50 protein-coding genes (2 of these 50 cut by a window edge) are annotated in these 57,038 nt (G+C 72.4%); 21 read left to right on the top strand and 29 right to left on the bottom strand.

The features are described 5' to 3' along the window. A protein-coding gene (locus AB0898_RS25905) for a hypothetical protein (protein ID WP_366805383.1) crosses the window boundary here: on the top strand, positions 1-207 show its end. It extends 378 nt beyond the left edge of the window; only the last 207 of its 585 coding nucleotides appear in the window; its start codon lies off the left edge, out of view; it ends in the stop codon at positions 205-207. A gap of 172 nt (positions 208-379) precedes the next feature. Continuing rightward, entirely contained in the window at positions 380-1,123 is a 744-nt protein-coding gene (locus tag AB0898_RS25900; protein WP_366805382.1) for a GntR family transcriptional regulator, read from the top strand. Here the strand turns inward: AB0898_RS25900 and AB0898_RS25895 are convergent. Both AB0898_RS25895 and AB0898_RS25890 read right to left on the bottom strand, forming a co-directional pair. Further along, a complete protein-coding gene (locus AB0898_RS25895; protein ID WP_366805381.1) occupies positions 1,101-1,886 on the bottom strand; it encodes a class I SAM-dependent methyltransferase in 786 nt (261 codons plus the stop codon). The genes AB0898_RS25900 and AB0898_RS25895 overlap by 23 nt on opposite strands. A gap of 33 nt (positions 1,887-1,919) precedes the next feature. Beyond that, complete coding sequence (locus AB0898_RS25890; protein ID WP_366805380.1) at positions 1,920-2,876, bottom strand: hypothetical protein; 957 nt, start codon at positions 2,874-2,876, stop codon at positions 1,920-1,922. 225 nt (positions 2,877-3,101) lie between these two features. Between AB0898_RS25890 and AB0898_RS25885 the strand changes: the two genes are divergently transcribed. Further along, positions 3,102-4,283, top strand: coding sequence for a serine hydrolase (locus tag AB0898_RS25885; protein ID WP_366805379.1), 1,182 nt, complete (start codon positions 3,102-3,104; stop codon positions 4,281-4,283). Between the two features lie 40 nt (positions 4,284-4,323). On the opposite strand, the gene AB0898_RS25880 is transcribed toward AB0898_RS25885, so the two are convergent. The 4 genes from AB0898_RS25880 to AB0898_RS25865 all read right to left on the bottom strand — a co-directional run bounded on the left by AB0898_RS25880 (position 4,324) and on the right by AB0898_RS25865 (position 7,650). After that, positions 4,324-5,340, bottom strand: coding sequence for an asparaginase (locus AB0898_RS25880; RefSeq protein ID WP_366805378.1), 1,017 nt, complete (start codon positions 5,338-5,340; stop codon positions 4,324-4,326). 40 nt (positions 5,341-5,380) lie between these two features. Next, positions 5,381-6,091 (bottom strand): FadR/GntR family transcriptional regulator, encoded by a 711-nt coding sequence (locus AB0898_RS25875; RefSeq protein ID WP_366805377.1) that lies wholly within the window; start codon positions 6,089-6,091, stop codon positions 5,381-5,383. A gap of 117 nt (positions 6,092-6,208) precedes the next feature. Further along, the gene (locus AB0898_RS25870; protein ID WP_366805376.1) at positions 6,209-7,045 is read right to left on the bottom strand and encodes an undecaprenyl-diphosphate phosphatase; all 837 of its coding nucleotides are present in this window, start codon (positions 7,043-7,045) and stop codon (positions 6,209-6,211) included. Between the two features lie 314 nt (positions 7,046-7,359). Continuing rightward, positions 7,360-7,650, bottom strand: coding sequence for an ArsR family transcriptional regulator (locus AB0898_RS25865; protein WP_366805375.1), 291 nt, complete (start codon positions 7,648-7,650; stop codon positions 7,360-7,362). 231 nt (positions 7,651-7,881) lie between these two features. Between AB0898_RS25865 and AB0898_RS25860 the strand changes: the two genes are divergently transcribed. Next, positions 7,882-8,277 carry a MarR family transcriptional regulator gene (locus AB0898_RS25860; RefSeq protein ID WP_366805374.1) on the top strand — a complete coding sequence of 132 codons (396 nt, stop codon included), beginning with the start codon at positions 7,882-7,884 and terminating at the stop codon, positions 8,275-8,277. A 202-nt stretch (positions 8,278-8,479) separates the two neighbouring features. On the opposite strand, the gene AB0898_RS25855 is transcribed toward AB0898_RS25860, so the two are convergent. The 4 genes from AB0898_RS25855 to AB0898_RS25840 form a co-directional block, all read right to left on the bottom strand. After that, positions 8,480-8,878, bottom strand: coding sequence for an SseB family protein (locus AB0898_RS25855; protein WP_018546259.1), 399 nt, complete (start codon positions 8,876-8,878; stop codon positions 8,480-8,482). 154 nt (positions 8,879-9,032) lie between these two features. After that, positions 9,033-9,602: an isochorismatase family protein gene (locus AB0898_RS25850; RefSeq protein ID WP_366805373.1), complete on the bottom strand. Its 570-nt coding sequence runs from the start codon at positions 9,600-9,602 to the stop codon at positions 9,033-9,035. Then, positions 9,599-11,098 (bottom strand): cytosine permease, encoded by a 1,500-nt coding sequence (locus AB0898_RS25845; RefSeq protein ID WP_366805372.1) that lies wholly within the window; start codon positions 11,096-11,098, stop codon positions 9,599-9,601. Before AB0898_RS25845 ends, AB0898_RS25850 begins: the two co-directional genes overlap by 4 nt. A 152-nt stretch (positions 11,099-11,250) precedes the next feature. Then, positions 11,251-13,011 (bottom strand): hypothetical protein, encoded by a 1,761-nt coding sequence (locus AB0898_RS25840; RefSeq protein ID WP_366805371.1) that lies wholly within the window; start codon positions 13,009-13,011, stop codon positions 11,251-11,253. 191 nt (positions 13,012-13,202) lie between these two features. Between AB0898_RS25840 and AB0898_RS25835 the strand changes: the two genes are divergently transcribed. Together AB0898_RS25835 and AB0898_RS25830 are read left to right on the top strand one after the other, a co-directional pair. Next, positions 13,203-13,664 carry a MarR family transcriptional regulator gene (locus AB0898_RS25835; RefSeq protein ID WP_366805370.1) on the top strand — a complete coding sequence of 154 codons (462 nt, stop codon included), beginning with the start codon at positions 13,203-13,205 and terminating at the stop codon, positions 13,662-13,664. Between the two features lie 129 nt (positions 13,665-13,793). After that, the gene (locus AB0898_RS25830) at positions 13,794-15,515 is read left to right on the top strand and encodes an MFS transporter (RefSeq protein ID WP_366805369.1); all 1,722 of its coding nucleotides are present in this window, start codon (positions 13,794-13,796) and stop codon (positions 15,513-15,515) included. Between the two features lie 75 nt (positions 15,516-15,590). On the opposite strand, the gene AB0898_RS25825 is transcribed toward AB0898_RS25830, so the two are convergent. The 5 genes from AB0898_RS25825 to AB0898_RS25805 form a co-directional block, all read right to left on the bottom strand. Continuing rightward, positions 15,591-16,298: an FAD binding domain-containing protein gene (locus AB0898_RS25825; protein WP_366805368.1), complete on the bottom strand. Its 708-nt coding sequence runs from the start codon at positions 16,296-16,298 to the stop codon at positions 15,591-15,593. 167 nt (positions 16,299-16,465) lie between these two features. After that, positions 16,466-18,532, bottom strand: coding sequence for an iron ABC transporter permease (locus AB0898_RS25820; protein WP_366805367.1), 2,067 nt, complete (start codon positions 18,530-18,532; stop codon positions 16,466-16,468). A 4-nt stretch (positions 18,533-18,536) separates the two neighbouring features. Further along, entirely contained in the window at positions 18,537-19,511 is a 975-nt protein-coding gene (locus AB0898_RS25815; RefSeq protein ID WP_366805366.1) for an iron-siderophore ABC transporter substrate-binding protein, read from the bottom strand. Beyond that, positions 19,508-20,440 (bottom strand): ABC transporter ATP-binding protein, encoded by a 933-nt coding sequence (locus AB0898_RS25810; protein ID WP_407078407.1) that lies wholly within the window; start codon positions 20,438-20,440, stop codon positions 19,508-19,510. Before AB0898_RS25810 ends, AB0898_RS25815 begins: the two co-directional genes overlap by 4 nt. 65 nt (positions 20,441-20,505) lie before the next feature. Then, a complete protein-coding gene (locus tag AB0898_RS25805; RefSeq protein ID WP_366805365.1) occupies positions 20,506-21,096 on the bottom strand; it encodes an MSMEG_1061 family FMN-dependent PPOX-type flavoprotein in 591 nt (196 codons plus the stop codon). 112 nt (positions 21,097-21,208) lie between these two features. Here AB0898_RS25805 and AB0898_RS25800 point away from each other — a divergent pair, with 112 nt between their 5' ends. Then, a complete protein-coding gene (locus AB0898_RS25800; protein ID WP_366805364.1) occupies positions 21,209-22,345 on the top strand; it encodes a winged helix DNA-binding domain-containing protein in 1,137 nt (378 codons plus the stop codon). Here AB0898_RS25800 and AB0898_RS25795 read toward each other — a convergent pair. After that, a complete protein-coding gene (locus tag AB0898_RS25795) occupies positions 22,299-22,703 on the bottom strand; it encodes a helix-turn-helix domain-containing protein (protein WP_366805363.1) in 405 nt (134 codons plus the stop codon). The two genes, AB0898_RS25800 and AB0898_RS25795, sit on opposite strands and share 47 nt — an antisense overlap. 109 nt (positions 22,704-22,812) lie before the next feature. Between AB0898_RS25795 and AB0898_RS25790 the strand changes: the two genes are divergently transcribed. After that, positions 22,813-23,454, top strand: a complete 642-nt coding sequence (locus tag AB0898_RS25790) for an NAD(P)H-binding protein (RefSeq protein ID WP_366805362.1) — start codon at positions 22,813-22,815, stop codon at positions 23,452-23,454. A gap of 10 nt (positions 23,455-23,464) precedes the next feature. Here the strand turns inward: AB0898_RS25790 and AB0898_RS25785 are convergent, their stop codons facing one another. Next, positions 23,465-24,253, bottom strand: a complete 789-nt coding sequence (locus AB0898_RS25785) for an SAM-dependent methyltransferase (protein ID WP_366805361.1) — start codon at positions 24,251-24,253, stop codon at positions 23,465-23,467. A 435-nt stretch (positions 24,254-24,688) separates the two neighbouring features. Here AB0898_RS25785 and AB0898_RS25780 point away from each other — a divergent pair, with 435 nt between their 5' ends. The 3 genes from AB0898_RS25780 (at position 24,689) to AB0898_RS25770 (ending at position 29,811) form a co-directional block, all read left to right on the top strand. After that, a complete protein-coding gene (locus tag AB0898_RS25780; RefSeq protein ID WP_407078406.1) occupies positions 24,689-27,154 on the top strand; it encodes a transglycosylase domain-containing protein in 2,466 nt (821 codons plus the stop codon). 73 nt (positions 27,155-27,227) lie between these two features. Further along, complete coding sequence (locus tag AB0898_RS25775) at positions 27,228-28,496, top strand: hypothetical protein (RefSeq protein ID WP_366805360.1); 1,269 nt, start codon at positions 27,228-27,230, stop codon at positions 28,494-28,496. Positions 28,497-28,692: 196 nt separating this feature from the next. Then, complete coding sequence (locus tag AB0898_RS25770; protein WP_366805359.1) at positions 28,693-29,811, top strand: amidase domain-containing protein; 1,119 nt, start codon at positions 28,693-28,695, stop codon at positions 29,809-29,811. 106 nt (positions 29,812-29,917) lie between these two features. Here AB0898_RS25770 and AB0898_RS25765 read toward each other — a convergent pair whose 3' ends face one another. Then, positions 29,918-30,679, bottom strand: a complete 762-nt coding sequence (locus AB0898_RS25765) for an IclR family transcriptional regulator (RefSeq protein ID WP_366805358.1) — start codon at positions 30,677-30,679, stop codon at positions 29,918-29,920. 92 nt (positions 30,680-30,771) lie between these two features. After that, the gene (locus AB0898_RS25760) at positions 30,772-32,097 is read right to left on the bottom strand and encodes an MFS transporter (RefSeq protein ID WP_366805357.1); all 1,326 of its coding nucleotides are present in this window, start codon (positions 32,095-32,097) and stop codon (positions 30,772-30,774) included. A 75-nt stretch (positions 32,098-32,172) separates the two neighbouring features. Between AB0898_RS25760 and AB0898_RS25755 the strand changes: the two genes are divergently transcribed. From AB0898_RS25755 to AB0898_RS25730, 6 genes are all read left to right on the top strand, one after another. Then, positions 32,173-33,123 (top strand): 2-hydroxyacid dehydrogenase, encoded by a 951-nt coding sequence (locus AB0898_RS25755; protein WP_366805356.1) that lies wholly within the window; start codon positions 32,173-32,175, stop codon positions 33,121-33,123. Positions 33,124-33,390: 267 nt separating this feature from the next. Continuing rightward, positions 33,391-35,631: a catalase gene (locus AB0898_RS25750; protein WP_366805355.1), complete on the top strand. Its 2,241-nt coding sequence runs from the start codon at positions 33,391-33,393 to the stop codon at positions 35,629-35,631. A gap of 154 nt (positions 35,632-35,785) precedes the next feature. Then, entirely contained in the window at positions 35,786-36,757 is a 972-nt protein-coding gene (locus tag AB0898_RS25745) for an LLM class F420-dependent oxidoreductase (RefSeq protein ID WP_366805354.1), read from the top strand. A 137-nt stretch (positions 36,758-36,894) separates the two neighbouring features. Beyond that, a complete protein-coding gene (locus tag AB0898_RS25740; RefSeq protein ID WP_366805353.1) occupies positions 36,895-37,398 on the top strand; it encodes an SRPBCC family protein in 504 nt (167 codons plus the stop codon). Beyond that, the gene (locus AB0898_RS25735; RefSeq protein ID WP_366805352.1) at positions 37,391-38,998 is read left to right on the top strand and encodes an NAD(P)/FAD-dependent oxidoreductase; all 1,608 of its coding nucleotides are present in this window, start codon (positions 37,391-37,393) and stop codon (positions 38,996-38,998) included. Before AB0898_RS25740 ends, AB0898_RS25735 begins: the two co-directional genes overlap by 8 nt. A gap of 134 nt (positions 38,999-39,132) precedes the next feature. Further along, complete coding sequence (locus AB0898_RS25730) at positions 39,133-40,113, top strand: Dyp-type peroxidase (RefSeq protein WP_366805351.1); 981 nt, start codon at positions 39,133-39,135, stop codon at positions 40,111-40,113. Here AB0898_RS25730 and AB0898_RS25725 read toward each other — a convergent pair. After that, entirely contained in the window at positions 40,094-41,035 is a 942-nt protein-coding gene (locus tag AB0898_RS25725) for an EamA family transporter (RefSeq protein WP_366805350.1), read from the bottom strand. The two genes, AB0898_RS25730 and AB0898_RS25725, sit on opposite strands and share 20 nt — an antisense overlap. 39 nt (positions 41,036-41,074) lie before the next feature. Between AB0898_RS25725 and AB0898_RS25720 the strand changes: the two genes are divergently transcribed. Next, entirely contained in the window at positions 41,075-41,587 is a 513-nt protein-coding gene (locus AB0898_RS25720; protein WP_366805349.1) for a MarR family transcriptional regulator, read from the top strand. 2 nt (positions 41,588-41,589) lie between these two features. On the opposite strand, the gene AB0898_RS25715 is transcribed toward AB0898_RS25720, so the two are convergent. The 8 genes from AB0898_RS25715 to AB0898_RS25680 all read right to left on the bottom strand — a co-directional run bounded on the left by AB0898_RS25715 (position 41,590) and on the right by AB0898_RS25680 (position 51,187). Next, positions 41,590-42,741: a WxL protein peptidoglycan domain-containing protein gene (locus AB0898_RS25715; RefSeq protein WP_366805348.1), complete on the bottom strand. Its 1,152-nt coding sequence runs from the start codon at positions 42,739-42,741 to the stop codon at positions 41,590-41,592. A gap of 144 nt (positions 42,742-42,885) precedes the next feature. Next, positions 42,886-44,301, bottom strand: a complete 1,416-nt coding sequence (locus tag AB0898_RS25710) for a hypothetical protein (RefSeq protein ID WP_366805347.1) — start codon at positions 44,299-44,301, stop codon at positions 42,886-42,888. Between the two features lie 104 nt (positions 44,302-44,405). Next, positions 44,406-46,253 (bottom strand): HtaA domain-containing protein, encoded by a 1,848-nt coding sequence (locus tag AB0898_RS25705; RefSeq protein ID WP_366805346.1) that lies wholly within the window; start codon positions 46,251-46,253, stop codon positions 44,406-44,408. Next, the gene (locus AB0898_RS25700) at positions 46,250-47,182 is read right to left on the bottom strand and encodes a hypothetical protein (RefSeq protein WP_366805345.1); all 933 of its coding nucleotides are present in this window, start codon (positions 47,180-47,182) and stop codon (positions 46,250-46,252) included. Before AB0898_RS25700 ends, AB0898_RS25705 begins: the two co-directional genes overlap by 4 nt. Continuing rightward, the gene (locus AB0898_RS25695; protein ID WP_366805344.1) at positions 47,179-48,042 is read right to left on the bottom strand and encodes a heme ABC transporter ATP-binding protein; all 864 of its coding nucleotides are present in this window, start codon (positions 48,040-48,042) and stop codon (positions 47,179-47,181) included. The genes AB0898_RS25700 and AB0898_RS25695 overlap by 4 nt, the downstream gene beginning before the upstream one ends. Continuing rightward, entirely contained in the window at positions 48,039-49,166 is a 1,128-nt protein-coding gene (locus AB0898_RS25690; RefSeq protein ID WP_366805343.1) for an iron ABC transporter permease, read from the bottom strand. Before AB0898_RS25690 ends, AB0898_RS25695 begins: the two co-directional genes overlap by 4 nt. Then, a complete protein-coding gene (locus tag AB0898_RS25685; protein ID WP_366805342.1) occupies positions 49,163-50,362 on the bottom strand; it encodes an ABC transporter substrate-binding protein in 1,200 nt (399 codons plus the stop codon). The genes AB0898_RS25690 and AB0898_RS25685 overlap by 4 nt, the downstream gene beginning before the upstream one ends. 141 nt (positions 50,363-50,503) lie before the next feature. Further along, complete coding sequence (locus AB0898_RS25680) at positions 50,504-51,187, bottom strand: biliverdin-producing heme oxygenase (RefSeq protein ID WP_366805340.1); 684 nt, start codon at positions 51,185-51,187, stop codon at positions 50,504-50,506. A gap of 164 nt (positions 51,188-51,351) precedes the next feature. On the opposite strand from AB0898_RS25680, the gene AB0898_RS25675 reads away from it, so the two are divergent. The 3 genes from AB0898_RS25675 (at position 51,352) to AB0898_RS25665 (ending at position 55,838) form a co-directional block, all read left to right on the top strand. Next, entirely contained in the window at positions 51,352-53,268 is a 1,917-nt protein-coding gene (locus tag AB0898_RS25675; protein ID WP_366805339.1) for a hypothetical protein, read from the top strand. Positions 53,269-53,292: 24 nt separating this feature from the next. Then, entirely contained in the window at positions 53,293-53,985 is a 693-nt protein-coding gene (locus AB0898_RS25670) for a DUF2470 domain-containing protein (RefSeq protein WP_366805338.1), read from the top strand. A gap of 560 nt (positions 53,986-54,545) precedes the next feature. Continuing rightward, complete coding sequence (locus tag AB0898_RS25665) at positions 54,546-55,838, top strand: hypothetical protein (protein ID WP_366805337.1); 1,293 nt, start codon at positions 54,546-54,548, stop codon at positions 55,836-55,838. Here AB0898_RS25665 and AB0898_RS25660 read toward each other — a convergent pair. After that, positions 55,818-57,038 carry the 3' portion of a hypothetical protein gene (locus AB0898_RS25660; RefSeq protein WP_366805335.1) on the bottom strand. 1,146 nt of this gene lie beyond the right edge of the window, so 1,221 of the gene's 2,367 nt are visible here — the last part of the coding sequence; the start codon falls outside the window, past its right edge; the stop codon is at positions 55,818-55,820. The two genes, AB0898_RS25665 and AB0898_RS25660, sit on opposite strands and share 21 nt — an antisense overlap.

Here is a 57,038-nt window from a genome sequence, read left to right as displayed (position 1 = left end):
CGGGGGCACAGCGTGGCGCCCCCGGCGAACGACGTGGCCGTCTGGCAGCACACGGTCACCGTGGGCCTGTGCGCGACGGGCGGCACGGTCGCCGCCGTCCTCCTCGCCCGCACCCTGGAACGGCGCGTCGCCCTCCGCCGCCGCCTGGCCGAATGGGACCGCGACTGGGCCCGCACCGGGCCGAAGTGGACCCGACCCCGGGCGTGAGGGAGCGCGGCGGACCTCCGCCCGGGCTTCCCGCAGGCCGCCGACCGACGGGTTTCGGCCGGGTTTCGGCCGAACACCAGGAATTCCCTTCCCAAGTGGTTTAGACCAATGCTAGATACGGTGGCGCAATGAGCCCGAGCGGCTACGTCTTGTCACCGACAGGAGGGGCGGCATGTCCCGCACCACCCCGCACGCATCCCGGCAGAACGACGAGCAGACCCTGTACCAGCGGGTCGCGGCCCGATTGCTCGACGAACTGCGCGACGGGACGATCCCACCGGGCGAACGGCTGCCGGGCGAGCGACATCTCGCACGGCACTTCGGGGTCAGCAGGGCGACCGTCCGGCAGGCGCTGGACGTACTGCGGCGCGGCGGGATGCTCAGCACCGACCGGCGGGGCAGTCACGCAAGGCTGCGCGGGCGGCCGGTCGAGGAGCCGGTGTCGCTGACGTTCCCGGTGGGCACGGTCCCGGCCGGACCCGGCGCCGTCGACCGGGCGACGGTGACCTGGGAGGCGCCGCCGCCGGAGCACGCGCGGGCACTGGGCCTCGCCCCGCACCGGCCGACGCTGGTGCACCGCTATCTCTCGGCCGGGGCGGACGGCCGCTCGCTGCGCATGGCGGTGACCTCGTTCTCGGCGGTGGCACTGGCCGAGGTCGCGGAACTGGGGCGCTACCGGGAGCGGGCCGACGGGGCGACCCCGGCGGAACTGGGCCGGGCCTACGACTGGATGCGCAAGGCCGGACTGACCCTGCATCACCGGGACTCCATCAGCCAGGTGGGCGACGCCTCTTCGGTGCGCGTGACCCGGCGCGTACGCGACCAGTACGCGCGCCCGCTGGAGATCACGGACCTGGTGGTGAACGCCGAAGAGGACACGCTGGTCTACGAGTTCACGCTTCCGGCGGCGGGCTGACCTCCGCCGCGCGCCGGGCGACCACGAGCCGGGCGCGCGGGGCGCCGTCGTCGCGCCGCCCGAACTCGGGCAGCTCCCGCAGCTCGACGGCGAAGCCCGTGCGCCTCAACTCCCGGGTGACGTCACCGAGTCGGAAGGCCCGGTAGTACATGACGAACGGCGGCCGCCACACGGAGTTGCGCACCCGCATCACCGCGTCGAAGCCGAGCAGCACCCAGTACGCGAGACCCGTCGGGCGGGGCGGGGCGAGCACCGGGAAGGCGAAACTCCCGCCCGGGCGGAGGGAGTCGTGGACCTGTCCGAACAGCACCGGCAGCTCCTCGGGCAGGAAGTGCCCGAACGCCCCGAAGCTGACGACGAGATCGAAGGCGGCCGTGAAGGGCAGCGCGCGGGCGTCCGCACGCACCCACGCGGCGGACGGCTCCCCTGGCCCGGCGGCACGCTCCCCGGCTCCGGCTCCGGACCCGGCAGCACTCTTGCGGGCCACGTCGAGCATCCCGGCGCTGAAGTCGACCCCGGTGACGCTGCGGCGGCACAGCCCGGCCAGCACGTCCAGCCCGGCACCCGTGCCACAGCACAGGTCGAGGCCGTCGTCGTACGGACCGAGCGGGCCCAGCGCCTTCGCGACCGCCTCCAGCACCGCGTCCGGCGTCCGGAACGGGGTGTGGTCGAACTTCGGCGCGAGCAGGTCGTACCCGCGCTCCACGGACGACAGGGCCTGGACGGCGAGTTCGCGCAGGGTGGGGCCTTCGGGGCTGAACATGTCCTCAGCCTAGGCCGCGCCGACGGGGCCGGTTCAGTCCTTGAGCCGTTTCAGGGTGGCCCGGGTGTCGCTCTTCAGCCAGTCGGTGATGTCGTCGAGGGCGGGCGGGCTCTGGTCGGTGTTGTAGGAGGTGAGGTAGACGCTGTAGCCCATGATGTACGTCGTCCAGCCGTCCCGTACGGCCAGAGTGGCGAAGCGGGAGCCGCTGGAGGAGCCGCTGGTGGTGTCCCGGCTCACGAGGTAGGCCTCGTCGCCGATGCCCTCGACCGCGCGCACGTCGTAACCCGCGTGGCTGTCGTCGTAGTTCTTCCAGGTGGCGGTGAACTCCGGTCCGGGGTCGGTCTTCCGGTGCAGGTCCAGCTGCAGGGAGAGATAGGCGTCGCTGTAGGACGAGCCGGTCTTCTTCAGGCCGACGCTGCAGTAACTCTCGTGCAGGGCCGGGTCCTTGAGGGAGCTGTGCGTCGGGGCGGTGCCGGTCGAGGGGTACTCGTCCTTGAACGCCGAGTAGTCGGCGCTCGTGCACAGGTCGGAGGGGGCGGAGTAGCCGCGCAGGTCCGCGGCGCCGGGGGCGCCGATCAGGAACACTCCGGCCGCCCACGCGGCGGACGCGACGACCGCGCCGACCACGGCCCACAGCACGGCCCGCCCGGCGGCCCCTCCCCCGCCGCCGGCCGGCGGACCGGGCGGTGATCCCGGTGGCGGCCCGAACTGGACGGGCGGGGCGTAGGGGGTCCCGGGTTGGGCGGGCGGCCCGTAGGGGTTGCCGGGCTGGGCGTAGGGGTTGGCCTGCGGGGGTGACTGCGGGTTCGGGTAGGGGTAGGCCGTCGGCTGCGGCGGGACCGAGGGCTGCGGCGCGGCCGGGCCGGGCGGCGCCGGGGGCGGGCCGGGCTGCGGTGCGGGGCCGCCGGGCGGCTGGGGGGCGGGTCCAGGCTGCGGCGCGGGCTGCCCGGGCGGCTGAGGAGGCTGCGATGGCTGCGGTGGCGTGGACATGCCGTCACGGTAGTGCGGTGCGGCGGGTCAAGTCCCCGTACGTCCGGGATCGTTACGGTGCGGGGACGTCCGGCGCGAGGCCGTGACGGCGTACGCCCGCCGGGAGGCCGGTCCGGGGTCCCGGCTGGGCCGCGTGGGTGCGTGCGTGCGGCATCCGGGTTGCTCCGCTGGGCCGTCCGGCGCGGGTGGCTCGCCGCACCCCCCTCCCCTTCCTACGTTGATCATATGAGCACCGGATTCTCGCGTCGGGCGACCGTGTCAGCCTGTTCCCTCTGTGTGGCGGGGGTGCTGGCCCTCGCGCCGGCCGCCTCCGCCCTCGGACACGGCGCGGGGGAACCCGCACCCCCGGCTCCCCGCGCGGCCGTACCCCAGCCGTCCCTGCTCTACGGCTCCGGCCCCCAGGTGCGGCCCCTGCGCGGCGCGCCCGAACTGCCGGAGGTCTCGGCGCTGTCCTGGCTGGTCGCCGACGCCGGCACCGGCGAGGTCCTCGCGGCGGACGGTGCCCACCGCAAACTGCCCCCGGCGAGCACCCTGAAGACCCTGTTCGCGCTCACCGTCCTGCCGACGCTGCCCTCGGCGGAGAAACACACCGTCCGCTACGAGGAGCTGGCCGACGTAGGCGAGGGCAGCAGCCTGGTCGGTGTGGAGGAGGGCCACACCTATCAGGTGTCCGACCTGTGGCGCGGGGTGTTCCTCAGCTCCGGGAACGACGCCGTCCATGTGCTCGCCGCACTGGACGGCGGGGTGCCTCGGACGGTGAGCCGGATGCAGTCCAAGGCGCACGCGCTGGGCGCCCTGGACACCCATGTGGTCTCCCCCGACGGCTACGACGCGCCGGGCCAGGTGTCCTCGGCGTTCGACCTCGCGGTGTTCGGGCGGGAGGGGCTGCGCAACCCCGACTTCGCCCGGTACTGCTCCACCGCGCAGGCCGAGTTCCCCGGGGACGGCCTGCCGTTCGGCATCGAGAACACCAACCGGCTGCTGACCGGCGAGGACGGGGTGGCCCGCTATCCGGGGCTGGTCGGCATCAAGAACGGCTACACCAGCAACGCGGGCAACACCCTGGTCGCCGCCGCGCGCCGGAACGGCCACACCCTCGTGGTGACGGTGATGAACCCTCAGGAAGGCGGCGGCCTCGCCGTCTACGAGGAGGCGCGGTCCCTGCTCGACTGGGGGTTCGCGGCGACCGGCCGGGTGGACCCGGTCGGCTCCCTGGACGGCCTGCGCACCGCCCCCGCGCCCAAGCCGGCGCACTCGGCCGTACCGGTCGTGGCGGCCGCCTCCCCGACGCCGCCCGACGACACGGACTGGGCGGGAACCGCCACGGTCGCGGGCATCTCGGTGCTCGGCGCGGCGGTGGTGGCCCTGATCCTGCGGTCGAAGGGGCCGCGCTCCAAGGACGTCTGACCGGCCGGGGCCTTCGCGGCCCGGCCGGCCGGCGCCCGGCTCACGCGCAGGGCGTCAGCGGGACCTCGGTCAGCGCGGGTACGGGACGGACGCTGCCCACGGGGCGGCCGCCGCCCAGCAGGGCCTGGCCCTCGAAGGCGGTGAGGAGCGACGGATCGACCCCGGCGCGGGCCAGGGCCGCCGCCGCGACCGGGACACGCGCCCGGTCGGCGCCGTCGGCGATCTTGACCGCGACGGCGCGGCCGTCGGGCAGCGCGGCCACCTGGACGCCCTCGAAGCCGTCCTTGGCGAGCAGACCGGGCACCGCCCGCATGAGCGCGGCCACGTCGCGGCGGGTGCCGGAGGCCGTCTCGGCGTACTCGCGCATGGCGTCGGCCACCCGCGCCCCGGGGGTGCCGGGCGCGGCCGTGGTGATGCGGGCGGCGGCGCGGGCCAGGCCGAGCAGGGAGACGGCGAAGAGCGGCGCGCCGCAGCCGTCCACGGTGACATGGGCGGGCGGCTGTCCGGTCAGCTCCTCGACGGTGGCGGCGACGGCCTGCTGGAGGGGGTGGGCCGGGTCGAGGTAGTCGGGCAGGGACCAGCCGTTGAGACGGGCGGTCCACAGCATGGCGGCGTGCTTGCCGGAGCAGTTCTGGGCCAGCCGGGAGGGTGCGCGTCCCGCGCGGATCCACTCGTCGCGGACGACCGGGTCGTACGGCAGGTCGGGGACGTTGCGCAGGTCGGCCTCGGTGAGTCCGGCGAGGCCGAGGAGGCGCCGGGTGGCCGCGAGGTGGGACTCCTCGCCGGAGTGGCTGGCGGCGGCCAGCGAGAGCAGCTCGCCGTCGAGCGGCAGCCCGGCCCGCAGCATGGCGACGGCCTGGACGGGCTTGAGGGCCGAGCGCGGGTAGAAGGCGGCCTCGATGTCGCCGAGGGCGAACTCGACCCGGCCGCCGGCGTCGAGCACGACGACGGAGCCGTGGTGGACGCCTTCGACGATCCCGCCGCGCACGAGATGGGCGACGGGGACATGACGGGGTTCGCGGACGACGGGGGCGCCGGCGGGGAAGCTGCTGTACATCTCTGCCTGAATCACGAGGTGGGGCGGGCCGGTGCGGGGGTCACGCGTCGGCGGGGGCGGGCGGACGGACGATGCCGTCGAGGCTGGTGGCGACGCGGTCGAGATGGTGGCTCATCGCGTCGGCGGCGCCGGGTCCGGAGCCGTCGAGCAGTGCCTCGACGATGGCCCGGTGTTCCCGGTTGGACTGTTCCCGGCGGCCGGCCAGCTCGGTGAGGAAGGCCGACTGGCGGGCCAGGGCGTCCCGGATCTCCTCGATGACCTTGCGGAAGACCGGGTTCTTCGCGGCCTCGGCGACGGACAGGTGGAAGAGCGTGTCCATGGCGACCCAGGCGGTGGTGTCCGTCTCCCGGTCCATGCGGTCGAGGAGTCCGGTCAGCCGTTCCAGGTCGTCCGGGGTCCGGCGCCGGGCGGCGTAGCCGGCGACCGGGACCTCTATATGGCGGCGCACCTCCAGCAGATGGCCGGCCGTGTAGTCGCCGAACATGGGGTCCGCCACCGTACGGGCGACGACGAAGGTGCCCTTGCCGGTCCGGGAGACGGTGAGACCCATCGTCTGGAGCGCGCGCAGTGCCTCGCGGAGGACGGGGCGCGAGACCTCCAGGGTGCGGCACAGCTCGGCCTCGGAGGGCAGCTTGTCGCCGATCGCGTACGTGCCGCGTTCGATGGCGCCGCGCAGATGACCGAGGACCGCCTCCATGGCGCTGACACGCCGGGGAGCCGGGACGGTTGTCTGGCTGTCTGACAGGTTCACGGAGGCGATCCTGCGGTGTGCGGGGAAAACATGTCAAGGCGTCACAGCCAAAAGCGCGCACGGGGTGCGGAACCCCACATATGGGTTCCACACCCCGTGCGCGCCGGAGGGCTGGGGTCAGCTGCTCAGCACACCGGTGGCGAGCAGGCCGAACAGCAGCGCGCCGATGACGATGCGGTAGATCACGAAGGCGTTGAAGGAGTGCTTGGCGACGAACTTCAGCAGCCAGGCGATGGAGGCGTAGGCGACGACGAAGGAGACGCCCGTGCCGACGGCCAGCGGGGCCGCGCCCACACCGGCGCCGAGGGCGTCCTTCAGCTCGTAGATACCGGCGCCGGTCAGGGCCGGGATGCCGAGGAAGAAGGAGAGGCGGGTGGCGGCGACCCGGTCGAGGTCCAGGATGAGCGCGGTCGACATGGTGGCGCCGGAGCGGGAGAAGCCGGGGAAGAGCAGGGCGAGGATCTGCGAGCAGCCGACCAGCATCGCGTCCTTGAAGGAGGTGTCGTCCTCGCCGCGCTTGTGGCGGCCCATCTGGTCCGCGCACCACATGACGACCGAGCCGCCGATCAGCGAACCGGCGACCACCCAGAGCGAGGCGAGCGGACCGTCGATCAGCGGCTTGGCGGCCAGACCCACCACCACGATCGGAATCGTCGCCGCGATGACCCACCAGGCGAACTTGTAGTCGTGGCGGTAGCGCTCCTGGGGACGGACCAGACCGGTGAACCAGGCGGTGATGATCCGCTTGATGTCCTTGAAGAAGTACACGAGCACGGCGGCGATGGCGCCGACCTGGATGACGGCGGAGAAGCCGACGACGGACTTGTCGTCGACCGGGATGTGCATGAGCCCCTCGGCGATCTTGAGGTGGCCGGTGGAGGACACGGGGAGGAACTCGGTCACCCCCTCGACTACTCCGAGGACGACGGCTTGACCGACGGAGATGGCGCTCATGGAATCCAGTTCTGGGGAGAGGAGGTCGACAGTGCTGTAGGCAGTCTTACTATGCCCGGCCGCGCACGGCCCCGGTGCTGGCGGCAGCGTAGAGCCCCCCGTCCGCGCGGTGGCGCGCGGGGTGGCCGGGAAGCGGGTCGCACGTGCCGGCGACGGGGCGGGCGCGGGGTGAACGTGGCGCGGGCGTGGTGCCCTGCGGCCCTCGGTCCGCGCGGGGTTCCCGCTGTTTCACAACGAGTTCTTACCGCGCGGGTCCGCTTTGTCCCGGCCGGTGTGGCGTAGGACGCGGCGCTGCCGGGCGGCTGCGGCGCCGCTCACCAGCCCTTCTCGAAGAGCTGGGCGACCTCGGCGATGCGCGCTTCGTCGCGGCGGTAGTGGGTCCGCAGGCGATGGCGCCGTGTACGCAGCAGGCCGAGCCCCGTGAGGAAGTCGAGGTGGGCGGCGACGGTCCGGCGGGGCAGGCCGAGGCGGGCGGCGACGGCTCGCGCGGTGACCCCGGTGCCGGCGGGGTCGCGGTGGCGGCGCGCCTCGGGGAAGTGGGCCGCCGGGTCCTTGAGCAGTTCCAGGACGGTCTGCCGTACGCGGCCCGAGGCCCTCCCCATCATGTGTCCGCCTCCGCTGCCGGGCTCCTCGTGCGCCGCGTCCCACTGTGGCGCAGGCGGGGCCGCCGTGTCCGCGTCTCGGTGTCCGTTGTCCGGTACCGGCCCCTCCGCGCGGGCGGCCCGAGGACCCGGGCGGCGGGGTGTGGAGAGGGGGTGCGGCGGGGCCGCGAGGGGCCTCGGACCGGTACTACTTGCACACTCAAGGAGTGGCTGGATCGGTGCTACGGTGCGGGTATGGCAGTCAAGACGGCCGACGCCCGGCTGGAAGAACGGTGGCGGGGCATCCTCGCGATCCACGCGCGCACCCTGTGCGAGATCGACCGCGTCCTGCATCCGCACGGGCTCGGTGCCAGCGACTTCGAGGTGCTGGACATCCTGGCCGCCGAGTCTCCCGCCGAAGGGGATCAGTGCCGGGTGCAGAACCTGGTCGGCCGGGTCCATCTGAGCCAGTCCGCGCTGTCCCGGCTGATCGGCCGCCTGGAGAAGGAGGGCCTGGTCAAGCGCTCGGTGTGCGCGGAGGACCGGCGCGGGGTGTGGGTCGCGCTCACCCGCAAGGGCCGCGAGCTGTACGCCGAGGTACGTCCCCTGCAGCGTGCCGTGCTGGAACGGATGCTGGCCGGGGAGGACTGAGCCGCCTGGCACATATGGGCTCAGCACGTGTGGGCTTGGCACGTGTGGGCTCGGCACATGTGGGCCGCGGACGTATGGGCCGCGCACATGTGGACCCGGCACATGTGGGGACACCACGTGTGTGCCCACCCCACAAGACGCACCCCCCTCCCCCGAAGCGGAGCCGCCCCCGCGAGCGCGGCCCCGCCTCCGAGTGGTCCGCTCATCGCGCGAGCAGCGTCCGCACTCCCTGCGACGTGAGCGTCAGCCCGTGCTCGGAGCTGCCGTCGATCGTGAGCGAGAGTTCCTCCTCCGGCCACTGGGCGGCGAGGGCGCCGAGCTGGATCAGCCGGTAGCGGGAGATGGAGGGCAGCAGCCCGGCCATCTCGATCTCCGAGGTGAAGACGGGGACCACCTGCTCGCCCCCGGGCTGTTCCAGGACGGGCAGGGCGACCGTCGAGGAGTCGGCGCCCTCCATCTCGGCGGCGTCGTCCGGCATCGGGACGAGCACGTCGCTGTGCGCGAGGGTGTCCAGCGCCGCCTCGTCGGCGGTGTTGACAGCCAGCACGTCGAGAGCCTGCTGAGCCGGCGTCTGGTGGTCGTCGTGAGCGGGTGTCTCCATGGCACATCCCCAGGTAGAGCGGTCGTACGGCCGCGCACGCGGGCGGGAGCCCGGCGCGCTCCCGCGCCGCGTACCCCCTCGGGCGCGGACCATGCGTGCGATTCCCCGGACGGCGCAACGCACGTCCGTGCCCGCCGGCCGGCCCGCCCGGGTGTCAGGGCAGGTCCCGCGCGCCCAGGTCCCCGGTGGTGACGACACGGACGAGGGGCCCGTACAGCTCCAGCAGGCGCAGGGTCTCGCGGTGGGCGCGGTCGTCCACGCCCGCGCAGGCGTCCGCGACGACCAGGACCTCGGTGCCCGCGTCGGCGGCGGCCAGGGCGGTGGTCAGCACGCAGCACTCGGTGCTGACGCCCGCGAGGACCAGCGGCTCCCCCGGTCCCAGGCGGGCGACGAGTCCCGGGGTCCACTTGCCGAAGGTCTCGGTGTCCAGGGTCGGGCCCGCGAGGTCCGCGAAGTCGCCGGCCAGCCGCCACAGCGGGGCGTCCGGGGGCTGGAGCGCGAAGGGCCAGCGGGCGTAGTAGGCGCGCCAGGCTCCGGTGGGCAGGGCGGGGGCGAGGAAACGGGTGAAGACGGTGCGGCCGGTGAAGGCGGGCAGCAGGCGCCGTACGCCCGCCGCGGCGTCGGCGAAGCGGGGTACCGCCCAGGGGCTGTCGGGGTCGGCGAAGACGTGCTGCATGTCGATGACGGCGAGCAGACCGGCGGGCGCCGATGCCGGGGCGGTCATACGGCGCGGCCCCCTTCGTACGGCGGGCTCGGCGGCGCCGCCTCCTGTGCGCGTACCCGGCTCCGGCCGAGCAGCAGGGTGCCGAGGAAGGAGAGGGCGAGGGCGACGAGGACGCCGAGGTTGGCGTACGCCCACTGGCCCGACTTGCCGCCGAGGCCGAAGGGGCCGAGCAGATAGCCCTGCCAGGTGAGCCAGCCCGCGGCGGTGTTGGTGACCAGGCCCCAGCCGACGGCGGTGGCGCCGACGGTGAGGACGAGGGGCACTGCGGGCGCGTCCCCGTAGCGGCCGTCGGGGCGGTAGAGGTCGCCCTCGTCGTAGTCGCGGTGGCGCAGGGCGAGGTCGGCGAGCATCACCCCGCACCACGCGGCGATGGGCACGCCGAGGGTGGTGAGGAACCCCATGAACTCGCCGAGGAAGGCCCCGCCGAAGAACACGATGTAGATGGAGCCGGCGATCATCAGGACGCCGTCGAGGAACGCGGCCAGATAGCGGGGCACCCGCAGTCCGGCGGAGAGCAGGGCGAGGCCGGAGGAGTAGATGTCGAGGACGGCGCCGCCGACCAGGCCGAGGACGGCCACGAGCGCGAAGGGGACCAGGAACCAGGTGGGCAGGATGGTCGTCAGGGCGCCGATGGGGTCGGCGGCGATGGCGTCGCTCAGCTTGTCGGAGGAGCCCGCGAGCAGCAGGCCGAAGACCAGCAGGAGCAGCGGGGCCGCCGAGGCGCCGAAGGCGGTCCAGCCGATGACGCCCCGGCTGGAGGAGTCGCGGGGCAGGTAACGGGAGTAGTCGGCGGCGGCGTTGACCCAGCCGAGGCCGAAGCCGGTCATCACGAACACCAGCGCGCCGATGAACTGCTGGGCGGAGCCCGTCGGGATGGCGCTGACGGTGGCCCAGTCGATGTGGTCGGCGACCAGGGCGATGTAGACGACGGTGAGCACGCCGGTGACGAGGGTGATCACCGTCTGGATCCGCATGATGAGGTCGAAGCCCATGACACCGCCGACCACGGTGAGCGCGGCCACCACGAGAAGGGCGACGGCCTTGGTCTCGGTGCCGCCGCCCCAGCCGAGCCGGGCGAAGACGGTCGCGGTGGCGAGGGTCGCGAGGGTGGCGAGGACGGTCTCCCAGCCGACGGTGAGTATCCAGGAGACGACGGACGGCAGACGGTTGCCGCGTACGCCGTAGGCGGCCCGGCTGAGGACCATGGTGGGGGCCGAGCCGCGTTTTCCCGCGACCGCGATGAGGCCGCAGAGCAGGAAGGAGACGGTGATGCCGAGCACTCCGGCGACGAGGGCCTGCCAGAAGGAGATGCCGAAGCCGAGCGCGAAGGCGCCGTAGCTGAGCCCGAGGACGGAGACGTTGGCGCCGAACCAGGGCCAGAACAGGGTGCTCGGGGTGCCCTTGCGGTCGGCGTCGCCGATCACGTCGAGGCCCTGTGTCTCCAGATGGATCTGGCGGTCGGCTCCGCTGTGGCGCGGGTCCTGCGGATGCGTCATGTCGGCCTGCCTGTCCTGACGTGTCGTGCCAGAGGCTAGGCGCGGGCGCCGGGGGATACAAGGAATGACCCGGACCCGCCGCGTCCTGGGGGCGGGTCCGGGCGGTCCGGCCGGCTGTCCGGCGCCTGCGTGTGCCCTGCTGCCCGTCCGCCCTACTCCATGGCACGCAGCGTGGGGGCGGCGAGTTCCACGGGTCCTGCGGCCTGGGTGCTCTTGCAACTGTCGTGGCAGTCCTTCTCCAGGCTGCAGCACAGGGAGCAGACCGTGCCCCGGTGGAAGGGGCAGTGGGCCATGTCGGGCCGCTCGAAGGCGGTGTCGCACACCGTGCAGTCGAGCGTTATGGGTGCGTCGGACATGTGGGGCTCGCCCATGTGCGCCGCAGCCACGTGCCCCGCAGCCACATCCGCCACGACCACAGGCGCCGCAACCATGTGCGACTCGCCCAAGTCATCCACCCGCGCTATGTAGTACCGCCCCTTCGTCACCACCGCGAACAGCGGCGACAGCACCATGGCCAGCACCAGCGCCACGAACGGCGAGAAGGCCTTGCCGTACGCGCCGAAGGCACCGAAGTACGCGGCGATGGACACCGCCGAGGCGATCAGCATCGAGCCGAAGCCGACCGGGTTGAAGTGGTGGAGGTGGGCCCGCTTGAACTCAATGTACGACGGGCTCAGTCCGAGCGGCTTGTTGACGACCAGGTCGGCGACGACGGCGCCGATCCAGGCGATGGCCACGTTGGAGTAGAAGCCGAGCACGGTGTTGAGGAAGCCGAAGACGCCGAACTCCATGAGGGCGAGCGCGATGCCGACGTTGAGGAAGATGTAGACCACGCGCCCGGGGTGACGGTGCGTCAGCCGGGAGAAGAAGTTGGACCAGGACAGCGAACCGGAGTACGCGTTCGTGGAGTTGATCTTTATCTGGGAGAGGATCACGAAGAACGTGGCGAGTCCCAGGGCGACGGGCGCGGCGAAGGTGCCGAACCCGTGGACGTACTGCTGGATCGGCTCGTTGGCCATGCCGAGTCCGACGCTGCCGGCGATGTAGAAGGCGAGGAAGGCGCCGCCGATCTGCTTCAGCGCGCCGAGCACCACCCAGCCGGGCCCGGCGCTGAGGACGGCGGCCCACCACTGCCTGCCGTTGGCCGCCGTCCTGTCGGGCATGAAGCGCAGGTAGTCGACCTGTTCCCCGATCTGCGCGATGAGGGAGAGGGCCACACCCGCGCCCGCCCCGACCCCGATCATGCTGAGGCTGGAGCCGGTGGGCGAGTTCCCGGCGAAGTGGGTGAACTTGCCGAACTTCTCCGGCTCTTGGATGGCGATGGAGACGAACGGCGCGACCATGAGCACCAGCCACACGGGCTGGGTCCACACCTGCATCCGGGAGAGCGCGGTCATGCCGTAGACGACGAGCGGCAGGACGACCAGGGAGCAGATGACGTAGCCGAGGGCGAGCGGGATGTGCAGGCCGAGTTCGAGGGCCTGCGCCATGATCGAGCCTTCGAGGGCGAAGAAGATGAAGGTGAAGCTGGCGTAGATGACCGAGGTGAGGGTCGAGCCGAGGTAGCCGAAGCCCGCGCCCCGGGTCAGCAGATCCATGTCGATCGAGTACTTGGCGGAGTAGTACGAGATCGGGATGCCGGTGAGGAAGATGACGACCGCGGCCGTCAGGATGGCCACCATGGCGCTGGTGAAGCCGTGGGAGACGGCGATGGAGCCGCCGATGGCGAAGTCCGCGAGGTAGGCGATGCCGCCGAGTGCCGTGGTGGCCACGACGTAGGGGCTCCAGCGGCGGAAGGACTTCGGCGCGTAGCGCAGCGAGTAGTCCTCCAGGGTGTCGTTGCGGGCCCACTCGTTGTAGGTCCGGCTGCCGGGCGGGGCCGGTGGGGCCTGCTGGTCGACGATCTCCGTCACGGCTGATCCCTCTCCGTCGGCCGCTCCGGACTGTCCGGAGGCGTGCTCGGAAGGGTCGCGGCCGGCGGTTTCTCCGCCGTTTCGGCGCCCTTACGGGGAGGTTCCCGGGTGGACCGGCGGCGTAAATCCTGGTCGGGGCGCGACGGCGGACCGCCATTGCTTCACCGTACACACATCTGCATAATGGAGTTATGCATAAGCGGGTTATGGACTCCGGCGGGCCGGGGCACGACGCGTCGGCCGACGATCTGATGATCGCCGTGGAGCATCTGGTGCGCTATGTGCGCCGCAGCGCCACGGCGGGCGGGCTGAGCACCGCCGCCTCCTCCGCGCTGGGCCGGCTGGGCCGCGAGGGGCCGCAGCGGCTGACCGAACTGGCCCGGGCCGAGAACGCCACCCAGCCCAACATGACCCAGCTCGTCACCCGTATGGAGCGCGCGGGCCTGGTGCGGCGCACCGCCGACCACACCGACGGCCGGGGCGTCCTGGTCGAGGTCACCGAGACCGGTCTGGAGGTGTTCCGGCGGCGCCGGGCCGAGCGTTCGGAGGCGCTGGGGCTGCTTCTGGAGCGGCTGCCCGAGGAGGAGCGGGCGGCGGTCCGTACGGCGCTTCCGGCGCTGGCCCGCGCGATCGAGGAGGACGGAGCGCACTGACGCCGGGCCGCTCCCCCTTGCCGGAGCCGAAGGCGCCCGCCCGCACCCGTACACAACGCGCAACTCCCCTTCCGTTCCATCACCTTGAGGTCTCTGTCCCCGTCACGTCATGACTGGAGAGAAGCGGTAATGACTGCACCGCATGGAAAGGCCGCCAGCCCGTTCAGGCAGCCGAAGGCCGTCTGGGCCGTCGCGTTCGCCTGTGTCATCTCGTTCATGGGCATCGGTCTGGTGGACCCGATCCTGCCCGCCCTGGCCAAGAACCTGCACGCCACCCCCAGCCAGGTCTCCCTGCTGTTCAGCAGCTATCTGATCGTCACCGCGGTCGCGATGCTGGTCGTCGGCTGGTTCTCCGGCCGGTTCGGCGCCAAGCGCACGCTGGTCATCGGTCTGGCGATCATCGTCGTCTTCGCCGCCCTCGCCGGGTGCAGCGGCTCCATCAACGGCATCGTCGGCTTCCGGGCGGGCTGGGGGCTGGGCAACGCCCTCTTCATCGCCACCTCGCTGGCCGTCATCGTGGCCTCCGCGAGCGGCGGTTTCGGCGGCGCGATCATCCTGTACGAGACCGCGCTCGGCCTCGGGATAGCCGTCGGGCCGCTGCTGGGCGGGGAGTTGGGGGCTATCAGCTGGCGCGGGCCGTTCTTCGGCGTCGCCGTGCTGATGGCCGTCGCCCTGGTCGCCACGCTCGCCTTCGTACCGTCGCTGCCGAAGCCCGCCCGGCCCACCTCACCGCTGGCCCCGCTCAAGGCGCTGCGCCACCGGGGCCTGTTGACCATGGGCATCATGGCGCTGCTGTACAACTGGGGCTTCTTCACCATGCTCGGCTACGCGCCGTACCCCATGGAACTGGACGCCCACCGGCTCGGGTTGGTCTTCACCGGCTGGGGTCTGCTGGTCGCGGCGTTCAGCGTGTTCTTCGCCCCGCGTCTCCAGGCGCGCTTCGGTACGGCGCCGGTGCTGTACGTCAATCTCTTCTGTCTCGGTGTCGTCATGGCGGTCATCGCGGCCGGGGTGGACAGCCCGGCGGTGGTGATCACGGCAGTCGTGGTCTCCGGTGCCTTCATCGGGATCAACAACACGCTCACCACGCAGGCCGTCATGCTGGTCTCCCCCGTGGAACGCCCGGTGGCGTCCTCGTCGTACGGCTTCCTGCGCTTCATCGGCGGCGGCCTCGCGCCTTATGTGGCAGGCAGGTTGGCCGAGGCGACCGACCTCAGCGTGCCGTTCTACCTGGGTGCCGCCACGTTCCTGCTGGCGATTCCGGTGCTGGCCGGCGGGCACCGGCTGCTGCGTCAGGCCGAGGAGCGCCCGGAGGAGGGCGCGCCGCTGACGCCGTCGCTCACCGCCGTGGGCACTCCGGCCACGACGGACGTGCCGCCGGTGGTCGTCGCGGTGGGGGCCCACGAGGGGGCCGGCGCGATCGTGGACGCGGCCGCCCGGCTGGCGCGCGAGTCCGGCAGCCCGCTGGAGGTGGTGCACGTGCACGAGACGGCCGTGGTGGAGGAGCAGGCGGCGGAGACGGAGAGTGCCGGGAAGGCGCGGGCCGCCGTCGCCGCGCACCTCGACCGGCTCGCCGCGCACGGCATCGCCGCCACCGGGCAGGTGCTCACCAGCGTGGGCGACCACGCGGCGGCGGGCCGGGTGCTGGCCGAGCACGCCGCCCGGGTGGGCGCCCGCAGCGTGGCGGTGGGCCGCTCGCCGCGCGGGGCGCTCGCCCAGTTCGCGGACGGCAGCCTGACCGCCGCGCTGACGCACGCCGCGGCCTGCGACGTGGTCCTGGTGGCGGACGACGGACTGCCCCGGCAGCTGACGACGGCGACGCTCAAGGAGCTGCGCGACAGCGCGGTGTGAGAGCGCCGAGGGGCCCCGGTGCGCAGGACGCGCGCCGGGGCCCGACTCATGTGCCGCACAAGGGATGTGCCGGGTTCAGCGCCCGATCAGCTCGGCCACCTGCGACCGTACGGTCTCCCACGCCCCGGCCACCTCGCCGACCGGCGTCGCCCGCAGCGCGCGCAGGGGTTCGCGGGGGTCGGCGCCGCACTCGGTGGACTCGCTGAGGACCTCGTAGCCGTCGCGGACGGCGACGCACAGGCGGTAGCGGTCGCCGCCGAGGGCGTGCAGCGCGGAGGCGACGACCAGCGGCGGGGGTCCGCCCGGCTCGCCGGGGAGTTTGCGATAGGCGCTCGCGACCGGCGTGCGCCAGCGCAGGCTGAGCAACACCGGGCGCTTGGCGAGGACTTCGGCGAAGTCGGTCTCGTAGACCCCGTCGGCGGTGAGCACCTTGGCCCGGGCCTCCAGGACGAGCGCGGCCGGGAGCAGACAGCGCAGGCTGCTGCCCGCTATGTTGCCGCCGACGGTGGCCGCGCGGCGCACGGCCCCGGTGCCGACCGATCCGGCCGCCAGGCGCAGCACCTCGGGGACGCGCTCGTCTATGCGGTGCAGGACGACGGCGCCGCCCAGTTCCTCGCGGCCGAGCACGTTGGCCTCGGGGAGTTCGCGCAGCGACATGGCGTGCGCGGGGAATCCGTCGCGCTGCCAGGTGGCCCAGACCAGCGTCGCCCCGCCTACGGGGACGGCTCCTTCGGCGAGATGTCCTCGCGCTTCGGACACGGACGTGGGCAGACGCAGCAGCACGTGGCCAACCTGCCTTCCTGGGAAGCCGGGCGGCCGGGGAACGGCCGTTCGCCTTTCGACACGGCGCATTCTCGCCGCTCGGCGGGGGGCGCGTCCAGGGCTCATGCAAACAGGGCGTGCGCCCCTTTGCCGGGGGCGCACGCCCTGAGGTGACGGACCGTCAGGCCCTAGCGCCGGGAGCGTACGAGCAGGTACAGGAAGTACGGCGTCCCGATGACGGCCGTCATCAGACCGGCGCCGAGCTGCGCCGGGGCGATGACGGTGCGGCCGAGGAGGTCGGCCGTGCAGACCAGTACGGCGCCCAGGAGGATCGCGACCGGGATGACGCGCGCGTGCCTGCGGCCCACCAGGGCGCGGGCGGCGTGCGGGGCGACCAGGCCGACGAAGCCGATGGTCCCGGCGGCGGCGACGGCGGTGGCGCCGAGCAGCACGGCGACCACCAGCAGGCCGAATCTGGCCGGTGCGGTGCGCAGTCCGAGCAGCCGGGGCGTGTCGTCGTCCAGCGCGACCAGGTCGAGTTCGGTGCGCCGTACGACGGCGACGGCGGTGCCGAGCACCAGCGCGCCGCCCACGGGCAGGGCGTCGGTGAGCGTACGGCCGTAGGTGGAACCGGACAGCCAGGTGAGCGCCTTGGTGGCGTTGAACGGGTCGGTGAGCACGATGAGCAGGCTGATGACCGCGATGGCGGCGGTGGACACGCCGATGCCGACCAGGACGAGTCTGCTCTGCCCGAAGCCGCCGCGCGCCGCGAGCCCGAACACCACCAGGGAGGCGAGTGCCGCGCCCGCGAAGGCCGCCCCGGCGATGCCCCAGGACCCCGCGACCGGGACGGTGGTCACGAGCAGGACCGCGCCGAGGGCCGCGCCGCCGGAGACGCCGAGGATGCCGGGTTCGGCGAGCGGGTTGCGGGTGACGGCCTGCACGAGGGTGCCGGACAGGGCGAGGGCGGCGCCCGCGAGGAGTGCCGCGACGACGCGCGGTACCCGGGTGTCGAGGACGAAGCCGACGGCCTGACCCGCTTGTCCCTGGGCCCAGTTGGCGACGTCGCCGAGGAGGAGCTTGGTGTCGCCGAGCAGGACTCCGGCGATGGCCACCGCGACGAGTACGGCGACGAGTACGGCGACCGTGGCGAGGAAGGCGGTGCGGCTCGGGATGCGCAGCCGCTCGGGTGCGGCGGCGCCGGTGGTGTCGCGGACGCGCAGGGCCATGCCGACGAGGAACACGGCGCCGAGCAGGCTGGTGACGACGCCGGTCGGCACGGCGACGGAGAGCTCGGTCGACATGGACGCGCGCAGCAGCACGTCGGCGCCGAGCACGAGTCCCGCACCTGCCAGTCCGGCGACGGGCAGGTTGGCCCGGACCCGGACGAACGGCCGCAGCCTGCGGGCCAGGGGCCGTACCAGGGCGGGGGCGCACAGGCCGACGAAGCCCACGGGTCCGGTCAGGGTGACGGCCGCGGCGGAGAGCAGCGCGGCGCACACCACCACGGTGGTCCGGGTGGCGCGGACCGGGACGCCGATGCCGCGCGCGGCCTCGTCGCCGAGGGCGAGGGCGTCAAGGCGGCGGGCGACGAGGAGCAGTCCGAGGAGTCCGGCGGCGGCGACGGGTGCCATCTGGAGCACGCCGTCGAAGCCGTTCTGGCTGATGCTGCCCTGGTTCCAGAGGTAGAGGCCGTGGGTGCGCTCGGGGAAGAGCAGCAGCAGGGCGTCGGTGACGGCGGACAGGCCGAGCGAGAGGGCGCTGCCCGCGAGGACGAGCCGTACGGTGCCCGCGCCGGGTCCGGCGAGCGAGAGGACGACGGCCGCGGCGGCGAGTCCGCCGGCGAAGGCCACGCCGGAGGAGGCGAACAGGGGCAGGGTGGCCCCGCTCACGCTGAGCACGCCGAGCCCGAGGTAGGAACCGGCGTTGACGGCGAGGGTGTCGGGCGAGGCGAGCACGTTGCGGCTGACGGTCTGCAGGGCGGATCCGGCCATGCCGAGGGCGGCTCCGGCCAGCAGCCCGGCGGCCGCGCGGGGCAGCCGGGAGGCGATGACCACGGAGGCGTCGGCCTCGTCGGCGCGGCCGGTGAGGGCCTTCCAGACCTCGGACGCGCCGACGGAGGAGGTGCCCTGCGTGATGTCGAGGACCGCGAGGACGGCGACCAGGCACACGAGCAGGGCCGCCACCGCGACCGCGCCCGTCCTGTTGCCGTCCGCCGGTGCCGCGGCGGTCGGGGCTGTTGCGGTGGCGGCCATGGCGCTACTTCGTCAGGACGGTGACGACGGCGTCGACGTACGCCTGCATGGACTTCGGGCCGCCGAACATCCAGATGCCGTCGGGCAGCTGGTGCACGTCGCCCTTCTTCACGAACGGCAGCGACTTCCAGGCGGCGTTCTTGGCGAGGTCCTTCTTGAACGGGTCGGTGCCCTCGCTCTCGTTGCCGATGTAGGCGAAGCGGGCGTGGCCGACGGCGGACAGGCCCTCGACGTCGGTGGCGGCCAGGCCGTAGGCGGCGTCGCCCTTGAGCTTCCAGGCGTTCTTCAGGCCGAGGCGCTCGTTGACGGCGCCGATGAGCGAACCGCTGGTGTAGGGGCGGATGGAGACCTGGTTGGAGGCGACGTAGCCGTCCGCGAAGGCGATGGAGTCACCGGCGTGCCCGGAGGCGGCGAGCTTCTTCCTGCCCTCGGCGAGCGTGGCGTCGAACGCCTTGTTCACCTCGGTGGCCTGGGCGGTGGTGCCGGTGGCGCGCGCGATCAGGTCGAGGTTGGTCTTCATCTGCCCGATCTGGTCGGACGCCTTGGCGGAGCGCACCTCCAGCACCGGGGCTATCTTGCGCAGTTGCTTGACGGCGGCGGCCGGCAGGTCGGTGGTGGCCACGATGAGGTCGGGGGAGAGCGAGGCGATGGTGTCCATGCTGGGCTCGCCGCGGGTGCCGATGTCCTTGGGGGCGCCCTTGAGGGGGGCGGCGGTGTCCCACGCCTTGTAGCCCTTGACGTCGGCGACGCCGACCGGGTCGACGCCGAGCGAGACGAGGCTCTCCACGACGTTCCACTCGGTGCCGACGACCTTCTTGGCGGGGCCGTCCAGCTTGACCTTCGCGCCGGTGGCGTCGGTCAGGGTGATGCTCTTGGCGGACTTGCCGGAGTCCTTGGCGGCGGGTTCGGTGGTGCCGCAGCCGGCCAGGGCGACGGTGGCCGCGGACAGGGTGGCGAGGGCGATGAGGTGGCGTCTCATGAGGTGGTACTGAGCCTTCCGGTGCGTGCGTGGTGACGGCCGAGGGCGCGGGTGCGCAGGCGGCCCGTCAGGGGGTCGGTGTCGACATCGATACGGATGCCGTAGGTCTCGGTCAGGCGCTCGGACGTGAGGACGTCCTCGGGCCGGCCGTCGGCGACGACGCGTCCCGCGCTGAGCAGGGTGACGCGGTCGGCGACGGCGGCGGCCTGGTCCAGGTCGTGCAGGACGGCGCCGACGGCGATGCCGTGCTCGTCGGCCAAGTCCCGCATCAGGTCGAGCAGTTCGACCTGGTAGCGCAGGTCGAGGTAGGTGGTGGGTTCGTCGAGGAGGAGGACTCCGGTGTCCTGGGCGAGGCAGCTCGCGAGCCAGACGCGCTGGAGCTGGCCGCCGGAGAGGTGCTCGGCGCCCCGGTCGGCGAGCTCTTCGAGGTCGGTGAGGGCGAGCGCGTGGCGTACGGCGTCCGCGCCGTGGGGGTCGGCCCGGGACCAGCGGCCGCGGTGCGGGTAGCGGCCGAACTCCACGATGTCCCGTACGGTCAGCCCGCTCGGGGTGGGGCGGCCCTGGGTCAGCAGGGCGACGCGGCGCGCGAAGTCACGGGCGGTCAGGGCGAGTCCGTCGAGCGGCTCGTCGATCCGGCCGTCAGGAGCGGCGTCGCCGTCGTCCGCCTTGCCTCCCTCGTACCCCTCATCCCCCTTGCCGCCGAGCGTGAGCACGGCGGAGCGGGGGCGCTGGAGCCGGGCGAGGGTGCGCAGCAGCGTCGACTTGCCGCTGCCGTTGGGGCCGACCAGGACCGTGACCTCGCCCGGTCGCAGCGTGATCGCCGCGCCGTGCACCACGTCCGTGCCGCCGTACGCCACGGTCACGTCGTGCGCGGCCAGCTGGTGGCCGCGCATACGGGGGGCCTCGGGTTTCTCTTCTCCGGAACTCACGAAGGAAGGTTAGCCTATCCTTACCTGTGCTGGTCAGCCCCGGTGCGCCACCGCTCCCCCCGGCGTCAGCGCCCGGGCCAGGTGTCCGGGTTCCAGAGCCCCGAGCGGCGCAGCGACTGCGGGCAGTGCAGGTAGATCTCGTCGATGTCGAGGACGAGCGCGAGCAGCGGGCGTCTTCCGTCGCGGGTCATCGCGTCGAAGAACGGCGCGTCGGTCAGGATGCGGGCGCGTCCGTTGACCCGGAGGACGTCCGTGCCGCCCGGGACGAGGTAGAGCAGTCCGGCGTGCGGGTTCTCCAGGATGTTGTGGAAGCTGTCGGCCCTGCGGTTGCCGAGCCGGTCGGGAATGGCGAGGGTCGAGGGCCCGAGGATGTGCGTGAACCCCGGTCCGTCGCCGCGCGGCGAGACGTCGCAGTTGCCCCGGCTGTCGGAGGTGGCGAGCAGACAGAAGGGCGAGCGGGCGAGGATGTCCCGGTCCTGGTCGTCGAGTTGGCCGTGCACCTTGTCGATGACGAGCGGGAACGGCTCGCCCAGCAGGGTCCGCAACTCCTCCCTGGAGCCCAGCTCCACATATCCGTCGGCGCCGGTGGGACGGGGCGCGGTCGTGTCGATGGTCTGGGACAAGCGGACTCCCGGGATTGGTGCGGTGAGCTGCATGTTATCCGACATTAGGTTTGGCTTACCTAAGTTGAAACCGACCCGTGATGGTGCGCGGACGCCGGTGGGGTGCCGCGGCCTGTGATGGGATGGCCGCGAAGACCGTTCCACCGTGGCGCACGGAAGGAAGTGGGGCAAGGCGATGAGCGACCGGGTCATGAGCATCCGCGATCTCAACCGGGCAGTCCTGGAACGCCAGTTGCTGCTGCGCCGGGACGAGCGGTCCGTGACGGAGGCGCTCGGCCGGCTGGTGGCGCTCCAGGCGCAGGTGCCCAACGCCCCTTACGTCGGCCTGTGGTCGCGGCTCGACGGGTTCGGCAAGGCGGATCTCACCGGGCCGATGGAACGGCGCGAGGTGGTACGGGCCACCCTGCTCCGGGCCACGCTCCAGGTGATGACGGCCGAGGACTACCTGCGGCTGCGCACCTCGCTGCGCCCCGCCCTCGTCAAGGCGATGCGCGGCTTCATGGGCAGGCGGGCGGAGGGGCTGGACCTCGATGAACTGGCCTTCGAGGCACGCGAGTTGCTGGACCGGCGCCCGTACGCTCTCGGCGAGCTGGGCGAGGCCCTGCTGACGTCGTACCCCGAGCGCGACGCCCCCGCGCTCGCCTACATCGCGCTGCGCTGCGCGCTGCCCGCGGTGCAGCGGCCGCCGGGCGGTTCCTGGGGTTCGGGGTCGAGCGCCGCCTATGTGACGGCGGACGCGTGGCTGGGCGCCGGCGGCCACGGCACCGAGGAACCCGAGGAGTTGGTGCGCCGCCACCTGGCGGCGTTCGGCCCTGCCCACGCCAAGGACATCCAGGTGTGGTCCGGGCTGACGGGTCTGGCGGCGGTCCTGAAGCGCATGCGCGGGGAGCTGACGGTACTGCGCGACGAGAACGGCACGGAACTGTTCGACCTGCCGGACGCGCCCCTCCCCGATGGGGACACCCCGGCTCCGGTCCGGCTGCTCCCCGAGTACGACAACCTGCTGCTCTCCCACCACGACCGCACCCGCGTCATCCCCGACGAGCACCGGCCCCGGGTCTTCCGCCCCGGCGGCCGCGTCCTGCCCACGGTCCTGCTCGACGGCTTCGTGGCCGGGACCTGGAAGACGGAACGGCAGCGCTCCGGGACCCGCCTGACCGTGACCCTGTTCGCCGGCGTGCCCCGGCGGGACCAGGACGCGGTGGCCGGGGAGGCCGCGCGGCTGCTGGAGTTCATCACCGGGGAGCCGGGGCATCCGGTGGAGCTGGTGACCGGGAGCTGATCCCCAACCCCTCGCGGGCGTCGAGCAGTTCGTCGAGATGAGCCTCCGCCCAGGCACGCGCCGCGTCCAGCAGCGGGAGCAGGCTCCGCCCGAGCGGGGTCAGCGCGTACCGCACGTCCCGCGCGGGTCCCACATGGACGGTGCGGACCACGAACCCGTCCCGCTCCAGCGCCCGCAGCGAGCGGGTGAGCACCTTGGCCGTGATGTCCCCGAGCGGCACCCGGAGTTCGGAGAAGCGCCGGGGACCGCCCTCCAGACACCGGAGGATCATCCCGGCCCACTTGTCCCCCACCCGGAACGGCATCAGACCGGAGGGGCAGAGCGGGTCGAACATCTCCGGATCCAGGGGCTCGGTCACAGGGTCACGGTAGCGCCGGACGAGGTGTCCCGGAGGTAACCAGGGCCTCAACTACCTTGCCCGGGGCACGCCGTAGAGCACGGTGGGCGACGACGCGAGGTGGTCGGGCATGAGCGAGGTCATCGTTTTCGGAGCGGGCGGGCGCATCGGCCGGGCGGTGGCCGGCGAGGCGCTGCGCCGGGGCTGCGGGGTCACGGCGGTCGTCCGAAACCCGGACCGGCATGGGGACTTGGGGGCCGGCGGGGTGCGGCTGCGGGCCGGGGACGTCACCGACGCCGACGCGGTGGCCCGCCTGGCCGCCGGTCACGACACCGCGATCCACGCCGCGTACGACGCCGGTTCCCCTCCCGGGGTCTTCTTCCCGGCCGCCGCCCGGGCGCTCCTGAGCGGCCTGACGCAAGCGGGGGTGGGCCGCCTGCTCGTCGTCGGTCTGTCGGCATTGCTGGAAACCCCGGACGGTGTACGGCTGTTGGACACCCCGGCCTTTCCCCCGCAGTACCGGCCGTTCGCCCTCGACCATGCCGCCGGAGCGGCCGTGCTCCACGACTCCCCCGCCTCGCTGGACTGGCTGGTCGTCAGCCCGGCCGGCGACTTCGGTCCCGACGCCCCCCGCCACGGCGGCTACCGTCTCTCCCCGGCCGACCCCGCCTCGCGCGTATCCCCGGAGGACTTCGCCCTCGCTCTCCTGGACGAGACCGGCTCCCCGCGCCATCACCGCGTACGGATCGGTGTCGCGCCGCAGCGGCCGTAGTACGCGGGGCTCACGGAACCCGCGCCACCCCCACATAGATCCCGCTCTCCTCTTCCTCCGCCCCCTCGGCGCCCCGGCGCCACTCCGGCGCCGTCACCAGACCCGGCTCCACCAGCTCCAGGCCGTCGAAGAAGCGCAGCACCTCCGCCCGCGTGCGGAAGGCGAGCCGGATGCCGGCCTTGGCGTACTCCTGCGTCACCTGGGCGGAGAGTTCCGGGTAGATGTCGGAGGAGGCGTGGGAGAGGACGAGGTGACTGCCGGAGGGGAGGGCCGTGAGGAGGTTCCGCACGAGGGTGTAGGGCTTCTGGTCGTCGCCGAGGAAGTGGAGCAGGGCGATCAGGGAGAGGGCGACGGGGCGGTCGAAGTCGAGGGTGCGGCGGGCGCGCTCGATGATCGCGTCGGTGTCGCGGACGTCGGCCTGCACATAGTCGGTGGCGCCCTCGGGGCGGCCGGTGAGCAGTGCCTCGGCATGGTGGAGGACGAGGGGGTCGTTGTCGGTGTAGACGACCCGGGCGCTCGGGACGACGCGCTGCACGATCCGGTGGAGGTTCGGCTCGGTGGGGATGCCGCTGCCGAGGTCCAGGAACTGGTCGACGCCCTGCCCGGCGAGCCAGGCGACCGCGCGGTGCATGAACGCACGGTTCTGCCGGGCGCCGTCGCGTGCCTCGGGCGGCAGCATCTTTCCGACGGCCTCGTCCACCGGATAGTTGTCCTTGCCACCCAGCAGCCAGTCGTACACGCGCGCCGGATGGGCCACGCTCGTGTCGATCTGCCGGGGGTCGGGGGTGCCGGTGGTCATGACGGCCTCCGTCGCGCGAAATTGGCCGGATGAATGCTGACGATCACCGAGTGTCGCACATCATCAGGCAAGGTTTGTACGGGAGTTGAGCACTCCGGATGTGACGGCGGGGACTTCCGCGAGCGGGCGCGGGCGCCGTCTTCCAGCACCGTCGCGCAAAAGCCGGGGGCAGTTCGTTCACCCCTCACACAAACGTAGATCATGCCCCTGTCAATTACATCCCGACTGTTTCGATCACATACCCGGCACGCTTCGACGCGTAACCGACCCTGACCCCCAGGGCTCGAAAGTATGAGCTGATAATTTGTGAAGCTCGCGAGCAGATGTTGGACCAGGGGGAAAGAAAAAGGGCACTGGTGCCGTGGTTACCGGTCACCGTGTCCGCCCAGTACGTCTGCCCACGCGAGCACCACCGAGCGGGGAGGAGACTCTGTCGTGACCGAGGCAGGGCAGGGGGCGGACGCCAGGGACGGCGGCCGGCGCGGACACGGACGGCGCGCGGCGTCGAAGCGGCCGTGGGGACGCAAGGGGCGGGACGCTGACCACGCCGCCCCGGCGGACCACGACGACACGCCGGTGTCCGGCGATGCCTCGGACGGAACGGCCGAGGACGGCGCGGCCCACGACAGCGCGGCCCACGACGGCCCGGCGCACGACAGCCCGGCCAAGAACGGCGCGGCCGCGAAGGGGACCGGGTTCGAGCCCGAGGCCACCATGCAGCTCCGGGTCGCCTCGATCCGCCCGGACGAGACCATGCAGCTCAAAATCGTCTCGCCGCCCTCTGACGAAACGATGCAGCTCGCCCTCCCCGCCGTCCCGAAGAGCCGGAAGAGCGGGGCCGAAGCCGCCCCACCCGGCCGTCGCACCGGGAAACCGGCCGGACGCCTCGCCGTCGTGACGGTCCCCGTACTCGCCGCCCTCGCCCCCGTCACCCGCGTGCTCGCCCCCTACGCCGAGAAGGCCGCCCCGTACGCCCGCCGGCTGCGGCCGGTCTATCCGCGCCCCGGCCGCGAGGACTGGCGGCGCTGGATACCCTCCTGGCGCCAGTGGCTCGCCGCCGTCCTCGGCGGTGTCGGCCTGACCGGCCTCTTCCTGACCGTGGCCTACGCGACCACGGACATCCCGACCAACCTCAACTCGTACGCCACCCAGCAGGACAACGTCTACTTCTGGTCCGACGGCACCCCGATGGCCCGTACCGGCTGGGTGCGCCGGCAGGCGATGCCGCTGAAGGACATCCCCGAGGGCGTGCGCTGGGCGGTCCTCGCGGCGGAGAACGAGAGCTTCTACACCGACCCCGGAATCTCGGTCAAGGGCATCACCCGCGCCGTGTGGCGCACGATCGGCGAGGGTGACACCGAGGGCGGCTCCACCATCACGCAGCAGTACGTGAAGAACGTCTACCTCACGCAGAACCAGACGGTGAGCCGCAAGATCACCGAAGCCATGATCTCCCTCAAGCTCGACAACCGGATGAGCAAGGACAAGATCCTTGAGGGCTACCTCAACACCAGCTGGTTCGGGCGCGGCACCTACGGCATCCAGCGCGCCTCGCAGGCGTACTACGGCAAGGACGTCAGCAAGCTCAACCCGAGCGAGGCCGCCATGCTCGCCTCGCTGCTCAAGGGCGCGGGGCTGTACGACCCCACGCTGAGCAAAGCCAACCACCAGCGGGCCGTGGAGCGCTGGAACTGGATCCTCGACCGCATGGTCAAGATCGGCAAGCTCTCCCCCGCCGAGCGCGCCAAGTACACCAAGTTCCCCGAGCCGCTGAAGACCTCGCAGGTGTACGACACCGGCAAGCAGAGCGACTACCTGGTGGAGCTGGCCTCGCAGTACGCGAAGAAGGCCGGGCACATCTCGGCCCGCCAGTTCGACCTGGGCGGCTACCAGATCTACACCACCTTCGACCGCGAGCGGGAGAGCAAACTGACCGCCGCCGTCGCCAAGGCCCGCCAGGAGGCGGCGAAGAAGGACCCGAAGGGCGCCAAGTCCGCCCACTACGGCGCGGCCTCGGTGGCCACCGACGGCCGGATCGTCGCCGTCTACGGCGGCCCCGACCACCGCAAGCAGGGGTACAACGAGTCCAACGCGACGACCGTGCCCGCCGGTTCGGCCTTCACCCCGTTCGTGTACGCGGCGGGCCTGGAGCACGGCGTGATGAAGACCCGCGAGGGCACCCGCACCCCGGTCGGCCCCGACTCGGTCTACAACGGCGACGACGGGGTGCCCGTCACCACGCCCGAGGGGCCGTACTGGGACCGCAGCGGACGCAAGGTCGCCGCGCACAACGACGGCGAAAAGTCCTACGGACCGCTCTCCCTGCGCCAGGCGCTGGCCAAGTCGGTGGACACCCCGTTCATGCAGCTCGGCATGGACACCGGCCTCAAAGAGGTGACCACGACCGCCAAGGAGGCCGGGCTGCTCGCCTCCAGCATCGGCCCGCAGGTGCCCGCGCTGTCGCTGGGCAACTCCACGCCCAGCGCCATCCGCATGGCCAGCGGGTACGCCACCTTCGCCGGGAACGGGGTGCACACCGAGCCGTACTCGGTGCGCCGTATCACCCGCAACGGCGCCCGGGTCCCGCTGACCGCCCCCGACCGGCGCCGGGCGGTGCGGGCGGAGGTCGCCCAGCAGGTCAGCGAGGCGCTCGCGGACAACTTCCGCGCCGCGCACCCCACGGCGGCCGCCACCGTCCCCGCGGCCGGCAAGGACGGCACCACCGACAAGGACACGGCCCTGTGGTACACGGGCAGCCTGAAGTCGGTGTCCACGGCCGTCGTCGTCTACCGCATCGACCTGTCCGAGAGCCTGGAGCCACTGCCGCTCGAAGGCGTGGCCGGCACCACGGCCGACAGCGTGCCCTTCGGCATCTGGTCGAGCGCCGTGGGAGCCGGCTGACCCGGAGGGCCGTCACCGGCCGCTCCCTCCCCCCGACTTGTCACCCGCCACCCGCACCGGAGATTGAGTCCGTATGAAGTCGAGCTCAGGCCGCCGCCGCAAGGAACGCACCACCCCGCAACGCGCCGTGGGGCCCGGCGCCATCGCCGTGGCCCTGCTGCTGGTGGCCGGGTCCACGGTCGGCGGGTATCTGCTGCTGTCCAACGAGGACGGCACCGCCTCGGCCGTCTCCTCGGCCAAGCAGCCGGACACGGCCAAGGAGCAGAAGTGGGACGGGAAGACGAAGGTACTGGGGGACGGCTCGACGTCCTACACCGGCCCGCAGAAGGACGAGTTGAAGCCGGTCCGGCTCAAACCCGGTGAGAAGCCGCCCCAGTTCGTCGTCTTCTCCTGGGACGGCGCGCTGGAGGGCAGCGACCATCTCTTCTCCCACTACCGGGAGCTGGCCAAGCAGTACAACGCCCACATGACGTTCTTCCTCACCGGCATCTATCTGCTGCCGAAGACGAAGAAGGACCTCTACCACCCGCCGCAGCACGGGGTGGGCGCCGCCGCCATCGACTACGCGACCGACGAGCACATACGCGAGACGCTGGAGCAGCTGCGCAAGGCCTACGACGACGGCAACGAGATCGGCACGCACTTCAACGGGCACTTCTGCGGCGCCAAGGGCGGCGGCGACTGGAGCGTCAAGGAGTGGCGCAGCGAGATCGACCAGTTCTACTCCTTCGTGGAGAACTGGAAGACCAACACGGGTTACAAGGACATCCCGCCGTTGCCCTTCGACTTCAAGAAGGAGGTCACCGGCGGCCGGGCGCCCTGCCTGGAGGGCCAGGCGAACCTGCTCAAGGCCATCAAGCCGCTCGGCTGGCGCTACGACGCCAGCTCCGCCGGTGACTTCCAGATCTGGCCGACGAAGAAGAACGGCATCTGGGACTTCCCGCTGCAGATGCTGCCGTACGAGTCGGGCAAGTTCCAGGGCCTGTCGATGGACTTCAACTTCCTCTACAACCAGTCCAAGGGCGAGACCCACGGCGACCCGGCCGAGTACCCCAAGTGGGAACAGCAGACGGTGGATTCGTACATGGCGGGCTTCAACCGCGTGTACTACGGCAGCCGTGCGCCGCTGTTCATCGGCAACCACTTCGAGGACTGGAACGGCGGCATCTACATGAAGTCCATCGACCAGGTCATCAAGAACGTCTGCACCAAGAAGGGCGTCAAGTGCGTGTCCTTCAAGGAGCTGGCGGACTGGATGGACGTCCAGACGCCCGAGACGCTGGCCGGGCTGCGCAGCCTGGACCCGGCGCAGTCGCCGGACTGGTCCGCGGTGGTCAAGTGACGTTTGAAACGGTCTGGTTCCACTTGTGCACACCTTCTTCACACCCGCCCCGGGCGGCATGCGAAGATGCGTTCGCCCGGTCTCTGTAACCGGAGTCCCGGTCTGTGTACCGGAGTAGAGGGGAACATCATTGAAGTCGAGAAAACTGAGCCGTAAGCGCAGTCGTGCCGCCATAGTGTCGGCCGCAGCTGCTTCGGTGGTCGCGGGCGTCGCGCTCGTGCCCAACTGGAGTGCGGGAGCGGCGGTCACCGACGACCCGACCGTGGACGCGGCCACCAAGGCGACCTTCCAGAAGCTGGCGGACGCGGTCTTCACCGACCGCACCCAGGCCCTGGTCGGTGGCACCACGCAGAGCGCGCCGCAGCAGCGCACGCACCGGTTCTCCGGCGATGTGCGTCTGTCGGGCGCGCAGACGCGGCAGGAGAAGACCGCGCTGAGCCAGCTGCGCGGCCGCAAGGACCGTCTGGCGAAGCTGGGCGAGCAGTACAGCGCGGGCAGCACGACCGTGAAGCTGGACGCCACGCAGGTCAAGGGCCGCCGTGCCACGGTGGACGTCACCGAGACGACCTCCCTGACCTACAAGCGGGTCCAGGCCAACCAGCCGAAGACCACCGGCTTCCAGGCCCACCACGAGCTGACCTTCAAGGCGGACGACAGCGGCAACTGGCAGCTGACCGACGTCAAGGACACCGACGACGGCTACCTCGCCGTCAACCAGGTGGCCAAGCCGGAGGTCGCCAAGCCGGCCACCGCGGCCGACGACGACAACCCGCCGGACGCGCCCAAGTCGGCCACCACGCGGCCCGCGCCCGCGAACCCGAAGAACATGACGGCGTCGGGCTACGACTACAACGCCATGGTCGCGTACGCCACGAAGTACTGGAACAACTACAACACCGACTACCCCGACTTCAACGGGGCCGGGGCCGGCGGCGACTGCACCAACTTCGTCAGCCAGTCCCTGAAGGCGGGCGGCTGGAAGCACGTCCCCGGTTACACGAACGACTTCCACAAGTGGTTCGGCACCAAGGACATCCAGTCCGACTCCTTCGTCGGTGTGAACGAGTTCTCCTGGTTCGCCCTGTCGTCCAAGCGCGTCACCCCGCTGGCCAACGTGTTCCAGGCCGACATCGGTGACGTGATCCAGATGGACTTCAACAAGGACGGGTCCAAGGATCACACGATGATCGTCACCAAGCGGGACGCCCAGGGCGTGCCGTACGTGACGTACCACTCCACCAACACCTACAACAGGTCGGTGGCGTCCCTCGTCGCGTCGTACCCGACGGCGGCGTTCTACGCCTACCGCACCTGATCACCGGGTGTACCGGCCGGGAACGGCGTCCTCGTGGGCGCCGGTCCCGGCCATGACGAAGGCCCCCGCCTCGCGCGGGGGCCTTCGTGCGTCCGGCGGCGGTCCGTCAGGGGGCCGTGCGGGCGGCGATGTCCTCGGCGCACTCCGTCAAGGCCGTTGCCTGGGCGCGCAGTTGGTCGGCCTCGGTGAGGATGACGGTGGCGGCGAGGGAGACGGCGAGCAGCGGGCCGCGCCGGGGCGTGCCGGGCAGCGCGACCGCGAGCGAGCGGACACCGATCTCGTTCTCCTCGTCCACCTCGGCCCAGCCCCGCTCGCGCACGCGGTCGAGCTCGGCGCGCAGCACATCAGGGTCGGTGACGGTGCGCGGGGTGACGGCCGGGAGCGGGCCCCTGAGCAGTTCCTCGCGCTGCGCGTCGGGGAGCCGGGCGACGAGCGCCTTGCCGAGCGAGGTGGCGTGCCAGGGGTTGCGGGTGCCCTCGGCGCTGCGCAGCTGGAGGTGCTGGGTGCCCTGGACGGTGAGGACGAGGAGCACGTCGGCGCCGTCGAGGACGCCCGCGATGACGGGGAGTCCGGTGCGGGCGGCCAGCCGGCCCATGGGTCCGGCGGCGGCCGAGTAGCCGGCGTCCGAGCGCTGGAAGCCCCGGGAGAGTTCGAGGACGCGGGAGCCGAGGGCGTAGCGGCGGGCGTCCTCGTCGTAGGTGGCGAACCGTTCCTCGACCAGACGGCCGAGGATGCGGTGGGCGCTGCTGACGGGGAGGCGGGCGGCACGGGCGGCGGCGCTCACACCGAGTCCGGCCGGGTGCTCGGCGAGCACGCTCAGCAGGCGCAGTCCCCGGCCCAGCATGTCGTCGCCGGATGGTGTGGTCACCGTGTGGTCCTCCGTGGTGGGGCGGTTGTGGGGTGCGGGGGTGGCTCTCCGGGCGGCGGCCGGGGCGGGTGGCCCGGCCGCCGCTTGGACGATCACCGTACCGGGGCGGGCCGGACGGTGGCCTTCGGCTCGGGGACGGCGAGGGTGAGGGCCGCCGCGGTCAGGGCGCAGACCGCCATCAGGACGAAGGCGCCCGCGTCGCCGAGCTGCGTGCCGCGCACCCAGCCGACCAGGTACGTCCCGGCGAACGAGCCGAGCGCGCCGAAGGAGTTGACCAGCGCGACCGCCGCGCCCGCGACGCCGGGCGGGGCGAGCGTGGAGACGAGGGCGAAGTAGGGGCCGTACGGCGCGTAGAGGCACAGGCCCGCGACGACCAGGAGGGCCAGGGCGACGGGGAAGTTGTCGCCGGCCGCGTAGGAGGCGAGCAGGGCGAGTCCGCCGCCGGCGAGCCAGGGCCAGACGGCGGCGCGGCGGCGCCCGCTGCGGTCGGAGAGCCGGGAGTTGAACAGCATGGCGGCGGCCGCGCAGGCGTAGGGGATGGCGGTGAGCAGCCCGGTGGCGCCGATGCCCTCGCCGGAGCCCTTCTTGATGATGGCGGGCAGCCAGAAGACGAAGCCGTACATGCCGAAGGACCAGAAGAAGTACTGGGCGGCCATGAGGAGGACGCGGGATGAGCGCGCGACACTCGTGTACTGCTCGCGCAGCGTGCCGGCGACGGGCTGTGCCGTGGTCCGCTGTTCGGCCAAGTCGGCTTCCAGGTAACGGAGTTCTTCCTCGGGGAGCCGCGCCTGCTCGGGGCGGTCCTTGATGAGCCACAGGCAGGCCAGACCCCACAGGATCGAGGGGACGCCCTCGGCGACGAACATCACGCGCCAGTCGGAGACCGACACCAGCCAGCCGGAGACGGCCGACAACCACATCACGGTGACCGGATTGCCCAGGATGAGCACGGTGTTGGCGCGTCCGCGCTCGCCGCGGGTGAACCAGCGGCTGAGCAGCATCACCATCGACGGCAGGACCGCGCCCTCGACCACCCCGAGCGCGAAGCGCACCGCGATCAGCTGCGCCGGGCTGCTCAACAGGCCCTGGATCACGGCGAGTACGCCCCAGGTCACGGTGGACCAGGCGACCAGGCGGCGGGCGCTGCGCTGCTCGGCGTAGATCGTGCCGGGTATCTGGAAGAAGAAGTAGCCGAGGAAGAAGGACGCGGCGATCAAGGAGTCGGTGCCGGCCGACAGATGAAGCTCGTCGGCCATGCCGCCCGCCGAGGCGATGGCGTAGTTGGACTTGTCGAGGTACGCGAGCGAGTACGTGACGAAGGCGACCGGCATCAGATACCGCGCGCGTGCCGAACGCCAGAACCCGGTGGGCGCCGCCTCGGGCACCGCGGTCTCGGTGGCAGGTGACGTCGCTGTCATTCCTGCACCCCCTGTTTTCCGTGAGGTGGAAAGTGTTTCACTGGACGGGAAGAACCGTACGAGAAGGAGACCCCGTTGACCAGAGCTGTGCACGACTCCGCCACCGACGTGCTTCTCCCCTGGGCCGGCCTCGACCGCCGGCACGGCGCCTGGCCCGAGGGCGTGCGGACGCACGTCTGGGACGGGGTGACCCCGGACAGCGAGCCGGACGCGGCGACGCTCGCGGGCGTCGGCCTGTGGGTCATGCCCTACGCCGTTCCCGACGCCGTACGGCTGCTGCCCCGGCTGCCGCACCTCAGGGCCGTGCAGTCGCTGAGCGCCGGGGTCGAGAAGCTGCTCCCGCTGCTGCCGCCCGGTGTCGCCCTGCACAACGGGCGCGGGCTGCACGACGCCTCCACCGCCGAGCACGCGCTCGGGCTGATCCTCGCCGCGCAGCGCGACCTGCCGCAGTGGGTCGCCGACCAGGCCGCCGGACGCTGGGAGCCGCACTTCACCCGCTCGCTGGCGGACGCGCGGGTCACGATCGTCGGCTACGGCTCGATCGGCGCCGCCCTGGAACAGCGGCTGCTGGCCTGCGAGGCCCAGGTCACCCGGGTCGCGCGGCGGGCCCGTCCGGAGCAGGACGTGCACCCGGTCGCCGAGCTGCCCGAACTGCTCCGCAGCACCGACATCGTCGTCCTGGTGCTGCCCGAAACGCCGGAGACGGAAGGGCTGTTGGGCGCGAGGGAGCTGGCCGCGCTGCCCGACGGCGCGCTGGTCGTCAACGTGGGGCGAGGGCGCACCCTGGACACCGGAGCGCTGCTCGCGGAGACCGCCGGGGGCAGGCTGCGCGCGGCGCTCGACGTGACCGACCCGGAGCCCCTGCCCGCGGACCACCCGCTGCGCCATGCCCCGGGCGTGCTGATCACCCCGCATGTCGGGGGCGGTTCCGCCGCGTTCCGGCCGCGCGCCGAGCGGCTGATCGTGGAGCAGGTGCGCCGCTTCGCCGAGGGCCTGCCACTGCTCAACGCCTTCCCGCGCGGCTGACGCACCGCGCGCCGTGGCCCGGACCGTACGGGCCACGGCGCGCGCGTTCGCGGACGCGCGTTCCCGGAATCGGGCGCGGTCGTGTGTGGGCACCTCACATGTGGAAACCCGTACGGACGACGGTGGCGGGCGCCATGTGCGTACCGCTCATCGGCCTGACGACATACGCGATCCTGCCGACGGGTAGGGCCCACACCCTCGCGGCTCCCCCGCCGGCAGCGTCCGACCGGACACTTCACGACGCGGACGACGACCAGGGAGGCCGCGATGCAGGACCGCAACGACCAGCGGAACGACAAACAGAAGAGCGGCGCTCCGAAGCCGCCGGACGAGCGGCCCCCCGAGTCCGTCGCCGACGTCCTGAGCGGACCGGGGGTCGACAGTCCCTCGTTCGCCGAACCCACCGAGCCCACCGGGCCGCCGCCCGCCCGGCCGGACCAGTCCGCCCCCGCCACGGTCGGTCCCACGGGGCGTCCGAGCGGCGCCGAGCGGGACCTCAGGGAGCAGGACGGCGCGTGGCTGACCACGGCCCAGGGCAATCGGCTGCACGACACCGATCACTCGCTCAAGGCCGGTCCGCGCGGTCCCGTGCTGCTCCAGGACCACCATCTGCGGGAGAAGATCACCCACTTCGACCACGAGCGAATCCCGGAACGTGTGGTCCACGCACGTGGTGCCGCAGCCCATGGTGTCTTCCAGGCGTACGGCAACGCCTCCGGGGTGACCCGCGCGGGCTTCCTCCAGGAAGGGGTCGAGACGCCGGTGTTCGTACGCTTCTCGACCGTGCTCGGCTCGCGCGGCTCGGCCGACACCGTGCGCGACACACGCGGGTTCGCCACGAAGTTCTACACCGACGAGGGCACGTTCGACCTGGTGGGCAACGACATCCCGGTGTTCTTCATCCAGGACGCGATCAAGTTCCCGGACGTCATCCACGCGGGCAAGCCGCAGCCCGACCGGGAGATCCCGCAGGCGCAGAGCGCCCACGACACCTTCTGGGACTTCGTCACCCTGCACACCGAGGCCACCCATCACACCCTCTGGAACATGTCCGACCGGGGTCTGCCCAGGTCGCTGCGGACGATGGAGGGCTTCGGCATCCACACCTTCCGGCTGGAGAACGCGGACGGCGAGACGACCCTCGTCAAGTTCCACTGGAAGCCCCGGCTGGGCGTGCACTCCCTGGTGTGGGAGGAGGCGCAGCTGATCTGCGGCATGGACCCGGACTTCCACCGGCGCGATCTGGCCGACGCCATCGAGGCGGGCGCGTATCCGCAGTGGGAGCTGGGCATCCAGACCTTCCCGGACACGCCGGACCAGACCTTCGAGGGCATCGACCTGCTCGACCCGACCAACTTCGTGCCCGAGGAGCTGGCGCCGGTGCAGCCGATCGGGCTGCTCACGCTGAACGCCAACCCGGTCGACTTCTTCGCCGAGACGGAACAGGTCGCCTTCCACCCCGGACACTTGGTGCCGGGCATCGACGTGACCGACGATCCCCTGCTCACCGGGCGGCTGTTCTCCTACCTGGACACCCAGATCAGCCGGCTCGGCGGCCCCAACTTCGCGCAGATCCCGGTCAATCGCACGCAGGCGCCGGTCAACGACATGCTGCGCGACGGGATGCACCAGACCGCCGTGCACACGGGCGTGGCCGCCTACCGGCCCAACTCCCTCGACGGCGGCTGCCCGTTCCTGGCCGGCCAGGCGCAGCACGCCTATGTGGAGACGCCGGTGACCGTGCCGGAGGGGCGGAAGGTGCGCGAGGCGCCGGAGTCGTTCGCGGACCACTTCAGCCAGGCGCGCCGGTTCTGGCTGAGCATGAGCCCCGTCGAGAAGGAACACATCGTCGAGGCCTACACCTTCGAGCTGGGCAAGTGCTACGAGAAGGTCATCAAGGAGCGCGGCCTCCAGGTGCTCGCCAACATCGACCCGGTGCTGTGCGCGGGCGTGGCGAAGGGGCTGGGGCTGCCCGCGCCGGAGCCGACGGTGCCGCTCGCCGACGTGGCGCCCTCGCCCGCACTGTCGCAGGTGGGGCGGGTCTGGCCGGTGGACGGGCGGATCATCGGCATCGTCGCGGGCCCGGACTCCGACCTGGAGGCGGTGCGCGTGGTGCAGAAGGCGGCCCTGGCGGCGGACGTCGTACCGCTGATCGTCGCCCCGGCCGGCGGCGAGCTGCCCGCCGACGGCGATCCGCTGACCGTGCAGCGCTCGTACGCCACGACGCGCTCGACCGAGTTCGACGCCGTGCTGCTCGCCGGGCCCGCGCCCCGCGACGACGGCGGTCAGGGCACCGACCCCCGCGTGGCCGTCCTGCTGGACGAGGCGTTCCGGCACGGCAAGGCGCTGGGCGGCTGGAACGGCGCGGAGGAGACGCTGCGGGCGGCCGGCATCCCGCTGGACGCGCCGGGCGTGGTGACCGGCGCGAACGCGGCCGACGTGCTGGAGCGGGTGCTGACGCTGCTGGGCGGTCACCGGGTGTGGGAGCGGTTCACGCCCCAGGTGTGACCGCGTCCCGGACGTGAGCGCGCACCGGGCGTGATTGCGCCCCGGACATGACCGCCGCGTCCCGGACGTGACCGCGTCCCCGTCGGAGCGGGCCGGGTCGATCCGGCCCGCTCCGGCCTGTTTTCCGGGGGCGAGAGCGGGGACTCGGGCGCCTATGGTGCGAATCGGATACACGATGATGACCGAACAGGCCGGGCCCCGGGAGCTGGTGGACCATGTGGTCCGCGCCGAGGAGGCGGGGTTCGACTTCTCCGTCACCTCCGACCACTACTTCCCGTGGCTGCGCTCGCAGGGCCACTCCCCCTATGCGTGGACGGTGCTCGGCGCGGCCGCGCAGGCGACCTCGCGTATTCCGCTGATGACGTACGTGACCTGTCCCACGGTCCGCTACCACCCGGTGGTCGTGGCGCAGAAGGCGGCGACGCTGCAACTGCTGGCGGAGGGCCGGTTCCGGCTCGGGCTCGGCGCGGGCGAGAACCTCAACGAGCATGTGACCGGCGGCGGCTGGCCCACCGTGGACGTACGGCACGAGATGCTGGAGGAGGCCGTCGACATCATCCGCGCGCTCTTCGCGGGCGGCCATGTCACCCGTCACGGCACGTACTTCGACGTGGAGTCGGCGCGGCTGTGGGACCTGCCGGAGAAGACGCCGCCCATCGGCATCGCCGTCTCCGGCGAGCAGTCCTGCACGCTGGCCGGGCATCTGGCCGACCTGGTCATCGCGACCGAGCCGAAGAAGGAGCTGCTGGCCGCCTTCGACCGGCACGGGGGTGCGGGCAAGCCGCGCGTCGGACAGCTTCCGGTCAGCTACGGGCCCGACCGCGAGGCCGCGATCGACCGGGCACACGACCAGTTCCGCTGGTTCGGGCTCGGCTGGAAGGTCAACTCCGAGCTGCCGCACCCGGACTCCTTCGCCTCGGCCACCCGGTTCGTGACCCGGGAGGACGTGGCGGAGTCGATTCCGTGCGGCGACGACCCGGAGGCGTTCGTGGCGGCGGTACGGCCGTACGTCGAGGCCGGGTTCACGGAGGTCGCCCTGGTGCAGATCGGCGGCGAGACCCAGCCGGACTTCATCGACTGGTCGCGCAAGACGCTGCTGTCCGCGCTGCGGGAGGCCTTCGGCTGATCCGTACGGCCCCGGGCCCATGGCGTATGAGCGCGCCACATGTGGGCCGCGCCCACAGTGTGAGCCCGGGGCGTGTGAGCCGTACCCATGGGGTTACTCGGAGGCCTGGAACGCAGCCCGTCCGCGAGGAGGAAACCGTGGCGATCCGGTACCAGCTCATCGAACGCGCTCCGGCCGAGGTGTGGGGCGTGCTGGCGGACCCCTATCGGTACGCGGACTGGGTCGTCGGCACCGCCGAGACCGCGCCCCGCGAGGGCGACTGGCCCGAACTCGGCTCGTCCCTCTCCTACACGATCCCGCTGGGCCCCAGGGTGGCCGAGGGGTACACCGTGGTCCGCCGCTTCGACCCGCCGCAGCATCTGGAGCTGGAGGCGCGCAGCGGGCTCGGCAGCGCGCGGATCGCCTTCGACATACGGCCCTGGGGCGAGAACACCCTCGTCATCGTGGACGAGCATCCGCTGACCGGCCTGGGCGGCCGGCTGCACAACTTCCTTCTGGACGCGGTGATCCAGCTGCGCCACCGGGGGATGCTCTCGCGGCTGGCCCGGGTGGTGGAGGAGACGTATCCGAGGACGCCGCCGGGGGGCAACGCCGCCTCGGCCGCGCGGTCCTCGGCGAGCGGGGAGGCCGGCCATGACTGACGCGGTGGTGATCGGGTCCGGACCCAACGGTCTGGTGGCGGCGAACATCCTCGCCGACCACGGCTGGAGCGTGACGGTACTGGAGGCAGCGGACACGCCCGGCGGCGCGGTGCGCAGCGACCACGGGGTGCACCCCGACTTCGTCAACGACCTGTTCAGTTCGTTCTATCCGCTCGCCGCGGCCTCCCCGGTCATCCGGGGCATGCGGCTGGAGGAGGAGGGCCTGCGCTGGTCCCACGCGCCCGCGGTGCTGGCCCATCCGCTGCCGGACGGGCGCTGCGCGGTCCTGGAACGGGAACGGGAGGCCACCGCGGCGAACCTGGACGGCTTCGCCGCCGGTGACGGCCGGTCCTGGCAGGAGCTGTGCGAGACCTGGGACCGGGCGGGCAAGGACCTGCTCGGCGCGATCTTCGCCACGATGCCCCCGGTCAAGCCGCTGGTGGCGCTGGGCCTGCGGATGCGGGCCCACGGAAGCCTGCAGCTCGCGCGGAACATGCTGCTGCCCGTGCGCCGCTTCGGCGAGGAGGAGTTCGACAGCGAGGCGGCACGGCTGCTGGTCGCGGGCACCGCCCTGCACGCCGACCTCGGCCCGGAATCGGCGGGCGGCGGGGGCTTCGGCTGGATCATGACCATGCTCGGGCAGACGTACGGCTTCCCCGTGCCGGTCGGCGGCGCGGGCGCCCTGATCCGCGCGCTGCAGAGCAGGCTGGAGCGCCGGGGCGGCACCGTCCGCTGCGGCACGCGGGTGACCCGGGTGGTGGTCGACGACGGCCGGGCGCTCGGGGTGCGTACGGCCGACGGCGACGCGATCCCGGCGCGCCGGGCCGTCGTCGCCGCGGTGTCGGCCCCCGCGCTGTACGGCTCCCTCGTCGCGCCCGAGCACCTGCCGGAGCGGGTCCGCTCGGACATGGAGCGGTTCCAGTGGGACTTCGCCACCTTCAAAGTGGACTGGGCACTCAGCGGCCCGATCCCGTGGAAGGCAGAAGAAACGGGCCGCGCGGGGACCGTGCACATCGCCGACAGCGTGGACGACCTCACCCGGTTCGCGGCGCAGATCGCCATGCGGCTCGTCCCGGACCGGCCCTTCCTGCTCCTCGGCCAGATGACCACCGCCGATCCGACCCGCTCGCCCTCGGGCACCGAGTCGGCGTGGGCGTACACCCATCTGCCCCGTGACCCCCGCGGCGACGCGCTGGAGGGCGGCCCGCTCACCGGGTCCTGGGACCCCGCCGAGCGCGAGATCATGGCGGACCGGATCGAGCAGCGGGTGGAGGAGTACGCGCCCGGGTTCCGCGGCCGCGTCATCAGCCGGCGTGTGCTGGCACCGCCCGCGCTCCAGGCGGCCGACGCCAATCTGAACGAGGGCGCGCTCAACGGCGGCACCACCAATCTGCACCAGCAGGCGGTCTTCCGCCCGATCCCGGGCACCGGCCGCCCCGAGACCCCGATACGGGGCCTGTATCTGGCCTCGGCCTCCGCGCATCCCGGCGGCGGGGTGCACGGCGCACCCGGTGCCAACGCGGCGCAGGCCGCCCTCGGCGCGCGCCGTCCCCTCGTGTGGACCGTGGCCGCCCTGCACCGCGCGCTCCAGGGGCGGTGACGGGCGCGGACGCAGGTGGCGAAGCGCCGTCCCGTGGCCGATGCTGGTCTGGCCGGACCGCCCCGTCACCAACGGCGTCGGGGTGAACACGCACAGCACCGTGACCGACGCACGACGCTCACCGGGAGAGGCCCATGGACTCCGCCTCGCAGAACGCGCGATCCGCCGCCGCCAAGCACGCCCTCGACACCGAGCCGCAGTACATCGACGCTCCGCTCACCGCCGCGGCCGCGTTCCTGGTCCTGACGATCAACTCCGGCGAGCAGGCGATGGCCAAGGCGCGCTCCGTGGTCGCGAGCACGGACGACCTCGTCAAGGACATCCGTATCCAGCAGGTCAATTCCTCGGTCTTCACCTGCAACGTCGGAATCTCCCACCACGCCTGGGAGCCCTTGACGAAAAAGCCGCTGCCGAAGGAACTCAAGCCGTTCCAGGAGATCCGGGGTGCCCAGCACACCGCCGTCGCCACCGAGGGCGATCTGCTGTACCACATCCGCTGCGACTCGGTCGATCTGATCATCGAATTCGAGAAGATCCTCCTGGAGGCGTTCGGCGATTCGGTGACGGCCGTGGACGACGTCACCGGTTTCCGTTACTACAACGGCCGCGACCTTCTCGAATTCGTCGACGGCACGGCGAACCCCGACGGCCTGGACCTGCCGGAGGCCACGCTCGTCGGCGAGGAGGACCCGGCCTACGAGGGCGGAAGCTACGTGGTCATCCAGAAGTATCTGCACAACCTGACCGCCTGGCGGTCGCAGACCACGGAGACCCAGGAAGCCGTCATCGGGCGCACCAAGTTCGACAACATCGAACTGCCGGACGCGACGGAGGGCCAGAAGTCCCACAAGACCCTGTGCACGATCCAGGACGCCGAGGGCGAACACGACATCCTGCGCGACAACATGCCCTTCGCCCATCCCGGCCGGGGCGAGTTCGGCACGTATTTCATCGGGTACTCACGGCATCTGTGGGTCACCGAGAAAATGCTGGAGCGCATGTTCATCGGAGACCCTCCGCCCCTGCACGACCGCATTCTGGACTATTCGCGGGCCGTGACCGGGGTGACGTTCTTCGTCCCGGCGCGCAAATTCCTCAGCAATCTCGACGGCTGATTCCCCGGCAGTCCCGACGGCCGAGCCCGCGGAGACTCCGCGCGGAAAGGCGGGACTTCGGCGCCCGGTCCGCCGTACGGGAGGGGCGGCCGAGCACCACGCCGGCCAGGACCAGCAGCAGCCCGCCCCACTGACGTACAGTCAGCGCCTCGGCGGCGATCACCGTGCCGAGCAGCACGCCCGCGACCGGGTTCAGCAGGCCCACCAGGCCGACCGTGCCCGCGGGCAGGTGCCGCAGGCCCGTGAACCAGGCGACGCAGGCCAGCGCGGTGGCGACCAGGGCGACATAGCCGAACGCGAGCAGCGCCGGGACCGGGAGCGCGGGCGGCGGCCCCTCCACGAGGGCCGCGGCGGGCAGCAGCATCAGACCGCCGGCGGTGAGCTGCCAGGCGGTCGAGGCGAGCACATCGGTGCCGGCGCCGCCCCACCGCTTGGCGAGGATGTAGCCGAGGGACGAGACCAGCATGGCGGCGACGGAGGCCCCGACCCCGGGCAGACTCACGGCCTCGGCCCCGGTGAGCAGCAGCAGGCACACCCCGGCGAGCCCGGTCAGGGCGCCGGCCAGATGGGCACCCCGGGGCCTCTCCCCCACCAGGAGCCACGCGATCAGCATCATCGTCAGCGGAGACACCGCCATGACGGTCGAGGCCACGCTCGTCGGCAGGAGTTGGGCGGCGACGTAGACGAGCACGAAGAACACGCTCACGTTGAGCAGGCCGAGGACGGCCGAGCGCCACCACCAGGCGCCGTGCGGACGCTTCCGGCTGAGCGCCAGCAGCACCAGCCCGGCGGGCAGCGCCCGCAGCGCGGCCCCGTACAGCGGGCGGTCCGGCGGCAGGAACTCGTGCGTCACGAAGTAGTTGGTCCCCCACGCCACCGGTGCGACCGCCGTCAGTGCCACCCAGCGCCCATTAGCTTCCATGGAAGCCAATATAGCTTCCCGGGAAGCTAAAGTGGAGGCATGGAGAATCCGCAGCCCCTGGACCGCGTGGCCCACATCCAGGAGGAGTGGCGCCGCGAGCGCCCCGACCTCGACGTCTCCCCGCAGGGTGTGATCGGCCGGCTGCACCGGCTGGCGGACCGGCTCACCGGGGAACTGTGTCTCGTGTACCGCCGGTACGGCCTCGGCGAGGGCGAGTTCGACGTGCTGTGCGCGCTGCGCCGCGCCGGTGCGCCCTACGAGCGGGCGCCCGGCGAGCTGGCCGCGCACACCATGGTGACCACGGGCGCGATGACGAAGCGGATCGACCGTCTGGAGAGCGCCGGGCTCGTCACCCGCCGCCGCTCGGGCGACGACCAGCGCGGCCGGATCGTCGCCCTCACGGACGCCGGACGCGAGCTGATCGACGAGGCGTTCACCGACCACATGCGCAACGAACGCCGGCTGGTGGACCTGCTCGGCCCCGCCGAGGCCGAGGCGCTCGAAGCCCTGCTGGGGGCCTGGCTGACGCGCCTGGACGGGCCGCGCGGCTGATCTCAGTCCCGCGAGGTGTCCGGCTCGGTGCCCGACGAGGCGTCCGGCTTGGCGTTCGGTCCGGCGTTCGACCCGGTCTCCAGCCCGGTCTCCGGCGCCGCCTCTCGCGCGGCGCCGAGCGCCTTGGCCACGGCAGCGGAGACGGCCCGATCCATCTTGCGCTTGCGGCGCCTGCGCAGGAACACGTATCCGCCGGCGAGTACGACGAGGGCGGCGACGGCGGCCAACTGCCCCCACGGCCAAGCCCACAGGGACTCCCGCGCGGTCACCGGCGCGGCCCGCACGGGCGCGTCCTCGCCGTCGGAGGCGACCGGCCGCAGCACCAGCCCGGCGTCCAGCCGCACGGCGGGCCAGACGCCCTTGACGGTGACGGTACGGGTCAGCGAGCCGCCGGGCAGGAGCTCGGGCAGGTCGCCGATGGGAGCGGTCTGCTTGATCAGGCCGAACAGCCCCCGCGTTTCGACGACTTGACGGGCCTTCAGCCGGACATTGCCGGTGTTCGCGACGGTGTAGGTGAGCCGGAGACTGCCGCCGCCGAGCGGGTCGAAGGTGCCGTCGTAACCGGCGTGCAGACGGCTCACGGTGAGCGAGGGCTTGAGCGGCCCGGCGACCTGCAGATAGAGGCGCGCGCCGAGCCGGCGGTCGAGCCGTACGGTCCCGTCCCCGGACTTGGTGACCAGCGAGGTGACCACCCCGCCGGAGTGGTCGCCCGGGGTCGCGTCGGCGGGGACCGTGAGGGTGAAGGGCACGGTGGCGGACTGCTGGCTCTTCAGGGTGAGCGTGGTCGACTTCAGGGTGACCCAGGAGCCGACGTCGCGCGGCTTCTTGTCACCGGCCAGCAGGTCGAGGCCGCCACTGGGCGTCGTGAACGCGTCGCTGGCGTAGACGCGGAGCCGGATGGCGCGGTCGCCGCGGTTCACCACGGAGAGGGCGTCGGTGACGCGGGAGCCGGGGGCGAGGGTGTAGACGAACCGGCTGCGGCCCTGGCCTGCCTGGGTGTCGGCGGGGGCCGCTCCCCAGGAGATCTGGCCGTCTCCCGGGCTCGCGGGCGCGGCGACGGCGTGCACCGCCGTGCACCACAGGGCCGCGCACACGGCCAGTACGGTGGCGAGCAGGCGGCGGGGCGGAAACGGTGGGGCGGGTCTTCGGTTCATGGTTCTCTCCGTCGTCGAACGGCCGGCCGCGCCGTGGGGGGTGAGCCGGGTCCGGCCGCTCGCGACGTTGTGCCGACCCGGCACGGGCCTTGCCTGTGGGGGCGGTTGCCGCCCGTGCCGGGTGTGGTGCTGGTGCTACGGGTGTCAGCTGAGCGCGGTCAGCGTGAGGGTGGTGGTGTAGGTGCCGGACTCGGTGGTGGCGGGCAGCCGCAGATCGAGCGCGGCACCGAGGGTCGCGGTGCCCTTGGCGTGCCCGGCACCGGCGGAGCCGAGGACGGCGGACCCGGTCAGACCGGCACCGCTGTCGATGCCCGACGCCACGGCGGCACCGGCGTGCGCCCCGGCCCCGTCGGCGACCACCGAGGGCGTCCAGCCGAGGTACTTGCCGGACAGTCCGCCGGTGAAGTCGCCGGTCTGGCCGGAGACGGACCAGGCGGGCGCCCCGGCGCGGGTGTCGGTCACCTTGACGGGCTTCAGGTCACCGGTGGACTGGAGGTAGGCCCCCTTGTTCACGGCGTCCGTCAGGGTCACGGCGTGGTCGGTGCCGTCGATGGTCCAGGTGAACTCCCCTGCCTGCTCCGGCACGGTGGCCGTGATGGTCTGCTCCCCTTCCGAAGCCGCCGGATCGTCGCCGCCCCCGCCGGCGGCGGTGTAGGAAACGCTCAGCGGGGTGGCCGGCTTGGCCGCGTCACGCGCGCCGCCCGAGGTGAACCAGTACGAGGACTGACCCGTCAACTGCTGGAAGTCAACGAAGCTCTGCGGGAACGAGCCCCAATACGGCGTGTTGGCAGCGGACTTGGCGGGCTGTCCCGTCGTCCCGGCGGGCACCGACACCGCCACCCCCAGGTAGTCCGGCGTCACGGTGAAGCCCGACTCGCCCAGCTCGACATGGCTCAGGTTCGCCAGCGTCACCGTCGTCGCGGGGAGCGGCACCCACTTGCCCGGGTCGTTCATGTCCGCGCCATAACCGGACGCGGTCGCCGTCAACGTCCCCGTGCCGTCGGCCTTCACCGTCAGCGTCGGGTCCGTGGCGGACCAGTACGTCAGACCGCCGTAGAACACGGACGTGAACGAACCCTGCCAATGGACCGTCGCCGTACCGGCCGAACGGTCCACCGTCCCCGTCCCGTTGTGGAACACCACCCGGTTCCGGGTCAGCGACGTGGTCGAACCTGCCGACACAGCAGCCCCGTTGGGGTCCTGGCACTTCGTCGCCCATGACGGCTGCGACCAGGCTCCGGCGCTGTCCGGCTTCTCGACCGAGACATCGCCGTCGTGCGTGGAGTAGAGGCCGTCCGCCTGGGTCCACAGCCGGCTCGACCCGGTGTCCCCGGCCTTGCCGGCCGACAGGAAGTTGCACCCTCCGAAGAACGCGCCACCCCCCTGCTCACCGCTCAGACCCCACGCGAACGACGCGCCCGACACCTGCACCGGGGCGGCCGAGGCCGAACCGGCCCCGGCGATCAGGCCGGACACGGCCAGGGCGCCGGCGACCACGCCCGTGAGGGTGCGGCGGGTGTTCGCTCTCGCGCCGGTCCGGCGCGCAGTGATTCGATACATTTGCTTCTTCTCTCCCGTAGAGAAATCAGGTGGGACACGCGGTGTCCCACCGGTCGAGGGGCCGGGCGGGCAGGCCCGGCCCCTTCGGCTTGTGGTGGGCGGTCTCAGCGGTGCGCCCCGGCGGGCCGCACACGGCGGCGCGCGAGGACGACCAGCGCAAGGCCCGCGGCCAGGCAGGCGGCGGCAGCGGCGGAGGTGCCCACGACAGGGGTGCCTGTGCCGGTGCTGGCCAGCGTGTCGCCGGGCCGGTACTTGAGGTCGGGGACGAGCCCGGAGCCGTCACCGCCGGAGCCGCCGGTGCCTCCGGCACCCTGGCCGCCCGTGGAGCCGCCGTCCGAGCCGCCGGGCGCGCCTCCGCTCCCGGTGCAGCCGGACAGCAGCACGGTCGCGTCGTCGAGCTGCTGGCCCTTCTGGTAGAAGCTCGTGCCCTGGAAGGTGAACGCCTTGGTGTCCAGGATCGCGGTGTGCATCGTGCGGCTGATGCCGGAGGAGCTGGCGCGCGGGGTGCCGCCGGTCAGGTCGACGGAGGCCAGGGCGACGTCCTCGCGGGCGTCGGTCACCGGCTTGCTCCCCGGAGCGCTGACGGTCAGGCTGACGTCGGCGTACAGCGTGCCGCTCTTGCCGTGCACGGTCAGCCGGGGGCCGGCGATCACGATCTTGAAGTAGTGGGCCGGGTAGGAGTACGTGACCTTGCCGCCGTACTGCACGGTGAAGTCGTCCGGCGAGGTGTAGGCGGAGCCGGCCTCGAACGGCCAGCGGTAGGTGCCGGTGCTGTTTTTGCCCGTGACGGCCAGGTCCTCGGAGAGGATCTTCAGTCCGTCGGCCGCGGTGATGCTGTTGTCCGCGGGACCGCCGACGTACGAGCGGAAGCTCTTCTTGAATCCCCAGGTCAGGCTGCCGCCCTTGACTCCGTCGGTCAGCTCGCAGCTGCCCCGGCCGGTCACGGTGGCCGTGGGTGAGCCGGTGGGCTTGCCGCTCGGGGACGACGCGGTGGTGCTGGGCGTGGGCGACGTGGTGGCCGGATCGCTGGGCGTGGGGTCGTCGTTGCCGCCGGCGGCGGTGTAGGAGACGCTCAGCGGGGTGGCCGGCTTGGCGGCGTCACGCGCCCCGCCGGAGGTGAACCAGTACGAGGACTGACCGGTCAACTGCTGGAAATCCACGAAGCTTTGCGGGAAGGAACCCCAATACGCCTCGTTCGACGCCGACTTGGCGGGCTGCGCGGTCGCACCGGCGGGAACCGACACCGACTCGCCCAGATAGTCGGGCGTCACGGTGAAGCCCGACTCCCCCAGCTCGACATGGCTCAGGTTCGCCAGCGTCACCGTCTTCGCGGGCAACGGCACCCACTTACCGGGGTCGTTCATGTCCGCGCCATAGCCGGAGGCCGTGGCCGTCAACGTCCCTGTGCCGTCAGCCTTTACCGTCAGCGTCGGATCGGTGGCGGACCAGTACGTCAGGCCGCCGTAGAACACGGACGTGAACGAACCCTGCCAATGGACCGTCGCCGTACCGGCCGAACGTTCCACCGTCCCCGTCCCGTTGTGGAACACCACCCGGTTCCGGGTCAGCGAGGTCGTCGAACCGGCGGACACCGCCTTGCCGTCGGGGTCCTGGCACTTGGTCGTCCACGTGGGTTCGGACCACGCGCCGGCGGCGTCGGGCTTCTCCACAAAGACGTCACCGTCGTGCGTGGAGTAGAGGCCGTCCGCCTGGGTCCACAGCCGGCTCGACCCGGTGTCCCCGGCCTTGCCTGCGGACAGGAAGTTGCACCCTCCGAAGAACGCGCCACCCCCCTGCTCACCGCTCAGACCCCACGCGAACGACGCTTCCGACACCTGCACCGGGGCGGCCGAGGCCGAACCGGCCCCGGCGACGACGCCCGAGGCCAGCACCGCCCCCACGAGGGCGCTGCGGACTATGGGGCCACGGCGTCTCTTGCTCTGGGTACTCACTTCTCTCCCGAATTCACGGACGTGGCACCGCGCTTGCGCCGGCGCAGCAGCCAGAGGGCGGACAGGATGACGGCCACCACCACGACGGCGGCGCAGCCGGCCACGAGCAGGCCGGTCCTGGAGACGGAGGTGGCGCTGACGACCGGGTCGGCCGCCACGGCGGGCGTCGCGGACGAGGTCGCTGAAGGGCTCGGGGTGGCCGGGGCGGCGGCGGTCTCGGAGGCCGCCGGGGACGGGGTCGCGGTGGGCGTCGGCTTCGCGGACTTCGTGTGCTGCGTCTTCGACGGAGTGGGCCGGGCCGGCTTGGTCGCGGGTGCCCCGCCCCCGCCGGGTGCGGCGAAGTCGATGGGGGTGAAGGTCTCGTTGCGCGGGTTCGCCACGCCGTGCGCGCCGATGGTGATCACTCCGCAGCGGACCTTTCGGCAGTCGATCTGGCGGATGCCGCCGTCGCGCCCCTTGGCCGGGAAGACGGCGCCGGGCACGACCAGGGTCGCGTCCCAGGTGCCGTCCGCGCGGAGGGTGCCGCCGTTGGCCGCGTAGGCGGTCGGATCGCCGGGGAAGGCGACGAACCGCTGGTAGCCGTGGTTGTCCTTGGTCTCGGAGTCCTGGACGTAGACGTAGTCGACACCGCTGGTACCGCCCTGGCTGGGGCGCCAGTCGCCGCTGACGGTGCCGAACAGCACGTAGACGCCGCCGAATCCGTTCTTGACGGACTGGAAACCGGCGCCGTGCAGCCGCAGTTTCGTGGCGTACTCCGGGTCGGCGGTGGCCGGGCTCGCGCTCACCCGGGCGGCCGCCATGGCGGGCGGTGCGGGTACGAGGACGGCGGCCAGGGTGAGGAAGGCGGCGGTCGCGAGGGAGGACAGCAGCCGGAGTCCGGTTCTCCGCCGTCCCGGCGGTGCCGGTGTGCGATCGGTGGGCGTGGTCATGAGGAGGGCGTTCCTTTGCCGTTCCGTCGGGGTCCGACCAGCACCGATCCGGTGACGGGGTGCGGGAGGACCTCGATGGGGAGCTGGTAGACCTCTTCGAGGAGAGGTTCGGTGAGGACGGAGGCGGGCTCGCCGCGTTCGACCAGGCGGCCCGCGTGCAGGACGGCGATCTCGTCGGCGTAGGCGGCGGCGAGCTGGAGGTCGTGCAGCACGGCCAGCACGGCGTGGCCGGCGTCGGCGCGCTCGCGGGCGGTGCGCATGAGCTGTTCCTGGTGGCGCAGGTCGAGGGCGGCGGTGGGTTCGTCGAGCAGCAGGACCGGGGTGCTCTGGGCGAGGACGCGGGCGAAGGAGGCGCGGGCCTGCTCGCCGCCGGAGAGCGTGGGGTAGCGGCGGTGGGCGAAGCCGGTCATGCCGGTGGCGGTCAGCGCCCGCGCGACGGCGTCCTCGTCGTCGTCCTCGGCGTCGGTACCGGCCCAGGGTGCCCGGCCCATCGCCACCACGTCCGCCACGGTGAACGGGAAGGACAGCAGCGGGCGTTGGGGCAGGACGGCGCGGCGACGCGCGAGGTCGGCGGGGTGGGTTCCGGCGGTGGGGAGGCCGTCGACACGCACGGTCCCGGTGGTGGGCGGCAGGTCTCCGGCGAGCAGGGACAGCAGCGTGGACTTGCCCGCGCCGTTGGGTCCGACGACCGCGAGCAGGGTGCCGGCGGCGAGGTCGAGGTCCACGTCCTTCAGCAGCCAGGTGCCGCTCACGCGCAGGCCGAGGCCGCGTGCGGAGAGCAGGACGGTGCCGGGTTCGGGGGCGCGGGGCGGTCCCGGTCTGCGGCGGGTGAACCGGGTCAGTACAGTACGGGCGTTCATGTCCAGCCTCCCGCCCGTGCGCGGGTGGTGCGCAGCAGCCAGAAGAAGAAGGGGCCGCCGACGAGGGCGGTGAGCATGCCGATCGGGAGGTCGGCGTAGGCGACGGCGGTCCGCGCGACGACGTCGGCGGCGGCGAGGAGCACCGCTCCGCCCAGCATGCTGGCGGGGATCAGGACCCGGTGCCCGGGCCCGACCGCCATGCGCACCAGGTGCGGTACGACGAGCCCGACGAAGCCGATGACCCCGCTGAAGGCGACGGCGGCGGCGACCATGACGGCGATGAGCACGATGGCGGTGACGCGGAGGCGTTCGACGTCGACCCCGAGGTGCCGGGCGGCGCGGTCGCCGAGGGCGAGCAGGTCGAGGCGGCGGGCCAGCAGACAGGCGCCGAGCAGGCCGACGGCGGCGAACGGCGCGACGCTGCCGACATACGCCCAGCGGCTGCCGTTGAGGCTGCCGAGCTGCCAGAAGACGATCTGGTCGCGGGCGGTCTGGCTGCCGAAGAACATGCAGAAGGCGAGCCCGGCCCCGGCGACGGCGTTGATCGCGATCCCGGTGAGCACCAGCGTGACCACCTCGGTGCGGCCGCCCGCGCGGGAGAGCAGATAGACGAGGAGCACGGCCACGAGTCCGGTCGCGAAGGCCGCCACCGGGACGGTGAACTGGCCGAGCACGTCGACCCCGGCGACGATCACGAAGGCGGCGCCGAGCGCGGAGCCGGAGGACACGCCCACGACTCCGGGTTCCGCGAGCGGGTTGCCGAACACGCCCTGCATCAGCGCGCCCGCGGTCGCCAGGACGGCGCCGACGAGCAGCGACATGACGACCCGGGGCATCCGGATCTCCCACAGCGCGGACTCCGCGAAGGGGTCGCCGACGGGGTGGCCGAGGCCGAGGGGCCCGGAGAGGCGGTGCAGTACGGAGCCGGCGACGTCCGCGAACCCGATGCCGTACTGGCCGACGGCGGCCGAGCCGAGGGAGACCAGGACCAGGGCGGCGCCGAGCCCGGCGAACAGGGCGACGCGGGCGGTGCGTCGGGCGGGCCGCTCGGGGTGCGGTTCGGCGGGCGGCTTCGGGGCCACAAGGGCGCTGTCGGCCTTCGAGGTGGTGTCCAGTGTGGTCACGGCTTGGCTCCGGGGACGGAGTCGGGCGCGTAGACGGCGCGGGCCAGCGCGTCCAGGACCTGGGCGGTGAGGGGTCCGAAGGACAGCACCTGGTAGTCGCTCATGTCGACGATGCGGTGGTGCCGGCCGGCCGGGGTCTGGGCGACGCCGGGCAGCTTGAGCGCGCCGTCCACGCCTCCGACGGACCGCAGGCCCTCGCTCATCATCAGGATGACGTCGGGTCTGGCCTTCGCCATCGCCTCGGCGTTGAGCGGGGTGAAACCGTTGATGCCGGAGTCGCTCGCGACGTCGACCGCGTGCAGCGCGGAGATGAGCGAGTCGGCGCCCGACCCCTTGCCGAACAGGTAGTAGACGCCCGCCTGTCCGCGTGCGTAGAGGAAGATGACCCGGGGGCGCCGGGCGGCGTCGGCGGGCACGATGCCGGCGATCTGCCGCTGTTCGGCGGCGAGTTCCTTGTCCAGCCGCGCGCGCAGCTTCCGCCCCTCGGCCTTCACGCCGAGCCCGGCCGCTACCTCGTCGACGAGCGTGCCGACCGTGTCCAGCGAGCGCTTGGCGCCGACGACGACCACGGGCACGCCGGAGTCGCGCAGTTGGAGCACGGCGTCCCACGGTCCGAGGGTGGTGTCGGTGATGAGCACGGTCGGGTGCAGGGCGAGGATCGCCTCGGCGTTGAGCTGGTGTCCGCCCCGGGTGACCAGCGGCAGCTTCTTCGCGGCGGGGAATCCGGTCGACTGGTCGCGGCCGACGAGCCGGTCCCCGAGGCCGAGTCCGTAGACGGTGGCGGCGAGGCTGCCGTACAGGTCGAGCGCCAGGATCCGGTCGTCGCTGCGGACGGTCACCTTGGTGCCCTGCGCGTCGGTGACGGTGGCCGGGAGGCGGGGGTGCGCGGTGCGGGTCACCGGGGTGATGCCGGGGTCCGCGACCCTGGCCGTGGTGGGGCCATCGTGGGAGCGCGGGTCGGCCAGCGGCTTCACCTCGCTCCAGGGGACGGTGCGGGTCGCGCCGGTGACCTCCGCGCCGGCGTGCGTGCCGCCGCCGTTCGCATGGCAGCCGCTGAGGAGCAGGGGGGCGACCAGCAGGAGGGCGATGAGGGAGCGGTGGAACAGGGGAACGGCCGGGCGGGGTGATCCACCGCCGTGGGCACGGGCCGACGGCGGTGAACTCGGGGGCGGGGCCGGTCTGTTGCTGCCCGTCACAGGGCTGCCTCCAGGTAGGACGGCGGGGCGTGCGGGGGCACGGCCGACTGCGTCGCCGGATCAGCCCCCCACGCGAAGTTTAGGTAAGGCTAACCTAACTGAATGGTCCTCGGGTGTCACCGCCGAGCCCGCGAAGACCCCTCAGGCGCCGAGCGGGAACAGCGCGTCGAGGTCCGCGAACACGGCGCTGTTCAGGGCGAAGGCGTGACGGCACTCCTCCACCACGCGCTGCTTCTCCAGCTCGTCCACCGGCAGGGCGTCGAGCATGTCCCGGTACTGCCGCTTGAAGGCGGCCGGGTTGTCGATGCCCTCGAAGACGTAGAAGCGCACGCCGTCGCCCTTGTGCTCCAGACCCCAGGTGCGCTCCGCGATGCTCCGGATGACCTGACCGCCCGACAGATCGCCGAGGTAGCGGGTGTAGTGGTGCGCCACGTATCCGGCCGGCCAGCCGGCGGCCACCTCCGCGACGCGGGCCACGTACCGCTCGGTCGCGGGCAGCGGCGCGATCCGCTCGCGCCAGCCCTCCCCCAGCAGATGCCGCAGATCGCGCTCGACCTCCGCGACCCGCATCAGCTCCGGGCGCAGGAACGGACCGGCGACCGGGTCCTCGCGCAGCGTCCCGGCGGCGCTCTCCAAGGCGCGGTACACGAAGAGCAGTTGCTCGGTGTAGCGGATGTAGGCGTCCACACCGAAGCGGCCGCTGAGCAGGTTGTGCATGAACGGCGCGCTCTCGGCCTCGGTGTGCCGGTCCTGGCTCGCCGCGCGAATGACCGTCGAGAAAAGGGGCGTTGACAACGTTTCCTCCCTGGCAGGGCTCGCAGTCATGCTGCAACTGAGGTTCACCTAAGTCAACACCTTACCGACGCCTTGTCGGCATGAATTTTTAGGTTAGGCTCACCTAAGTTATCCGGTCGGTGCGCCGTCTGGCGAGGCCACGGCGGCCGCATGACCCCGCGTCAGCGGACTCCCTTCGACGAACGGACTTCACGATGCGCTCCAGACCGTTATCCGCGCGCACGGCCGTCGGTCTCGCCGCGGCGGCCTCGGCGGTCGCCCTGACCCTCGCCGGGCCGGCCCAGGCACAGCCCGGCGCGCGAGAGGCCGCCGACGCCTCGCGCGCCCTCCACCGCGTGACCCACGCGAGCCTGGAGTGGGGCGTCAACGCCATCTACCAGGGCGGCAATCCGGCCAACGCGGGCTGCAACTTCTTCTCGGCCGGGACGCAGAAGGAGTTCCGCCCGGCGCGCGGACACGTGCGCGTCATCCACCGGATGCCCGACGGCACCGCGCAGGGCGTCTCCGAGGCGACCAAGTGCGTACCCGGCGGTCCCGGAACCCGCTTGAACCAGCGCGTGCTGTTCACGGACGGCGCCGGCACCGCCGACCGCGCGACCGGCAGGGCGACGATCCGCTGGAAGGGCGCCTTCACCGCGAACGCGTACGGCGGCCTGGTCACCTGGTACCTCAAGAACCCCGTCCTCACCATCGCCCGGGACGGTTCGGGCACCCTCACCGCGACCGGCGGGGGCATGGGCGCCGACCGCGAGGACCCGGAGCGGCAGACCGAGGTCCCGCCCCGCCACGTCACCGTCGCGGCCTTCGACCGGGTACGGCTGGACCGTACGGCGGGACGGGGCGGCGGCGCCCTGATATCCCCGCGTTTCTCGGGCGTGGACTACTTCCCGCTCGTCGACGGGGTCCGCTCGGCCGTCTCCGCGATCCCCGACGCGGTCAAGAAGGCGAAGCCGGACTGGGGTTCCTGGCCGCAGTCGTTCGTGGACCTCCAGTACGAGACGGGCCTGTCCAGCTACTGGCACACCAGCGGCCTCAGCGCCGACCCGGACAAGCCGCCGTACGACCTCTCGGTACGGTTCGGCTCGGCACCCGAGATCCAGAACGTCCCCGTCATCCGCGCGAACCCCTCCACCACGGCCACCGCGCCGTACGTCGAGGGCCGCGACCTCGTGATCAAGGCCGGCACCGCGCACGCCACGGGCCTCCAGTGGGAGCGCGCGGCCTCGGCGAACGGCCCCTGGTCCCCCGTCGAGGGGGCGACCGGCGAGCACCTGACCATCCGGGCGGTCGACTCCTCCTGGAACGGCACGTACGTGCGCGTCGCGGCGACCAACGCGGCCGGCCGCGCCGTCTCCGCCGCGCTGCGCCTCACCACCGCGCCGTACGCGGCACCCGCCTTCTCCGAGCAGCCCCGCGATCTGGCCGCGATCCAGGGCACGGACGCGGCGGTCGGGTTCAGGGTGACCGGCAACCCGGCCGTCGACCCCGAAACCGTTGTCCTGGAGCGGAGTTCGGACGCCGGAGCCACCTGGAAGCCCTGGAGTGAAGCGCGTTACGGTGGCGGCCGGTTCACGATTCCGGCGATCCCGCTGGCGGCCGACGGAAGCCTGGCGCGGGTCAGGGCGGCGAACACCGAGGGCACGACGGTGACTTCGGCCGCCTTCTCCGTCCGCGTCTTTCCGGCGACCGGCAAGCCGCAGCTGGTGGTGCTGCCGGACAAGCCCGTGGACCCGGCCGGCTCGACCCGGCTGACGGTGCTCGGAGCGGGCTTCGACGTGCCGGACTGGGCGAGTCCCACGCTCACCTACTCGCTCGACCTCGGCCTCTTCGACGCGGAGGTCTGGCAGCCCGGGCGGCAGGGCACGCGGGACTGGATCGCCACGTCACCGCAGACCAGCGGCGGGCAGCTCTACCACGACGCCCTGCGGGCGAGCGGCGGCGCGTTCACCGTCTCCCTGACCGTCCCGGCGGGCCGGCTGACGCCCGGCCGGGACTACGGGATCGGGGCGTTCCTGCGGCTCACCGACATCAAGACCTGGCAGGACACCTTCGACAACCGCTCCCTGGACGCGTGGACGCCTCTTTCGACAGCCCCGGAGGTGGTAAGTTAGGTGAGCCTAACCTAAGGAGGGTTGATGGCTCCCGGCCCCACCAACGCGGAGCGGGTGCGCTCGGTCCTGGCTCGCGCCGAGTCCCTGGGACTCACGACCGACGCCACCCGCTACGACCTGATCTCCATGCACACGGTCGACGACGGCGGCACGCTGCGCCTGCGCGTCCCCGCGGCCAGCCCGCTCGCCGCCGAGGCCGTGTCCGCGCCCCGTGCCGCGCTGCCGGCCCGGCTGCACTTCACCGACCTCGCCCCGACCCCGGTCCGCGACCGGGTCCGCAGCCGGGTCGCCCTCACCGGACGCCTCACCCCGGCCGAGATCCAGGCCGAGCCGGACATCCTGGTCCTGCGCCTGGACCTGGCCCGCGCCGCCGTCCAGCAGGACGGGAAGTCCGCCCGCGTCGGCCTCCGCGAGCTGGCATCCGCCCGCCCGGACCCCCTGGCCACGGAGGAGACGGCCCTCCTCGCCCACCTCGACCACGACCACTCCGACATGGTCACGGAGCTGAGCCTCCTGACCGACCCGCGCCTCCACCACTCCCTCCGCCGCCTCCGCCCCCTCGCCCTGGACCGCTACGGCCTCGTCCTGCGCTTCGAGTACGCGCGCGGCCACCGGGACGTACGGCTGACCTTCCCCTCACCGGTGCGGAAAACGGCCGACCTCGGCGCCCGCCTCGACCAGCTCCTGCGGCTCCGGGGACGCACGACCCAGCCGTGACCTCCGCCCGCCCCTCATGTGGTTATCGTGTTACCGACCCGAGCCAACGATCATGAGGGGTACGCGTGAGGGAGCCGGGCCGGCTGCCGGTACCACTGCACAAGGACCGGCAGCGCTGGAGCACGGTACGGGCGGAGCGGAGCGTGCTCGGCGTCGTCCACAACGTCACGTCCGCGACACGCCTGCTCGACCTCCTCTCCGTCTTCGACGGCGACGAACGGGTCCAGGTGCTCTTCACCCGCACGGGATCCTCGGCCCTGGACGAGGGCACGGACGAATTCCTCACCGCACGGGGAATGCTCCAGCTCCCCTGGGCCGAGGCGATTTCCCAGCCTTTCGATCTCGCGATCGCGACAAATCGGGGCGGAAATCTTCACGACATACCCTTTCCGCTCGTCGGGGCTCCGCATGGGGCGGGTTACAATAAAAAATTGACCCGGAACCCGGAACCCGGAACCCGGAACCCGGAACCCGGAACCCGGAACCCGGAACCCGGAACCCGGAACCCGGAACCCGGGGCTTTCGGGCTTACCGACGAATGGCTTGTGCATGAGGGGCGGGTGATTCCCGCCGCCATCGTGCTGTCCCATGCCGAGCAGCTCGACCGGCTCGCCGACGGCTGCCCGTCGGCTCTTTCCGTGGCCCATGTCGCGGGCGACCCCTGTCTCGACCAGCTGAAAGCCGGACTGGCGTTCCGCGAGACCTACCGGCGGGCCCTCGGGCTCCTCCCCGGCCAGCGACTCGTGGTCGTCTCCTCCACCTGGGGCCCGGGCTCGATCCTCGGTTCCCCTCGCGCCCGGACAGTTCGCCGCACTCTCGCGGAACTCCCCGCCGACGAATTCCGTGTCCTGGCCGCCATACACCCCAATGCCTGGTACGGACACGGCGCCTGGCAGATCCGCACATGGCTCGCCCCCTTCCTCGAAAGAGGACTCCTCCTCCCCTCCCCCGAAACCGAAACGTGGAAATCCGCACTCTGCGCGGCGGATTTCCTGATAGGTGACGCCGGATCACTGACCCTGTACGGGATCGAGCTCGGCATACCCGCGCTCCTGGGCGCGTTCGAGGATTCCGTCATCGCCCCCGATTCCCCCATGCGCAAGCTGGGCGAAATCCTCCCGAGGCTCAGCCCCGCCCGCCCCCTGCTCGACCAGCTCACGCACGCCGCCCGTACCCGGCGAGACGACCCCGAGCAGGCCGCACTGCGCGGAAGTGTCACATCGGAACCCGGCAGATCGGCCGCCCTCCTGCGCCGGCTCCTCTACGACCGGCTGAACCTGCCCGAGCCCAGCCACCCGGCCGCGACCCGGGCGATACCCGTGCCGTCGCTGTCGTCGGCGTACGCCCACCGGCAGCCCCATCTGCCCGCGCTGCTGGTGACCGCTGAGGTGGACGGCACGGCAGCCGGACCCGCCGTGTCCCTGCGGCGCTTTCCCGGCGGCCTCCAGAGCAGCCAGGGCGGTCACCTCGTCGGCGCGCGGCTGGCCGCCGATCCAGACGACCCGGACCCCCGTTGGCCCCGGTCGGCGGAGGTGCTGGTGCTGCCGCGCGAGCGGTGCCCGCGCCCCGCGGAGGCGAAGTGGTCCGACTTCGCGGGACGGTTCCCCGGATGCGAACTGGTCGCCCTGGAGGACGAGGACCGGGGCTGCACGGTCCTGCTCGCCGACGACACGCGGCTGCGGGTGAGCTGGCTCGACCGGCCGGCGTGGGCGGACTTCACCGTCGCCGCGTCGGCGGTCCACGCCTGGGTCCGCCGTTCCGGAGCGGAAACCGGCCCGCCCGCCACCGGCATCCGGCTCACCGTCACGGCGGGCGACGATCTGCCCCCGGCCCTATGCCTGCTCACCCCCTGAGCCGTCCAGCCGTTCCCGCGCCTCGTCCGCGCGGCCGCTGCGGGCCACGGTGAACAGCTCCCGCGCGCTCTCCCAGTCGGCCGCCGCCCGCAGGCCGTCGCCCCGGTCGCGGTGGAGGTCGCCGCGCAGCAGATGAGCCACGGCGAGGTTGTACGCGGACTCCGCCTTCGGCAGCTCGGCGACGGCGGAGTCGGCGGCACGGACCGCCTCGTCGAGCAGCCCGCACACGCGCCGGTCCTCCGCGTACCGCAGCCAGCTCTTGCCGATGTTGAGCGCGATGTCCTTGCCGTCACCGAGCGCCGCGAACCGCTCCCGGGCCTCCCGCAAGGTGCGCTCGGCGTCGTCGTGGCGGCGCAGGGCGGTGCAGGCGGCACCACGGTGGTAGGCGAGGAGGGCGAGCCCCCGGGGGTGTGCGACGCCCTCCAGGGCAGCGCCGGCCTGGTCGAGACGGGCGAGAGCGTGCTCCGGACGCTTCAGCTTCAGTTCCAGCAGACCGAGAGCCTCCAGCGCGCTGGATTCCGTGCGCCGCTCCCCCTCGCTCCGGTCCGGCGCGTCGGTGCGTACGAGACCGAGTGCCGCCTCCAGGTGCTCGCGCGCCCGGCCCGCGTCGCCCTCCTCGACGTTCCAGCGGTCCAGGTGCGCGAAGCCGAGCTGGAGGCGCATCCGGGCGGTGGCCATGGCATCGGAGCCGCGCCGGGCGGCGGCGAGACCGGTCTCGTGGGACTCGATCCACTCGGCGTGGGCGGCCGTGCGCAGATAGAACGTCCACAGTCCCTGGCACAGCCGCCACGCCTCCTCGTCCAGGCCGATGTCGTGGGCGAGGTGCACGGCGGCGAGCAGTCCGGCCCGGCGGCGGCCGAGTTCGCGTTCGGCGTGGGTGCCGCGGCCGGCGGCGGACCGCGTGTACTCCGCGTAGACGTTCATCGGGTCGTGGCGCCACCGCGAGGACAGCGCGGCCTCGGCGGACTCGGCCGCGTGCAGGTAGTGGCGGACGATCCGGGCCTCCACCTCGTGGCGCTCGGCCTCACCGGTCTCGCGCTCCCCGACGCTCGCGGCGTGGTCGTGGACGAGGGGGTGCATCCGGTAGGTGTCGACGCCCTCGAACTCGACCAGCCGGGACGAGATCAGTTCCTGGAGGGCGTGGCGCGCGGTGGACGGTTCGCCGTCGGCCGCGAGTGCGAGCACGGTGTCCATCTGGAA

The organism is Streptomyces sp. NPDC005435 (assembly GCF_040703155.1).
Lineage (GTDB): Bacteria > Actinomycetota > Actinomycetes > Streptomycetales > Streptomycetaceae > Streptomyces.
The sequence above is the reverse complement of the archived record's forward strand: the minus strand, read 5'-3'. Positions and strand labels throughout refer to the sequence as shown.

Bases quoted from the DNA above. Each gene is read 5' to 3' on its own strand.
- AB0898_RS25860 (WP_366805374.1), top strand. From the start codon at position 7,882: ATGGCAGTCAAGACGGCCGACGCCCGGCTGGAAGAACGGTGGCGGGGC.
- AB0898_RS25850 (WP_366805373.1), bottom strand. From the start codon at position 9,602: ATGACCGCCCCGGCATCGGCGCCCGCCGGTCTGCTCGCCGTCATCGAC.
- AB0898_RS25670 (WP_366805338.1), top strand. From the start codon at position 53,293: ATGGCTCCCGGCCCCACCAACGCGGAGCGGGTGCGCTCGGTCCTGGCT.
- AB0898_RS25805 (WP_366805365.1), bottom strand. From the start codon at position 21,096: ATGCAGCTCACCGCACCAATCCCGGGAGTCCGCTTGTCCCAGACCATC.
- AB0898_RS25830 (WP_366805369.1), top strand. From the start codon at position 13,794: ATGACTGCACCGCATGGAAAGGCCGCCAGCCCGTTCAGGCAGCCGAAG.
- AB0898_RS25680 (WP_366805340.1), bottom strand. From the start codon at position 51,187: ATGACTGCGAGCCCTGCCAGGGAGGAAACGTTGTCAACGCCCCTTTTC.
- AB0898_RS25815 (WP_366805366.1), bottom strand. From the start codon at position 19,511: ATGAGACGCCACCTCATCGCCCTCGCCACCCTGTCCGCGGCCACCGTC.
- AB0898_RS25835 (WP_366805370.1), top strand. From the start codon at position 13,203: ATGCATAAGCGGGTTATGGACTCCGGCGGGCCGGGGCACGACGCGTCG.
- AB0898_RS25785 (WP_366805361.1), bottom strand. From the start codon at position 24,253: ATGACCACCGGCACCCCCGACCCCCGGCAGATCGACACGAGCGTGGCC.
- AB0898_RS25720 (WP_366805349.1), top strand. From the start codon at position 41,075: ATGGAGAATCCGCAGCCCCTGGACCGCGTGGCCCACATCCAGGAGGAG.
- AB0898_RS25820 (WP_366805367.1), bottom strand. From the start codon at position 18,532: ATGGCCGCCACCGCAACAGCCCCGACCGCCGCGGCACCGGCGGACGGC.
- AB0898_RS25880 (WP_366805378.1), bottom strand. From the start codon at position 5,340: ATGTACAGCAGCTTCCCCGCCGGCGCCCCCGTCGTCCGCGAACCCCGT.
- AB0898_RS25750 (WP_366805355.1), top strand. From the start codon at position 33,391: ATGCAGGACCGCAACGACCAGCGGAACGACAAACAGAAGAGCGGCGCT.
- AB0898_RS25900 (WP_366805382.1), top strand. From the start codon at position 380: ATGTCCCGCACCACCCCGCACGCATCCCGGCAGAACGACGAGCAGACC.
- AB0898_RS25855 (WP_018546259.1), bottom strand. From the start codon at position 8,878: ATGGAGACACCCGCTCACGACGACCACCAGACGCCGGCTCAGCAGGCT.
- AB0898_RS25675 (WP_366805339.1), top strand. From the start codon at position 51,352: ATGCGCTCCAGACCGTTATCCGCGCGCACGGCCGTCGGTCTCGCCGCG.
- AB0898_RS25760 (WP_366805357.1), bottom strand. From the start codon at position 32,097: ATGACAGCGACGTCACCTGCCACCGAGACCGCGGTGCCCGAGGCGGCG.
- AB0898_RS25730 (WP_366805351.1), top strand. From the start codon at position 39,133: ATGGACTCCGCCTCGCAGAACGCGCGATCCGCCGCCGCCAAGCACGCC.
- AB0898_RS25790 (WP_366805362.1), top strand. From the start codon at position 22,813: ATGAGCGAGGTCATCGTTTTCGGAGCGGGCGGGCGCATCGGCCGGGCG.
- AB0898_RS25870 (WP_366805376.1), bottom strand. From the start codon at position 7,045: ATGAGCGCCATCTCCGTCGGTCAAGCCGTCGTCCTCGGAGTAGTCGAG.
- AB0898_RS25735 (WP_366805352.1), top strand. From the start codon at position 37,391: ATGACTGACGCGGTGGTGATCGGGTCCGGACCCAACGGTCTGGTGGCG.
- AB0898_RS25775 (WP_366805360.1), top strand. From the start codon at position 27,228: ATGAAGTCGAGCTCAGGCCGCCGCCGCAAGGAACGCACCACCCCGCAA.
- AB0898_RS25695 (WP_366805344.1), bottom strand. From the start codon at position 48,042: ATGAACGCCCGTACTGTACTGACCCGGTTCACCCGCCGCAGACCGGGA.
- AB0898_RS25890 (WP_366805380.1), bottom strand. From the start codon at position 2,876: ATGTCCACGCCACCGCAGCCATCGCAGCCTCCTCAGCCGCCCGGGCAG.
- AB0898_RS25895 (WP_366805381.1), bottom strand. From the start codon at position 1,886: ATGTTCAGCCCCGAAGGCCCCACCCTGCGCGAACTCGCCGTCCAGGCC.
- AB0898_RS25745 (WP_366805354.1), top strand. From the start codon at position 35,786: ATGGTGCGAATCGGATACACGATGATGACCGAACAGGCCGGGCCCCGG.
- AB0898_RS25700 (WP_366805345.1), bottom strand. From the start codon at position 47,182: ATGACCACGCCCACCGATCGCACACCGGCACCGCCGGGACGGCGGAGA.
- AB0898_RS25885 (WP_366805379.1), top strand. From the start codon at position 3,102: ATGAGCACCGGATTCTCGCGTCGGGCGACCGTGTCAGCCTGTTCCCTC.
- AB0898_RS25715 (WP_366805348.1), bottom strand. From the start codon at position 42,741: ATGAACCGAAGACCCGCCCCACCGTTTCCGCCCCGCCGCCTGCTCGCC.
- AB0898_RS25865 (WP_366805375.1), bottom strand. From the start codon at position 7,650: ATGATGGGGAGGGCCTCGGGCCGCGTACGGCAGACCGTCCTGGAACTG.
- AB0898_RS25725 (WP_366805350.1), bottom strand. From the start codon at position 41,035: ATGGAAGCTAATGGGCGCTGGGTGGCACTGACGGCGGTCGCACCGGTG.
- AB0898_RS25845 (WP_366805372.1), bottom strand. From the start codon at position 11,098: ATGACGCATCCGCAGGACCCGCGCCACAGCGGAGCCGACCGCCAGATC.
- AB0898_RS25710 (WP_366805347.1), bottom strand. From the start codon at position 44,301: ATGTATCGAATCACTGCGCGCCGGACCGGCGCGAGAGCGAACACCCGC.